Raw genomic sequence first — 52,813 nt, forward strand, 5'->3', positions numbered from 1 at the left:
CCCGGTTCCAGGTTTACGGTAACGGAAGCAGAAGGGGATTTTTGCTCACGGACGAACAGCGACGGTTTGGGCAAGGCCAGGTGGACGCGGGCGCGTTTGACCGGCCCCAGCGTTTCGATGGTACGGGCCAGTTCTCCTTCCAGCGCACGCTGGTAGTTAACCTGCTCGCTAAACTGGCTGATACCAAATTTTTCCTGATCCAACAGTTCAAAGCCTACCGCGCCGCCTTTCGGCAAGCCTTGCTGTGCCAGACGCAAGCGCAGTTCATGGACTTTATCGGCAGGAACTTCGATGGCGCCGCTACCTTCGGTGAAACGATAGGGCACGTTCATCTGCGTCAGTTGGGTGACAATCGCGCCACCATCCTGATCGGAAAGGTTGCTGAACAGCGTGCGGTAGTCAGGCGCTTTGGCCCACAGAACCATCGCCACGACGATAGCGACGGCGGCAGCGCCCGCCACGATCAGTGGAATTCTGGGATTTGCGCGCAGGCGGTTTAACCACTCGAGAGGTTTAAGTGGGGTTGCAGTCGATGCTGTCGCACTCATCTCGCACCTCGTGGATTATCGTGGACGGCGTTTTTTGCAAAGTGGAACAAGACTCACTCCCGGGTCAGCAAACTCGAAAAATTGACGGTCTCATTATTTGCGGTTTCAAATTTTTCTATGCGCCAAAAACCGAGGTTTTTTATCGTTATTTAACGCCTTTATCCTATTGACGAACTGGTAATCTCAGCTACGTAAAAAAACATCCAGGGGATCAGAATGTCGGCAATACAGGGGATTGAAGGGGTCATCAGCCAGCTACAGGCCACGGCGATGTCCGCAAAAATGCAGGATGTACAGCCACAATCGACCGTGAGTTTCGCCGGTCAACTGCATGCGGCGTTGGACAGAATCAGCGATACGCAGACGGCTTCTCGCGTTCAGTCAGAAAAATTTGCGTTGGGTGAACCGGGTATTGCGCTAAACGATGTGATGACCGATATGCAAAAAGCATCTGTCTCAATGCAGATGGGCATTCAGGTGCGTAACAAACTGGTGTCGGCGTACCAGGAAGTGATGTCGATGCAGGTGTAGGTTCACTAACCTAATGATATTTATAGTTAATACCCATCCGATCCTACTGCGTGGGGCATGGATGGGGCAAACTCACTCAATTTCTGGTTGAGTATGAGTACCTGGTCATGATTGTTTTCCGCCATCCAGGATCCGTAAACCCTGTAAACCATTTGTGCATCGGTGTGTCCCATTTGCTTCGCGATGAAGTTAGGGTTGGCACCGGCAGCTAACGACCAGCATGCGTAAGTATGTCGTGATTGGTATGCTCTGCGATAACGAACTCCGGTGCGTCTCATTGCCGCCTCCCACGACTGGTTGATCGATCCCACTGCGTAATGATGCCCTGCACGGCCATTGCGCGATACTATTTGTGGGTTGAAAACGAATGTGCATGGATGCACATCAGCACGACCATATTCACGCAGTTTCACCTCAACCTGATATTGCTTTCCTAACCTGGTCATTTCAGCCTGGTTCTTCAGCACATCGATGGCTGGCTGAATTAGGTTTATGATACGGTCCGTTCCGGCCTCAGTTTTTGGAAGGGTGAACTCCTTCGTTAAAGTGTGGTTGCGACGGATCATCATCGTTCCTGCTTTCAGATCGATATCTTCCCATGCCAGCGATACCAGTTCCCCATGCCTAACCCCCGTGTACACTGCCAGCGACCACATGTTTTTCAGTTGTTGATGAGTACATGCGTTAATGAGTCTGACGAACTCCTCTCGTGTGAGTGGATCTGGTTCAGTACGTGACCGTTTAAGCATGGAAATACCGCTAAACGGATTTGCCTTAACATAACCACTGTCCGCAGCGAAGTTAAACATTCCTGACATCGTTCTCATGTAGTTGTTGACCGTTCTGACAGACCGACCTTTTATCGGCGTTTTCTGTCCTGTCTTCAATACGTGATAACCGGTTAATAACTCCTTCCTGATAAACAGCAGGTCTTCCTGCGTCACAGCAGATACCAACTTATCGCCACCAATTCTCGGCACCATGTTGCGCGTTATTGATGAATAGCGCGACATCGCATTGGTGCTGATCTCCATACGCTTCAGTTCAAGCCACTTATTCGCCAGCTCAAGCACGGTGATCTCCTTGCTCTCCACCCCAAACTTTCTCAGGTTCGGTGAGTCCGGGAACTGAGCGGCATAGTTGAAGTTTCCGGTCTTAATCGCGAAGCACACCGACGCGCGCAGCTCGCCAGCGATCTTTCTGTTTTTTGGTGTATCCGGCACGCCGAGGCTTTCACGCACCCGGCTGCCTTTATAGATGAACCATATGCGGAGCGTTCCGCCGTGGTTCTCCACGCCTGTTGGGTATGCTGACTTAGCCATTATTCCCTCCTGACGTCCAAGAGCCTGCTAAGCATAAACGGATCTTCATTGGCGCGCACCAGGCTGTTTCTTTGACATGCTCTCAACCCACTGGTCGACAGCCTTTCTGTTGTACATGCATTCGCTGTTCTTCTTCGGCACACCGTCCGGGGAAACGTGAAGATATTCCCGTCCGATCATCCAGCAATTTTTGCGGGCCCGCTCGATAGTGCCCGGGCGAAGGCCGGTAATCTCGACGAGCTTTTCTTCGGTTACCCAGTCGTTAGGTACGATTAAGGTCATTTCGCTCATGCTTTTCTCCAGGTAAAAAGAATGCCCTCACAATGGAGGGCAAATGGTGGATAACGTGGCAGTGCATTCGCACCCAATAGCCAGCTCATAACTGGCTATCAGTTGCGTCAATTTCCGGTACTTCCGAGCAAGAGAGTTGCGTTTCCTTCTTTGTCCCGGTAGACCTCGAAATACTCAGTCCATTTATTCTCATTCGTGCCTGGTTGTGGCGTAAAATCTCTGACCTCAATATTCCCTCCCTGGTCGTAGTGGGTTGTACCGCTCTCGTGATAGATGACCTGAACGACGGCATCCTGCGGCATCGTCTTCAGCCATTCTATAAACGCCTGTACGTCCATAATCTCTCCTCATGCCGCCCGCATAGCGCGGAGGCGTTTTAAGTGTTCTGCTGTTTCAAGTTCGGCTCGTATCTGTGCCGCCTCGTGTGGGTCGAGGTGCTCGAAGTCGTTATTAAATCGGTCGATTGAAGCGGTGTTGATCCGCCCCTGTCGCCAGTAGCGGACTATTTAGGATGTGCAACTGTGGATGATGACTGGCCAGTTATGCTGGTCAGCGTATATCTGACCCCGTTGAATTAGCTGGAAAATTGAGTAACTCCTGCATCATGAGGAAGACAATCATTGCGGCGCGGAGTGGGTTAGTGTCATAGTATGATTTCGTGGTCGCGTTATTGAGCGCGTAAGATTTCCATTCGCTATTCTTCCATTCATGCCATTCGATATTAATTTTGCGTTCAACGATAATCGGCCATGCGTCCGCCGGGTTGTTGCAGTAGTCAGGGATATCTATTTGGTTCCATCCATCACCTGATGGGCCGCAATCGTAAAAGCATGAATTATCTGCACTCAGGCACATATGTTCGATGTCTGGGCTGAATACCGCTAACACCACGCAGTTAATCTCAAAGTCACTCATCTTGCTGTAATCCATCACATCCTCCCAATCTTCTTACGCAATTCCATATCGCTCTGGCATCCGACGCACATCGTGCATCCCGGATACGCTTTCCGGCGCGCATCCAGTAACTTGTCGCCGCATTCCTCACAGTGCGTTGCTGATACTGCTGAGTGGTTGAGTCTGTGAGCCTGAATAGCGTTTTCGCGCATCATCTCTTCGAGAGCGCTGGCTTGGTCGATGATTTCAGATGTCATGATTCGGAACCTTTTATAAAGATAATCCAGTGAGTTTTGTCGCTCTTACCGGTGCGCTGACCGATGATTGGCTTAACGTCAGTCAAAGCTAAAATCTGGCTGACAGGTATCTGAGTTTCATTCCATTTGAAGATGAGAACGCCTTGTGGCCATAGCACCCTGAATGCTTCAGCGAAACCGGCGCGAATGTCGTCACGCCACGTTTCTTTGTTGAGCCGCCCGTACTTTTTCCCCATCCACGCGTTATCGCCGACACGTTCTAGGTGCGGCGGATCGAACACGACGACAGGAAAAGTGTTATCGGCAAAGGGTAGGGCGCGGAAATCAGCTATAAGGTCCGGGCTGATAACCAACTGGCGACCGTCACAAAGCACGTGTTCTTCTGCGCGAATATCGCTAAACACTGCTCTTTCGTCCTGCTTGTCGAACCAGAACATGCGAGAGCCGCAGCACATATCCAGAATTGAAACTTCGCTCATAATCACTGCTCCCTAAACTGTCGGTTAATTCGGTTGAAGGTGAACGCCAGCAATAAAAAAGGCCGACATAGCGACCTTGTGATTCGTTTGGTTAGCGTCATGCTGCGTCCTCAATCTGGTTTAAGCAGGGAGAATGCTGCTGCAGCCACTCTTGGAACCTGTCCATTGCCAAGGGCTTTAATTCTGTCCACCCCGAAGGCCACATCATCAGCCACTCTGCGTAGTTTGGGCAGATGTTCAGGCCAGGCGTTTCCTCCCCGCCATCCTGCAAATGCTTCCATGCTAACCAGTCCTCCAGGTTGTGACGGTGCTCCCCGGTTCTCGCTCTGCACCATGCTATCCCATGACTTCCCATGCTTGCCCTTGGTGTAGGCTGCAATCCAGATACGGTCACGTCGATGGGGCGCTCCAAGGTCTGATGCTGATAAACAACACCATTCCGAATCAAACCCCATTTTGGCAAGGTCACTAATGACCATTGCAAGTCCTCTTCCCACAAGCAAAGGTGAGTTTTCCACGAATGCGAATCTAGGTCGTACCTCACCGATGATTCTTGCCATTTGCCTCCAAAGTCCAGATCGACTTCCGTCGATTCCTGCTCCTTTTCCTGCTCCTGATATGTCCTGGCATGGAAACCCGCCAGAAACGACATCAACAATTCCCCGCCACGGTTTTCCGTCAAAGCTACACACGTCAGACCAAATCGGGAAAGGTCGGAAAATTCCATCGTTTTGTCGTTGCGCGAGAACTTGTGCGGCGTAGGCATCACGTTCAACTGCGCAGACTGTTCGCCACCCAAGGAGGTGTCCACCGAGTACTCCTCCACCAGCGCCTGCGAAAAGAGCCAACTCATTCACATTTCCTCCCGTTCAGGACTTCTCGTATCCCATCCATTCCGCTCAATATTCACAGCCAGCCGCTTATCTCCGACCTCTTCGATACTCCTACCAGTAATCTCGGCTACTTCTGCGTTGGTGTATCGCATGAGTATTGCTAACTCTTCAGTTGACCATTCACGCATAGTTAATCCTCCGGATCGGGCCAGCGCGTCACGCTTGCTTCTGACTGAGTAAATGGAGCGACCGGTTGCCTTGGCTATCTCTTCCTCTGAGAACCGACCAAATAGATGAAGCTCGGCTGCCGTCCATGGTCTGCCGGTCATCTTTCTGATAAGTGGTGCACCAATACGTGATGCCTGGCGAGTGATTGCCGCTTCGGAACGCTCAAGCTTTTCTGCTATTTCTGAGCGGGACATCTTCATCCCAACCTCGTGCAGAAACAGGTTTTCAAAGGGTTGCCAAAGTTCGCTCATTGGTTCTCCTTAAGGCGATACACACAGCCGCCGATCGTTCCGTTTCCCCATTCCTCAGCGACCAGGTGTTGCTGTATCTGGTCCAGCGCCGGGCCCGAGATGAATCTTTGTTGCATCTCTAAGTTAGGTGCCCATCCCTCGTAATATGGCTCGTGGTAATTGAGGGTGATTCCTTCTGAGTGGCTTAGTGCGCCTGCTGAAGTTTTCCATCTATGGAACGCAGTGATATTGTTCCGCGCGTCCTTGCGCAGAATGCTGAGGATAGTTTCTGGAGTCATATCGATAACGGCGATGCCGCCCGCTGTTAGATAGGAGAGGCGGTTATGCCGCCTGTTTGAGTTCTCTGATTCGAATGCCGGTAACGTCTTTGCACTTCGCCTGATGCTCAGAAAATCCGTTTAACAACTTCCACGTTTCTTCATAACGAGCTTTCAATTTCACGCCGTCGTTTTCTTTGCTGGCATATTGGGAGAAATCGGCGAGCACCTTGTCAGCATCCACGTCTTGATATGGTTCTGACTCGTTGATTTGCTCTGGTGACTGTGTTTCTGGCTGATGAACAACTGTTCCGTCAGGTAATGCCCAGGCTGGAAGGGAAGGCGGTTTCCAGTAAAACACGCCAGCCTCTTTTGACTTGGCATAATGGAATCCTGGTGCCCGCTGTGCCGATACAATGGCGAAGCCTTCCTCCAGGTTGTAGAGGTAACGCCCGATACCCCACTGGACAGCTGCACGCTTCATAGCTCCTGAGCGACCACCTTTAACCGCTTCTACTTGCGTGTTTTCGGCTGCGTCCCACTTGGTGATCCACTCGCCATCAACTTTGATGGAAATACCGCACTCAACCCCTCCATTGTTCGGGATATCGCGATACTCGTTACGCCATCCAGCCTTACCACATACCTCATCAAGGCGCTTCATGATTGCCCTGTTGGTTACGTAGGCCAGCACTTTTGCCCAGATACCGTTATTATTTTTTCCCGCCTGCTGAATGCGCCATTCAATATCTTCACTGGCAAATGGCGCATCTAACTGATCCAGATTCATGTAAAATCCCCCGCAAATTCGGCCATGCTGATAATCGGATTCTGTTGCTCAGCAGCCAGGTTAACCGGCTCATCTTTTTCATCTGGAGAAACGAGAGCAACATCAGCCATCATCCGAATGAAAGAATCATCATCCCATCGCTCTGCTACGCTCATGCCGCTCGCTCCTGATGTGTGATTACATAACCCTGTTCAGCAAGCCATTCGAGAACTACAGCACCATCTAACTGCGGGAGGACTTCTCGTGTGTCTACCGTTCCATCAAGCGTCACGCCATCAAGCTCTAAGACCTGATTACGCTGGCTGTCCAGATATCCATGAGCGTGGTCATATTTGAGTTTCAGTTTCATATGCACCTCAGTAGTTAATTTGTGTTCTCGGTACCAGACCATCCATCAGCGCTTTCAGGACTTCGATAGCCTGGTCGCGTGAGATGCTGGTATTAGCGGTGAGTGCGTTTACGATTTCAGTGCCAACGGCTTTGCGGTGCTTCACGTCAGCTTCACGCTTTGCCTTTTCGTCAGCGATGCGTTTCTCTTCTTCCAAACGGGCGGCTTCTTTCGCTTCAGCTTCACGCTTAATGCGATCTGCTTCTTCCTGAGCTTTTCGCTGTTCCGCTTCAATGGCTGCTTTCTTCTCTGCTTCAGCTTTCGCCGCGGCGTCTTTTGCTTCCTGCTCTGCGCGTTCTTGTGCTTGCTTAGCCAGTAATTCAGCCTGTGCTCTTGCTGCAATCGCATCCTCTTCGCGCTTCTTCGCTGCCGCCAGTTCAGCGGCTGCTTTCTCTTCGGCTTCTCGCTTGGCCTGTTCTGCTGCCTGACGCTTTAACTCTTCTTCATGAGCAATGCGCTGGCGTTCCGCTTCTGCTTTTTTCTCAGCCATTTCACGGTCGAATGCATCGTTCATCAGCAAAGCAATTTCATGATCGGATTCGAACTTCTTCCGGTCTTCCTCGGCTTTAATTTTGGCGGCTTCCTCTGCCTTAATTCGCTCCTGCTCAGCCTCCCACTCTGTTAGCGGTCGGCGCACTTCATCTTTCAGCGCATCCAGACGCTCACGAACAATACGGCGACTCTCATCAATCTGCTTTGGCAATGCTTTCAGTTCTGCTACAAGGTCTTTACCGGCGTTGTCGATGTATGTTTTTGAACGCGCAACCTTGTGCGCCATGGATGCGATAGCATCACGGCCTTTCTTGGTTGATACATCCGGTACCAGGCTGCGAGCTTCTTTCTCGATTTTTTCAATGATGGGATCGAGTTGCTCGTTATTGGTGAATACAGCCATTGCGCTCGATTTTTCGATAACGACTAAATCCGTTACTTCACTCATGGTCTCTCCTGAAATTTGGTTGTGCGCTTCCCGTCTGCGAAAGGCCGGACAGGGAGTGATTAAAGTGGGGGGGTTACTTGCCTAGTGCTTTGGCGATTACGTAGCTAGCCATCATTAGAGGATGTTCTTCGTGACAATCATCTGGACACACACCGCAGACGTCTTCTGCGTAATCTCGAAGCTTCTGTAGCGCTTCGAGTAATTCAGGTGCTGCTGATATTAATTGCGCATCCTCTCGTTCGTTTCTGGTTGCAATTTCAATGTACGTGTCGCCCATAACCACGCCGTGGAATGTCGTCATCATTTCATTCACATTTCTGATTGTGTATTTCCACGGACCAGGCGTTCCTTTGAATTCTTCCATCACACCCTCACTTCAAACGAGTTACGATTTACCCTGACTCCAAGCGCTTTACGCTGGGCCTCAATTGCCTGTTGCAGCATCACCGAATCTTCCAAATAGCGAGCAATGGCTTTCTTGCTCAGTGATGCGCGGAGCTTGTGCGAGTCAACAATGACCTGATTAACGATGTGACCGAAGCCATTCTTAATCATCTGGTCACGGTTCATTACCAGCTTGTGGCGAACGTTGCCGACTTCTACCAGTTGCCATGAATGACCGTTTGCAATCTTTGTCACTGTGTACTGCTTGTTGTTGTGGGTGACTGTCATGATGCCTCCCGGGCGCGGAGCATTGCGTCTGCGATGTGATACGCATCAACAGCTAATTCTCTGTACTGCGGTGAGTCCGGGCCACCACCAAATGAATGTCCGTCGTATCTACGCACAATTGCTGCCATCGCTTTTATTGCCATGTAATCACGCAGCGTCATGCCTTCAATTGGGTAGTTGTGATCGCTTCCAGCAACTGGAAACGCTGGGCCGCCGTTATTTTCTTTGCTCATAATCATCTCCGCGCTTAAGCCGCGCCGCTGAACGTAAAGACCTCTGCATGCAATTTTCATCACTGCAAAATTAAGCGGTGGATAGCCGCCGTGATACCACAGCACCCTCGTGAAGGAGCTGTGGTATCAGCAATAAAAAACCCGCCGAAGCGGGTCTATTCAGTCGGTGGGTGAGGTAGCGGCATCCAGTGGGTTACGTTTATTGGGTGCCACTCGATGCCGTAGTTGTGCTCATAAACCTGTGCGTACCAGCCAGCGCCTTTCTTGTTGAATTTGTCGTACTGCCCAACATGCAATTCAACGCCAAAGTCCGGAAGCGGCCAGATTTGAACAAACTCGTCGCTATCTGGCATCCGCTCACTGCACTTAATCCACTCCATCGCCTTACCCTCTGTTTGTATCGTGAGCTAATAAAAAGTCCGCCATCAGGTAGCCTCAGCTTGAATTAGTGCCGGGATTTTTATCCACGCCCGGCGCGTGGTTTCCCGCTATTCCCCAACAGCAAGAAATCGCTTACTCTTTAATCTCCCCAACAGTAGAAAGGATATATTCATGCAAACCATGCGGACCGTGTGCCCTGACTGTGGAAGTGAGATGTTCAACCAGCCCGATGATTTTGACTTTGAGACAAATTTCACCGGCGTCAGTTGTGCTGACTGTGGTCGCGAAATCACTAAGGACGATGTTGTCAATCAGGCCACGGACACGGTCAAAAAACAGCTCGACGACATGCTCAGGAATTCCCTCAAAGGAACTGGCTGGAAGTTCGACTAATTTCAAAAGCTCCCCGAACTGAGTAAGAACCTCACTGGCGTCTACGTTAAGCAGTAGTGGCGCCGTTTTTTTATCTGCCATACACACCTCATAAGTTAATTAACGCGCCGTAACCGAATCTTTGCTATTGCGATATCAAATCAGCGGGGTAGATTTGCCGCGTGATTTCTGCACCGCGTGAATTTTGTTGCCGAACGGGTTGCTGTCTTTTTGAGAGTTCAGATGCATTCTTCTCTCCAGCTTTAATCTGTTAGCCTGATGGAATTCGGCAGCCTTAAGAATCTGCGTAGCCATTTCGTTTTTGATTGGCTCTACAGCCTTACCAATACGATTTACAGAACGCTTGAATTTAATGGCTCTTGAGCTCTCTGGCTTGGCGCTCACCCCAACCAACAGGGGATTTGCAGCTTTCCATTCGGCCTGTTTCTCTGCGCGGCGTTCGCGGCGGCGTGCTTGTGCATCCATTGTGAATCTCCTGTCAGTTAGCTTTGGTGGTGCCGCGCCGGATGCTGATCTTCCGGTTGCTGTCGGTGCAGCTGCAATTCACGACACCCCAAAGCTTTCTGCTTTGAATGCTGCGCTTTTTCAGCGCCAGATTTTTAAGAGCATCACCGTCCTGGTGAGTAGTGCGTCCTGCTGATGGGGTTAATATATGCGTTATGCGCAAATGCGTCAAGCGCATAATTATAGTGAAAAGGGTGTTGCTGCTTTAAATTAATTTATGCGTATGATTCAAAAGGAATTAAAAAATTTACTGATATTGCTTAAGGCACAAAAAAACCCGCCGGAGCGGGTTATTTATATGAGGTTTTGTGTTAACCGTGTCTGCGGAACTGCTGTGACTGGCTTAGCATTACTCTACCAGATACGTGAAGCATCGCAGCCTCTTCAGGGCTTATGCTCCACTCTCTATACTTTGGGTTGTCCGAGATTACGAACAGATCATTTTTAACTTTTTGAAGACGTTTGACGAAAGTATCACCATTGAAATCGAAAACGTAAATACCATCGCCATCGAAGTAATTGACTCTGATATCCACAAAAATCAAATCGCCCGGCTCAATGGTTCCCTGCATACTATCGCCGCGCACATTGATAAGCTTCACTGATTTTTGAGGGATGCTACCAAATATAGATTTTGCCTGGTCAACGTCATACTCAATTGATCGGACAACCTCCACAATGTCTTTTGATGGCGAGCCATTGCCTGCGCTGGCGGAAACGTTAAGAACATCAACCCTATACACATCCTTTTCCTCTCGACTGTTTAGGGAATCTACACTGTATGAATCTACAGTATTTCCCTCATCATCGGAAGAGAATAGTACAGCTACAGGAACATCGAGAGCTTTCGCTATTTTTCTTAGAAGCTGATCGCTATACCCTTGAATGCCACGCTCAAGGCGTGAAAGGTTACCGACGTCGCTATCTACAAGAAGCGCCATCTCATTCAATGTGTATTTATTTTTCTTCCTAAGAAGTCGTATCTTTTCACCTACTTTCATATCTTCATTAGAAAACATTTATGCGTCCTTCGCAAAGCGCCTTGCGCAAAATTTGCAGATGGATTAATATGCGTCTAACGCATTATGGAGGTGCAATATGTGTACACCACTTAGAAAAATGCGCGTAGAGAAAGGTCTGACAATTTCTGAAGTTTCCAAAATGACAGAAATTGACGTTGGCAACCTGAGCCGAATTGAACGCGGTATGCAGGTTACATCTCTGGAGACAGCTGAAAAGCTATCCAAGTTCTTCGAAGGGAAGATCTCAGAGATGCAGATTCTCTACCCGCATCGGTATATGGCAGCCTAAGAAACACCGCTCTTATCACATCTCAGCCCTGAAAAAGGGCGATTCAAAACAACAAGTCTTTATGGCTATGCGTGTCCGCGCATGGCCTTTAACCATTTTTTACACCAAAGGAATTATCACAGATGGAAAACTCAATTAACCGCAACAAGGTCAATGCCCGTCGCATTGAATCCTGGTTGCTAAACCGTATCGCCATGAAAGGTGGAAGCAACGTAGCTAAAGAGATTGGCGTCGATAAGGCACAGATAACCCGCTGGAAAGAAACGTGGCTGCCGAAGATGGCAATGCTGTTGGCAGTTCTTGAGTGGGGTGTGGTTGATGACGATATCGCAAGGGTTTCAAAGCAAGTTGCTCTCTACCTTGAAGAGAACATTTTGACGAACGTCAGAAAGAAAAAATCCCCGGCGGCAACCGAGGATTCAGATCAAATCACCATGCAATTCTGAGTCGAATAACTGGATCAATTCACAGGAGTAATTATGCCTGGACAAAACAGACAAGTAAACCATGACAGATGCAATGGAGAATGATTTATGGCCCGTTCACGAAACATAAAGCCAGGCTTTTTCACCAATGATGAACTGGCTGAATGCTCTCCATATGCCCGCCTACTTTTTGCCGGGTTGTGGACTATAGCTGACAAAGAAGGGCGATTGGACGATCGCCCAAAGAAAGTAAAAGCAATGGTGCTGCCTTTCGATGATGTGGACTGCAATGATCTGCTTCAACAGCTTCACAGCCATAAATTCATCAACCGATATCAGGTAAATGGTGATTCATACATCCAAATAAATAACTGGAAGAAGCACCAGAACCCTCACTGCAAAGAAGCTGCTAGTGAGATACCAGAACCAGTAGAGAACAATGACAGCACCGGACAAGAACAGTGCAAGGACGATAAAGAGGAAGACAAGAAGGATACTGATGAACCTCAAGTCATTGAAAATAATGAAGCACCAGAAAAGCACCATGCAAGCACAGTGCAAGAACAAGTAGAGAACAATTTAAATCCTGCTGATTCCCTTAACCTGATTCCTGATTCCCTCATTCCTCATACTGATTCCCTTTCTAACACCCAAGCCGCTGATGCGACTTGCGAAGGGTCTGAGGCTGATGTCCATAAAATTTCAAGTCGCTATGCATTCGAAGGAAATATCGTTCGGTTAAACCACAAGGACTACGAAGCCTGGAGACGCCTGTATCCGAACATTGACCTGAAGTACGAACTGGAAAAGCTGGATATCGAATTTAGCCATGAGAAGCCAAAGAACTGGTTTATCACTGCTAGCCAGAAACTTAGCTACCAGAACAAGCAAGCGCTATCCAGACCGGTACGCAAGGTTGCTAATGGCCTTCAGTCTGAAGGTTTTGCGTCGAAGGACTACGGAAAAACTGAAATCCCATCCTGGGCTCAGGAGTGAACATGACACTGGACGAAAAGATTTTCTCTCTGGAAAAGATGCTTTCAGAGCTATCACAGCCACCGTTAGAAATTCCAAACAGCACTGTTGAGTTTGATGATGCCACCTGCGAAATACATGGACCGTTTCAACAGCGCCGACGCGTATCGACTACGCACATAAAAATACCAACCGTTCCGTCTCGTTGCCCTGGTTGCATTCGGGATGAGCTAATCGAACTACAGGCTGAAAAAATTCGCATCGATGAGGCATCTCGCAAGAGAAATATCGAAATGCTGATGGAGGCGTTAGACATACCAAGCCGTTTTTTGTTCTGCACCCTACAGAACTACGAGCCAGTAAACGACGATGCTCAACGCGTTCTGAAAGTCTGCCAGGCGTACGCTAACCGATGGCCTGAGCGATTGAAGAAAGGTGGTGGACTCGTAATGTGTGGCAAGCCTGGAACCGGTAAGAACCATCTCGCTTTTGGTATCGCTCGGATCGCCATTGCTGAGCATCAAAGCTCGGCTGTATTCACCACCGCTCTGAAAATTGCCCGAGAGTACAAATCAACCTGGTCGAAGGGTTCAACGCGCACTGAAGACGATGTGATCCGCTACTTCACCAAGCCAGACCTGCTGATCATCGATGAGGTAGGGGTACAGTTCGGAAGTGATGCCGAGAAGCTGATCATGTTCGAAATCATCAACACCCGATACGAGCGCATGAAGCCAACCATCCTGATTAGCAACCAGACCAAAGAAGAACTGGCAGCATTCATCGGTGAGCGCGTCATAGACCGCATGAGCGACGGCGGTGGCTGCACTCTGTCATTCACCTGGGATTCATACCGATCGAAGGGGGCCGCATGATGGACAGCTTAAAGCAACGCATTCTCGATTACGTATCAGCCAACCAGCCCGCCAAGGTTGACCTGATTTACAAGGAGCTTGGCATCTGCCGTAACCGGTACTACGAAGAGGCTAAGCAACTCCGGTTCATGGGTATGTTACGCAGCGTACCGGGTATCGGTGTATTCCCCGGAGAAGATGCTTATCAGCACTGGCTGAAAAATGGCGGCTACGAAGAAATCCGGCAGCGCGCTGTCGATGCAAATCTGAGTAGCCAGGAAGCGAAGGGGATGAAGAAACCGCGTAACAGTGATGACCCGAAGATGTTCGGACCATACGACCCGGCGAAGAATGGAGTCGTTGCAGAGTTCATGCAAAGCGATGCGAGAAAGCGGCTGATGATGGTTTACGGGAGATTAGGAGCATGAAAGAGACACGTAACACGCGAGAAATCATTGAGCAGGAATATAACGAATTTCCCGAAACCATCCTCCACGCTGAACTGTGCCGCGCATGTGCTCGCGTAGACGGTCGCAGCATCAAGCAGTCACTCAAGGCATTTGCTCTGGCACGTATCGAAAAGGTTGAGAGCAAGCCGCTTAAGGGCGCACTGGAGCAGATGGCATCCAGCATGTTTCCAGAGACAGAGATAGCCCGTATCCGCGCCTGTGTAGGCCGCATGGAGTCGGCACTGGTTAAGACATTCGGAGTGAAGCGAGCATGACTGAAGCCTACATAGCAGAGCTATCTGCAAGCGTGGCCGTGATAGTCGGCCTTTTTTATGCGATACGCAAAAACATCGATTAACAGGCTCGCATCGCGGGCCTTTTTTATGAGGGTAGGATTATGAGCGTTAAACGTTATTGGTCATACGCTGGCGGCGATTCCTCAATGCAGGAAACGGAAACCGGTAATTACGTGAAGTACGAAGACTACGCATCACTTGAAAGAAAAAACATTGAACTGGCAGTACAGATCGCTAACGCCGAGAGCAAGTGCAGGGAGCTGGCAGGGGTAGTTGCTGAGAACGCTGATTTAAAATCGCTGATTGAACAGCATGCAGGCTCTATCGCTGTATGCCCAAATTGCTCACATGAAGAGCCGAGCGAAACTGACGACATAGTAGCGCTTTATCGATCAATGGAAACCCCGGGCACCAAAGTTTTCATAGCTGAAGTGGGTGCTCAGGCTGTGGAAGCATGCGCAGAGTCATTACTGTCAAATGACGATATTGGCATTAACAGCGAGTATGCACTGATGCGTGACTTCGCCGCCCAACTTCGCAAAGGAGCCGCGCTATGAGCAAGTCAATCGCAGATGGCGCAAAACTGACGCCAGAAACATTCGCTGATTTTATTGAGCGTCTGAAATATCACCATTGCGGAGAAGGTGTTAGTCGCCATATCACCGCCGACCCAATTTTCATGGTTCAGAAGGAGTCAACAATTTACGGTATGGACACCGATTATTGCGATGGCCGTTTCGTAGCGTTCGAAGATAGCGTCTGGTTTTCCCCGCAAGAATACTGGGATGACCTGGACGATGATGAACAGGCTGATCTCAACGCTGAATGTGAGGAAACATACGACACGCCATTCACAGAGCTTTGTGAAGATACTCAGTGGTCTGTTCTAGAAGATCTAGAAAATCACACTGTAAGCGGGTTCAAAAAAGAATGGCAGCACGTAAACGCGCACCTTACCAGAGAGGCTGCGGAGGCGTTCATTCGACGAAAACAACACGACTACCCACCGCTTCGAGTTTACGTCGAAAGCATGTATTTCGGGTGGGAGTATCGGGAAATCATCAATGCTCTTTGTGATGGACGCTTAGTTCTCGCAGATACCCAGGAGGCAGCCCAATGAAAGCACTCAACAAACAGGCGCTGCGTAGTCAGAGCGTTGAAGGTTCTTTTTACCTGGTCGAATGCTGCAATTGCGGTGAAATGTACCCAAGCAACCTTTTGGATGGTGGGGAGGCAATTGCTGACTCTGGAGATTACGGTGATTGCTACTGCCACCTGTGCGGAGCAGATGACACGGAACGTGCAGATTGGGGAGATGTAAATTCGAATGAAGCAAAGGCGTGGAATTTTCAGCAGAAACGTATTGAGGCGCTGCTGGATGATTTGGAAGCCGCAGAGAAGCGCATAGCGGAACTGTCTGCTAGCCACAGCAAATTGCGCGACACAATGGCTGGCATCCACAACACAATCCGAATGGATGGCGGCTATACGCCACTGGCAGCAATACTCAATGCCGCTAAACGCGCATATGAAGAATCAGCCACCGCCGCTGGCATTGGCGTGAAGGGAGAGTGAGATGGAAAACGTTAACTTTGTAGTGCAACTACTGAAGAGTGACGAATGCGTAACGCTCATGGCCCACGCAGAAGTCAGTAAGGATGAGCTTATCGACGAAGCCATTCGCCAGGGTGAGATTGAAGAAGATGAGCGAGAACGCTTCGATAAGGCCGAGTTTTGCGCCAGCAAGTGGATGAAGGCAGTTCCGCGCGCTGGCTACTCAACCTACTACTACGAATCGCGTGAAGGTGTTCGCGGAGCATTCAAAGCAACCTGTCTACAGTATCTCTGGTAAGGACTAACCCATGACAACTAACCACCCGGCGCACGGTCCCGTATCACTCGAGAGCCTGCACCAGATAAGCGAAATACTCAGCAAAGCATCAGCACAAAGTGGCGGCGGTAATCTCGGCTACGCAATGGCTGATGCTGTGAAGGTGATTGATGGGGTAATAGCGACAACGAATATAGAGCCAGTAGCGTGCATTGACCGAGCGAACCTTGATTACCTAGCTGACGGGTGTGACGGGCATGTATGGGCTACGTCATACGCTGAAACCGGCGATGTTCTGCTCTATACCACCCCGATAACGCCAGCAGTGCCGGATGAAAAACGGGATGATGACGGTAGCGTTACGTCAGATTTCGACCACGGCTGGAACGCCTGCCGCGCCACCATGCTTCAGGGTGCCGATGGCAAGCCTGAGTTAACAGTCTGGTACGGTGCAATGCCGGAAACGAACGGCAAAACTAACTGGACCGCTATGCTGCATCGCAAAGATCACCACCCGTGGGAAGGCATCACAATCGACCGTTCCGAGTATCCTGGCCGAGTACGCTATGAAGCTGACCGCATGCGTCACCTTATCGGTGAGCTGGCGGATAAGCCGGATATCCTAGCTTACGATTCAGATGCTCACAGCGGATGCGTTGAACCTGTAACGACGGCTTACAAGTTGCGCGATGCGGTGGAAATCATCCGCAACTCAGGAATAGAAATCGACGCTGAGAAAATCTTTGCAGAGCGTGACGTTCTCAACACTCCAGATTGTTGGTGCAGAACATGCCGGCCAGTTACCGTAACAGACATGCGATTCGTCGTCTGCCCTGATTGCGGCAACAAGCGCTGCCCGCACGCCAATGACCACCGGAATGCATGCACAGGAAGTAATGAGCCAGGGCAGGAAGGTAGCGCGTACCCAGCGGCACCGCAGCAGGAGGTGAAGTCAGCGCTTGAACATGGGATGCAGCGTTACGCCGGAGCTATGCAAAAACTGTCTGAAGGGGATAAGTGATGGCTAACCTTCAACTGGCAGTTAACGGTGAATACTTCGACCAGATGAAGTCAGGAGAGAAGACGGAAGAGTATCGCCTGGTTAATAAATACTGGTGTCGCAGGCTATCGCATGGTCACAACCAAAAGCTACCGCGACGATTTGATCGCCTTATTATCACCCGCGGATATCCAAAGCGTGATGATATGAGTAGGCGTATCGATGTCCCATATGCTGGATATGAAGTGAAGGTGATAACTCACCCTCACTTCGGGCCGGAGCCGGTTAAAGTGTTCGCTATCAAGGTGAATATTTAATACTGGCGCAACGTCAAGCAACATTACTCACCCTCAAAATTAGTGTTATAATTAGGTCGCAGTCGGATTGAGCACCCGGTTGTGACCTCTGCATCTGATTGGGAAATTAGATGCGAAACACAAAGAGTACTTCAAACCACCTGTCACAGATGCAGAAATGCACCTGCGATTTTCTGCATTCTGCGTTACCTCTCGTAGGTGGCGTATGAAGCAACAATTCCACCTCGTAAACGAATCCGTAAAGCAGAACGCCATCAACTACATTCGTGAGTTGCCGGTCGACGCTAAGCGTCCACTGATTCTCGACATCAAAGAGATGACCCGCACTGCTCAGCAAAACCGTAAATTATGGCCTCTGCTGAAAGACCTCTCCGATCAGGTTCTCTGGTTTGGAAACAAATACGACTCAGACGACTGGAAAGATTTGATAACCGCAATGGTCGCAAAGTCCAATAAGCAGGAGCAACGAATGGCTCCAGGTCTGGATGGCGGAATTGTGATGTTCGGTCAACGTACCAGCAAGATGACTGTGCGCCAGATGGTAGAAGTCATCGAGGCAATCTACTGGTTCGGCACTCAGCAGAACGTCAAATTCAGCGACAAGTCACGCATTGAAATTGAATGGGCTAAGCAGTGGGGTGATCGCAATGCGTAAACCAACCAGCCGCAGCTGCAAAATCTGCAAGACCAAATTCACCGCTATCTACGACAACGTATGGTGGTGCTGTCCTGAGCATGGCTTCGAGTACAGCCAACTCCTGTTAGCCAAGAAGAAACTGGCAGCCGAGCGCAAGCGCAAGCAGGAGGCGCAGCAGGAACGCCGTGAGCTGAAGGTTAGGAAAGCCGCACTTAAACCTCTCAGCCACTGGATCAGCATTACTCAGCGCGTTTTCAATGACTACATCAGGGCCAGAGATGGGAAGGTTTGCATTAGCTGTGGCAGCAAAACCGCCATCAGTTACCACGCTGGTCACTACAGAACGACAGCTGCAGCATCTCAGCTTCGGTTCAATGAAGATAATTGCTCCAGCCAATGCGCCGCATGCAACGTTCATAAGTCAGGTTCAATCACAGAGTATAGGTCTGGGCTTATCAAAAAAATTGGCCTTCAGAGAGTGTTGGACCTCGAATCAGACAGCCGAGTAGTGAAGTACACAAAAGATTCACTAGCGGAAATCCGTCAAACCTACCGTAAGAAACTCAAGGAGATCCTCAATGATTAAGAGGAAATTATCTGTCACGTCTGGGCAGAAGTTCAACAGATTAACTGTCGTGGATCCTTGCGTACGAAAAAATGGCGATATTTACCATTTCTGCCGGTGCGAATGTGGCGTTGAACGGCTTTTCCTCGCGCGAAATATTGAGAGCGGTAAGTCAAAAAGTTGTGGCTGTCTTTCCAGAGAGAAGGCCAAAGAGCGGGCAACGCATGGCCTTTCAAAATCCCCTATTTATATGACCTGGTCTCGCATGTGTCGACGTTGTGATAACCAAAAGGTTGCTAGATATAAAAACTACGGCGGAAGAGGGATTAAGGTCTGCGAACGTTGGAAAAACTTTGAGAACTTCTATGAAGACATGGGAGATATTCCAGGACCTGATTTCTCAATTGGGCGCATTGATAACGATAAAGATTATTGTCCTGAAAATTGCAGATGGGAGACAGCGGAGCAGCAGCAGAACAATACAAGCAGAACCATCTGGATAGAGCACGATGGCTTGCGCATGAGCTTGACTCAGTGGGCAAAGAAACTCAATCAGCCATATTCACTCCTAAAAAATCGACATGCCGCAGGTTGGAGCGCCGAGGAGATCCTTTCAGATAGAAAGGACCAGCGTAAATTCATCACCTTCCAAGGCGAGACGAAGCTTACGACAGAATGGATGAGAGATTTAGGCATCCCCATTTCGTCGTTCTACCACCACGCCAGAAAAGGCCTAACCAAAGAAGAAATAATTGCTCTGTATGCAGGCAACGCGAGAGAGGATAAGTCATGACCCGCACCGATATCGACAACTATCAGCGCTCGTCAGTAGAGCGTGCTACCAGGCTGACTCCTTACGCAAGAAGCGAAATAGCCCGTCTGGATGTTGAGACAGCAGAACTTCAGAAACGCATCGATCGGAACAACGAATTACGCCGTGAAATCATCAACCGCGCAAACATGAACAAGGGGCCGTCAGCATGAAACTGGAACTAACTGCAGATCAACATCGCTGGATAGATAACTGGCTTCACCTTTGGGGCGCGTGGGCTCAGACCGGTAAAATCGACAAATCGATGATTAACATGATCGCCAATTTCATGGCGACAGTCGAAGGGCAACAATCCAGCCGACCGATGTGTAGTGATGATGATGGCATGCTGATTGATGCAGTGCTGCGTCATTACCTGAAGAACGTCGATGAAAACGCGTGGCGGGTAATTTTCGCTTACTACGTCTGCAACTCCAGCGAGATACGGATCGCCTCATGGCAGCATGCTGTCAGCAAACCACGCCTGATGAAGACCCGCGCCGGTAACCAGTACAAGCGCCCGAGCCTTTCTACTACTCGCAGAGAAGTGAAAGAAACCATCAATGCAGCGTTGTTCTGTTTGTATCAACCGCTGCAAAATGCTTTCAACGGTCGTGAAAGTGTGAGGAAAGTTGCAAAAAATGTTCACAACGTGCTTGCATTCCAATGAACAAATGAGCATTATATTTAGTGTAGGTTGCCGTATTTGCGTTTAACCTATACAGACATGAAGCCAGAGGTAGTTATGTTTTCAGCAGGTAATGACACGAAGGAAGGTGTTGAGTACATCACTGGTACTGATGGCGTGAAAAGGCCAATGTCTTATTACAAGGCTGCGGCTGAACGGGCAAGAAAGGAAAATGAACCTCAAAAATATGGTTCTTTTTTTGATTTTCTTGATAATCCGCAATGGCCATTCTGAATATCAAACAGGTCGCTTAGGCGGCCTTTTTTATTGCACCAAATCCCTACCAGGACCATAAGAGCGAAAGCTCAACGCACTACCCTCATCTTGCCCACTTCGCCGTGGGCTTTTTTATTCGCGCCCATCCATACAGCTAACCACTTACTCCTTGAACGCAATGGGTGAGGCGCTTCTCTCTACGACACAGCACCCGCTAATTACGCGAGGTGAGAGCATGTATCGAATGGACAAACTAACAACGGGCATCGCCTATGGAGCTTCAGCCACCAACACCGGCTACTGGTTGTTGCAGCTAACAGATCGTGTGTCTCCATCACAATGGGCGGCAATTGGTGTCATTGGAAGTCTGGTGTTTGGCCTTCTGACGTATCTGACAAATCTCTATTTCAAAATCAGAGAGGATCGGCGTAAAGCCGCACGAGGTGAATAATGTCTCCAGCATTGCGGAACAGCGTACTTGGTGCCATTGGTGGCGGGGCTATTGCTATAGCTTCTGTGCTGATCACCGGTCCGAATGGTAATGATGGACTCGAAGGCATCCGATACGAGCCGTATCAGGATGTTGTTGGGGTGTGGACCGTGTGCTGGGGTCATGCCGGCAAAGACATTATCCTCGGCAAGACCTACACAAAATCCGAGTGTCAGGCGCTGCTTGATAAAGACCTGAACACCGTGGCGCGTCAGATTAACCCGTACATTAAGGTTCCCATTCCAGAAACGACTCGAGGGGCGCTTTACTCATTTGTCTACAACGTCGGCGCTGGCAACTTCAAAACATCCACACTGCTACGCAAAATCAACCAGGGTGACATCCAAGGTGCATGCGAACAGTTAAAGCGATGGAATAAAGCCGGTGGCGTTGTCTGGAAAGGATTGATTACCCGGCGTGAAATTGAGCGTGAAGTCTGCGAGTGGGGGCAGAAATGAGCCGGTTAACCGCAATCATCATTGCCGTTGTCGTCTGCATCATCGTGTCGCTTGGCTGGGCTGTTAATCACTACCGCGATAACGCCTCCGAATACAAGAAACAGCGCGACGAGAAAACTAAGGCGCTGAATATGGCTAACGACACTATCACCGACATGCAGACCCGCCAGCGTGATGTTGCTGCTCTGGATACCAAATACACTCAGGACTTAGCTGATGCGAAAAAGCAGCTTGATGATTTGCAGCGTTGCGTTCGTGATGGCAAGTGTGGGTTGCGCGTCAACGCAAAATGTCCCACGAACGGAGCGACCGGCACCGGCAGCCTGGGCGATGCTTCCGGCCCCCGACTTACAGACTCCGCTCAACGGGATTATTTCACCCTCAGAGAGCGAATTGCCACAGTGACTAAGCAGGTCGAATATCTGCAGGACTACATCAAGACGCAGTGCCTGAGGTAAGAGGTGAGAAAGCGAGAGCGCGAAGTAACATTGCTCTACGGAATATCACTCATACGCGATGACGTTCTCAATCATCCTGAGATAAAGCCAACGCTGGCTGACAGAATAATCACCCTCATACACCACTTTTTCTACATCGCATCTGCGCTTGTTATCGCAGCGTCAGGATTCGCATTCTTCATCTGGTCATCGACATTTCTGTAAGTCGATGCAATACAACAACCGGAGCCAACAATGGCAGAGCTAAATACCATGACTGACGAACAGAAATTCAAGTTAGAAATTTACAAGCTGGTCATGAGCCAGAATGCGGCCGCTGAAGAAGCTTTCTCCTTTATCGGGACTGACCAATTGAAACTGGAGTTGTTCAAAATCCACTTTCAGGCAGGCGGCGCGAATTCAGATGTCACTACTCGAACGATTGAGGCTGTGCGCAAATCGAAAGAAGCGTTGGGCCTTTTCACTACCGGAGCATGATATGACCACTGTTGCATGGGACGGAAAGACATTGGCATCTGACACCCAGGCTTCAACTGGTGATGTCGTTTGCTCTCTCAGTGAGCAGAAGATTTACACTGCTCCATCATCAGGATGGGAAGTGTACGGAGACAAGATCGTTGCCGTTGGGTGCTCTGGTGATTGCGGAGCTGAAATGGAACTGCAAGAACTCATGACGAATGGCCTGACATATGCCACTGAGTTTCTCCCAACCTTCGGATTCTCTGCCATAGCTATTATTGGCCACGGTCGAGCGTATGTAATTAGTAAAAAAGAAGGTGATACCCGGGCAAATATTTCGCTTCAGGTTGAGCCTTACGCCATAGGTTCTGGTGGATTAATTGCCAGAGCTGCAATGCGATGCGGTAAAGACGCTCGTGATGCTGTACGGGTAGCGATTGAGATGGATTGCTACTCAGGCGGCAATGTCGATTCATTCACCATCGACCAACTGCCATACATCATTGTGGGGAAAGATTAAATGACACTTAAAAAAGGTCGAAGCAAAAAAGTTATCGGTGAGAACATCGCAACCGAAATTAAAGCCCACTAAGTGGGCTTGGTGGTGGAGTTTGGTGCGTGCGGAGTGTGCTTCATATGCCTCAATGAATGGCAATTTGGGCATAACGGAATCAGATTACTAGGGTGATTGTTAAGTCTGTTTTCGTCATCATGATGAACTCCAATTATTCTTGGCTCTTCATCATATCCGCAATCGTGACACTTATTTAACATGCCCCTAACAAGCATCCATTTTCTTGCTGTTGTAAATGATGCTGGTGATTCACTCCCCATTACCCGGTAATCAAAAGAGCATTGCTTACTGCAGCAATCTTTATCGGCGCTGGGTGATGTGAAAAAAGTCTCATTGCAAAAAAGACATTTTTTCTCAACCGTCCCTTTCTTGTTCATCGCTTTGTAGTAACAAGATCTTGAGCAATATTTTGCTTTGTTTGAGCGGGATGATATGTGACTAAACTCATTTCCGCACGTCACGCAGTTCGCTATTACCTGCACCTTAGCTGCATGCGCCAGACATGAGCGAGAGCAGTATTTAAAAGACTCAAGTCTATTTTTAGGTACGTAAACAATCTTTCCGCAATGTTGACACGGCAATTCAGATCCAGTTTTTAAATAACCCATAGGTGATTTATGCCCTTATCGAAAGGTAGTGATAAAAAGACGATTAGCTGAAATATCAAGAAGCTAATTGTACAAGAAAATAAGCCAAAAGACCAGGCGGTCGCAATTGCTATGAGCAAGGCCGGTAAGAAAAAGAAAGGAAAATAATTATGCAGAAACCGGACTGGGAAAGGATTGAGGTTGATTACCGGGCCGGTGTTCTTTCTGTAAGAGAAATTGCATCAAGCCAGGGAATATCTCATACCGCCATAAACAAGCGGGCAAAAGGTGAAGGGTGGGAGCGAGATCTAAACGCAAAGATTAATGCCAAAGCTGATGCCTTGGTTTCCAAGCGCGAGGTTTCCACTAAGGTTTCCACCGGAAACTCAATTTCAGAAAAGCAGATTGTCGAAGCCAATGCGGAGGTTATCGCTAATGTTCGCATGGAGCATCGAGGCGATATACGAAAGGCTCGGGCGCTAACTAATGCGTTGCTGAATGAGCTTGATGCTGAATGCTCTGACGTTCCGGCTCTTGAGCAGCTTGGTGAGTTGCTAAGGCGAGAAGATGATAAGGGAATGGATAAGCTAAATGACCTTTACCACAAGATCATTAGTTTACCTGGCAGGGTGAAAGCCATGAAGGATTTAGCTGATAGCCTGAAAAACCTTATCGCACTTGAGCGACAGGCCTATGGGCTAGATAACCCTGATGCAGGTAAAAATATCCCCCTCAAAGATAAAACTGACGACGAGCTAACGCGGCGCATTCAGGAGCTAATGAATGGAAAATCTGACGCGGGAGCAAAAGCTTGAGTTGGTTCAGCTTTTAGAAGAACAAAAGCGACGCCAGCACGTCTATAGGTATCGCGATTACTATGCGACGCGCTATGACTGGCAAAAGAAATTTATTTCCCACACCGCAAACTTTTCACAGGTTGCGCTGATCGCCGCTAACCGAGTTGGTAAAACTGACACTGCAACATTCATTGATGCCATTCATGCTATTGGAGATTATCCAGATGACTGGGCAGGTCATAGGTTTACGCATGCTCCCCTGATCTGGTGCCTTGGGTATTCAGGTGAAAAATGCCGTGACTTACTTCAAACCCCTCTAATTGGCCGTAAGACGGATAAGGGATGGGAAGGTGGGCTAATACCAGGTGAACTGATCACCGGCACTGAAATCATGCAGGGAACTGCCAATGCCATGCGTTCGGTGTATGTGAAACATAAATCAGGTGGCGTCTCCAAGATTCAGTTCTGGTCGTATTCACAAGGACAGCATGCATTGATGGGTGACGCCGTCGACTGGTTCCACATTGACGAAGAGCCAAAGGATCCGACCATTTACCCCCAGGTGCTGACGCGAACCGCAACTGGCGACTCAGGCAATGGCGGGCGTGGCATTCTGACTTTTACGCCAGAGAACGGGCGCACAGAGTTGGTTATCCAGTTTATGGATTCTCCTTCATCTGCACAGCATTGCATGAATGTAGGCTGGGACGACGCACCTCACCTTAGCGACCGGGTCAAAGAAGAATTGCTAGCATCATTCCCTCCGCACCAGAGAGATATGCGAACCAAGGGTATACCAATGCTTGGGCATGGCCGGATTTATGATGCCAGCGAAGAACTTATCACCTGCGACCCGTTCCCAATCCCCGATCACTGGTTTGTTATCGACGGCATGGACTTCGGTTGGGATCACCCACAGGCGCACGTCCAGTTAGCCTGGGACAGGGATGAAGATAAGTTCTACCTGACCCGCGCATACAAGGCCAAGCAGACATCACCAGCTGAGGCGTGGTTCGCCACCAAGATGTGGGCGAATGGCATACCGACAGCGTGGCCGCACGACGGCCTGCAAACGGAGAAAGGATCAGGGCTCCAGCAGAAGACGTATTACGAGGAGGCCGGCTTCGACATGTTGCCTGACCGCGCTACCTGGGAAGACGGCAGCAACTCAGTTGAGGCTGGCCTGTTCGAGTTGTACGACCTAATGCGCTCTGGGCGACTGAAAGTATTCCGCGGTCTGCGTGACTGGTTCGAGGAATACAACTTCTACCACCGTGACGAAAAAGGCCGCATCGTGAAGATCCGCGACGACCTGATGGACGCCACCCGCTACGCATACATGATGCGCCGGTTCTCCATCCGTTACGGTGATATTGGCAGGCCGAAATTCAATGACTACTCAAACTACAACATACCCTGCGGAGTTGGATGATGGCAGACGATAAAAAGATGGATGACTGGCATCGTAAGGCACTATGCAACTTCGATAACGCCTGGTCAGCGACGCAGGATATGCGTGAGCAGATCATCGAGGCTCAACGATTTGTCAGGGTATCCGGTGCGCAGTGGGAAGGGAGCACCAACGCAGGCTACTCATTCGATGAGGGGCGCTTTGAGCATTACCCGCGCTTCGAACTGAACAAGATTGCTCGTGAGTGTGACCGTATCATTGGCGAGTACCGACAGAACCGTATCAGCGTTCGATTTCGGCCTAAAGATAGCCAGGCATCCGAGGCGCTGGCTGAGAAGATGAATGGCAAGTTCCGCGCCGACTATCAGGAAACATCCGGAGGCGAGGCTTGCGATAACGCTTTCGATGACGCGGTAACCGGTGGGTTCGGGTGCTGGCGAATGTGCGCTGATTACGAAGACGAGATGGACCCGAGCAACGAGCAGCGCCGCGTTAGTCTGCTGCCAGTTTACGACCCGGCAACCTGCGTATTCTTCGATCAGGACAGCAAGCAGTACGACCGCTCTGATGCGATGTGGGCAATGGAGATGTTCTCCATGACCCCGAAAGCGTTTGAGGCTGAATATCCTGAATCAATCGCCGCCAGCCTGAGCAAAGATGACTCCGGCACGCAGTATGACTGGTCAACTCCTGATGCCATCTATGTCGGGCGTTACTACGAAGTGCGGATCGAGAAGGCCAAGCTCAGTGCATGGCGCAATCCGGTCACCAGTGCCACGGCTATATACGACGATGAGCAGATCAAAGACATCGAGGATGAACTGAAAGACGGTGAGTTTGAGATGCTTGGCGAGCGCGAGGTTAAGCGCCGTCGCGTTTACTGCGGGCTGCTATCCGGCGCTGAATGGCTGAAAGAGCCAGAGCGCATCCCTGGTGAGCACATCCCGCTAATCCCCGTCTATGGTCGCCGGTCATTCGTCGATAACCAGGAGCGCATCGAAGGCCACGCAGCTAAAGCGATGGATGCTCAGCGACTGGAGAACCTTATGGTTTCCATGATTGCTGACAATGCCACGCAGGCTGGCGGTGACGGCATCCCGGTAGTGGACGTGGACATGATTCCTAGCCCGCTGTCTGATCACTGGGCAGAGAGAAACAAGAAGCGTCCGGCATACCTGCCAATGGTAAGCCTGAAGAACAAAAACGGCGATATCACCGCGCAGGCGCAGGTCAGCAGCTATACTCCACCCACGCAAATGCCACCGGCGCTGGCAGGGCTTCTGCAATACACAGGAACTGCTATCCAGCAAATCACTGGCGCATCGCAGCTTGAGAATATGCCGAGCAACGTCGCCACCGACACCGTGGACAGCATCTTTAACCGGATGGATACACAGTCCTATATCTACATGGACAACATGGCGAAATCCATGCGCCGCGCTGGCGTAGTGTGGCTATCCATGGCTCGTGAGGTATACGGCAGCGATACACCAATGCGTATCGTTAATGATGACGGAACTGATGACGTAGCGCTGATGAATGGCGCGGTGATCGACCGGCAGTCTGGCGAAGAGGTGGCGCTTAACGACCTGTCTCAGGGCAAGTATGAGGTGACGGTTGATGTAGGCCAGTCGTTCTCTACTCGCCGCGATGCGACGGTTAAATCCCTGCTTGATATGCTGTCACTTATCCCTCCTGGCACGCCGAAGCACGACCTCGTTTCCTCGATGATTCTCGACAACATGGACGGGGAAGGTATTGACGACCTGAAAGAGTACAACCGCAATCAGTTGTTGCTATCTGGCGTTATCAAACCACGAACACCAGAAGAACAACAGATGGTGGCACAGGCTCAGTCGCAGCAGCAAAATCAGCCAGACCCTGCGATGGTTCAGGCTCAGGGCGTTCTCATGCAGGGTCAGGCAGAACTGCAAAAGGCACAGAATGAGCAAATGTCGATTCAGGTTCAGGCTTACAAAGCACAAACAGATGCGCAGGTTGCCGCCGCAAAAGTGGTTGAAATCCTCGCTTCAGCAGACAGCCAGAAGAAAGCAGATGTTCGTGAGGCACTGAAATTATTAGGTCAGTTCCAGCAGCAGAGCGGAGACAATGCCCGTGCTGATGCCGAACTAGTACTGAAAGGTCAGGCTCAGGGACATTCGCAGCGCATGGACGTGACGAGCGTCCTTCAGAACGCAGCACAACAGCAGCAACCACCACAGCAGCAGTAATCAAACCTATCTCGCCATGGTCGTCTTTATGAGGCCGGGCATCCTATTGCCTCCGATGGGCAAAAGCATCGAGTAAACAGGGGTATTTATGTACGGAACGGCAGAAGAAAACGCACCAGAAGTGGAAATCGACAACGACGCGCCTGAGAAAACTCCAGGTGATGTCGAAACTGAAAACGACACTGACAATGGTGAAGCTGATAACCATGAGAATGGTGACGGTGAAACTAATGGCGATGAAGATTCGGAGCAAGAGTTCTATTTCGGTGATGAAAAGCTGGACTCGCCGGCCAGCGAAGAAACGAAAGATCCGGCACTGGTTAAGCACCTGCGCGGCACGATTAAAGAGAAAGAACGCGAACTGAAAGAGCTTCGTCGACAGACTCAGCAGCCAGCCGCTCAGCAACCAGTGATTACCCAGGCACCGCGCATGCCAAAGCTTGATGACGACGACATCGGGTACGACGAAGCCGTCTATCAGGAACGCATGACTAAATGGGCAAAGGAGAACGGTGAATACCTGCAACAGGAACATCGCCGACAGCATCAGGAACAGGAGTTACAGCGCGTTTATCAGGACAAGCTATCCAGTTACCAGCAACGAGTTAAGTCTCTGAAAGTGGCTGGCTATCAGGAAGCTGAACAGTCCGTTATTGATGAACTTCCTGTGCAGACTCAGAACATGATCCTGATGGAATCAGACAAGCCAGAGATGGTTATTCTCGCCCTCGGTCGCAACCCGGATCTGCGCAAACAACTGGCAGACGCTACCAGCCCCGTAGCAATTGGTCGCCTTCTCGGTCAAATCGAATCAAAGGCCAAAATCATGCCTAAAGCAAAAACAACAGCCGCTACTACTCCTGAGGTTAAAGGGATCAACGGCGCTGCAATTAATAATCTCGACAAACTTCTCGAAAAAGCGCGCGCCACCGGTGATTACACCGCATACCGAGCGGCGAAGAATAAAGCTAAAAAATAATCCATCGGAGCTAAAAAAGTATGTCCAGTCAGTTAACTAAAGACCTTGAAATCCTCTTTGAAAACGTCATTGATGGATTTGAGGCATCAAACGTAGTATCTCGTGAGTGCAGCAAGTTCCGCCCGGGAGACACCGAAATGCAACGCGCAGGCGACGTTGTTTATCGCCCTCAGGGCTACCACCTGAAAACCGTGAGCGGCCTTGATCTGACTGCGGCCACAGCAAACTCACTCGTTCAGCGTCAGGTACCTGCTCGCTTCCGTGAGCCAGAGAACGTTATCTACGAGCTGGACGCAAAAGAAATGCGCGATTCATGGCATAAGGAGCAAGCTGGTAAAGCGGCGGGTCGTCAGCTGGCAGCGTGGGTTGATAACCTGATCGTCGATGAGGTGGCCGCCCGCGCTACCAACATGGTCACCATTGGTTCGGCATCAACCGGCAATACTCTCGGCGAAGACCTCTGGAACGCATCTGCAGGCATTGACGCAATGATGCTCTCTATTGGTGTGCCGCAGGGGGGGCAGCGCAAAGCGTTCTACAACCCGTTCAACTACAAAGACCTGGCTAAAGAGCTGGGCTCTCGCGCATATGCAGTTGGTGCAACGCTGACGGCGTATGAGAAAGCTCAGATCCCACCTGTGGCATCCTTCGACAGCTTCCGTGTTGATTACGCTGGCGCGATGAAGGCAGGTTCTGCCACCGCCGTAACTCTTGGTGGCGCAGTAGCGCATAAGGTTACCGCGATGGACTCCAACGGCGCACCAACGGATAACCGTCAGGGAGATATTACCGTATCCGCTGCGGGTGTACTGGATGTAGGTGATGCGTTCACTATCGCAGGTGTTAATAGCGTTCACATGATCAAGAAGGTGGATACAGGTCAGTTGCAGGTATTCCGTGTTCTGGCTAAAAACGGCACAACCGTCACCATTAGCCCGAAAATTCTTCCGCCAAATAACGCTGACGCGCCATCCATTCCTTATCAGAACGTTACCGCTAATCCGGCAAATAACGCGGCGATCACCATCCTCAACAAGAAGGCTGCGGCTTCCAACATCTTCTTCGCTGAGGGTTCAGTTGAGCTGATGTACGGCAAGCTGGCATTCCCGACCGGGCAGGGCCCGCAGGTTATGACGGCAACTACCGAGCAGGGGGCGACCATCATCATGGCTTACCAGTTCGATGCCAAAGCAGGTAAGACGTGGACGCGATTCACCACGCTGGCTGGCGCAAGTGTATTGGTTCCAGAGTTTACCGGCCTAGTACTGGCTAACCAGTAATCTAAGGGGCTTCGGCCCCTTCTTTTTTGGGAGAACGCAATGTCTCAAATAATGCTTTATAAGCTTGGCTCGATGATAACCTGCGGCCCTCACTCGCTGGATTACATTATTGTTGATGAAGGCGATGTGGATGAGCATCTGGATAAAGGCTGGGTGAAGCATCCAGACGATACTGTCCTGCCAGAGCCAGAGCCAGAGCCAGAGCCAGAGCCAGTAGCGAAGAAGAAGCCAGGGCCAAAACCAAAGGCGGCAGATGATGGCGAAAACAAAGGGTGATCTGGTACTCAAGGCCCTGCGCAAAGCCGGGCTTTATTCCAATGCCACGTTAACTGATGCAGACCCGCAGGCAATTGAAGACGCCGTAAACGACCTCGAAGACATGATGGCGCAGTGGCAGGCGAAAGGAATCGACCTTGGCTATCTGTTCGCTGATGCCGCCAATGACGTCCAACCGCTTCCTGATGATGACTCCGGCATACCGTCATGGGCCTACGATGGAGTCTCGCTGAAACTGGCGGTGCAGGTCTGCATGGATAACGTCATTCAACCTTCTGATGCCCTTCTTACGGCTGCTGATGGCGCATATCAAACCATCTGCATTGCGCTGACCAAAGTCCCATCGCTTGAGCGTCGCAACGACATGCCGCGCGGTGCTGGCAATAAAAACACGTTCACCTGGAATCGGTTTTACATCGAGGGTGATGATCCAACCACTTGAGGTGTCGAAATGCCGATCCAGCAACTTCCTCTGATGAAGGGAACGGGTAAAGACTACCGGAACGCCGACTACATCGACTATCTGCCGGTCAATATGCTGGCGACGCCGAAGGAAGTCCTCAACGCGTCGGGATATTTGCGCTCCTTCCCGGGCATAGCGAAGCGATCTGATGTTGCCGGTGCGTCTCGTGGGGCGCAGTACAACACCTCTCAGAGCGCCGTATATCGCGTTATGGGTGGTAAGCTCTACAAGGGTGATTCGGTGGTTGGTGATGTCGCAGGCTCTGGTCGCGTTCCAATGGCCCATAGCCGAACGAGTCAGGCGGTAGTGACTGGCGGTCAGGTAGTTCAGTATCGCTATGATGGTACCGTCCGCATCGTCGCCAACTGGCCCGTATCGAGTGGATACACTCAGTACGAGCTCGGCAGCGCCGGGGATATCTGCCAGTCACGCGGTAACTATGCGTGGACTAAGGCGGGCACTGACTCCTGGTTTATCTCTGACCTTGATGACGAGGTTCACCCCGACAAATACGCTGCCATGATGCGGGCCGAATCGCAGCCGGACGGGATAATCGGAATAGGAACGTGGGGAGATTTCATTGTCTGCTTCGGCTCGACGACGATTGAGTATTTCTCGTTGACCGGGAATGACGGGCGTACCGGTGCGATTTATGCCGCTAACCCGGCTTATATGGTGCCGAAAGGCATTGCTGGCATGTTCTGTAAATGCCCTTATCTGGACTCGCACGCAATCATCAGCAATCCGGCAACCGGTGCGCCATCCATCTATATTGCCGACTCAGGGAAGGCCAGGCCGATTGCGACCGCGCATATTGAGAAGGTGCTGCGTGGTTATACGGCCAGCGAACTGGCTACCGGCGTGATGGAGTCACTGAGGTTTGATGCGCATGAATTGCTGATCGTCCATCTGCCCCGCCACGTCCTGGTATATGACGCGTCAGCCAGCCAGAACGGGCCGCAATGGTCTGTGCTGAAAACTGGGCTGGGTGACGACGTCTACCGCGCCATCGATTTCATGTACGAAGGAAATGCCATCATCTGCGGAGATAAGTCAGCGTCGTTGAAGGGTGAACTGCAGTTTGATATCTCCAGCCAGTATGGCAATCAGCAGGAACACCTGCTCTACACACCACTCATCAAGGCGGACAATGCAAGGCTGTTCGACCTTGAGCTGGAGTCAGCCACAGGCGTGGCGCAGTATGCAGACCGGCTATTCCTGTCAGCCACCGCAGACGGCATCAACTATGGCAGGGAGAAGATGATTGAGCAGAACGCGCCGTTTGTTTATGACAAGCGCGTGTTGTGGCGGCGTATTGGGCGCATCCGTAAAAATATCGGCTTCAAGTTCAGGGTGATCACCAAATCCCCGGTGACGTTGTCAGGCTGTTCGGTGAGGGCTGAGTAATGGCAGACCTCAATACACCGGTGCAGATCCGGACAATGATAATCTCTGCGTCATCTCTTCCGCCTGGACTCTCCCCAGCTTATCAACAGTGGATTCTCGGGCAGGCGGGAGACATAGCGAATGTCGCCAAAAAGGCTAACGCAGCAGGGTCAGGGGCGCAGGATGCACTGGACGAGAACGCACAGCAAAACGTCGAACTGGCAGACCATGAAGGGCGCATCACCGGCAACACCTACGCCATCCAGCTGATTGAGGTTCGCGTTACCACGGCAGAAGGGCAGATAGTCACGCTGAGAAGCGATGTTGACTACCTGCTCGCTGAAGTGGTCAGCATTGAAGACACGCTCGCCGATCACGACACCAGAATCACCCAGGCCGAAGATGATATCTCAGATATCCAGGCTGACTACGTCTCGAAGTCGGCAACCGCAGCGCAGGCGCTTCTGTCGTCGCTGGGTATTACGACTTCACTCTCAGTCGATGGCGTGAAAGTGATTGGCCCGCGTCAAACAGGATGGACGGCAGGAACCGGCACGCCGAATAAGGCTGCATTCAATGCTGACCAGGCGCTCCCGGTAGGCGCGGCATATTCACAGGCAGAAGTTCAGGCCATCGCCACAGCGCTAATCGCTGAACGTCAGCGCACCCTGGCGCTTGAGCAGGCCCTGAGAACACACGGACTAATCAACTAGGTAATCCCATGTTCACAAAAATTGATGCTCTCACCGGGCAGGGATTAATGCGCCTGTGGGGTGTCCCATCGTTTCCCCTCGTTGAAGGTGACCATCTGCTGTGGAACGGCGTCGGCGTCTTCGTCTGTATGGATTTTGGTGACCACGTAGACCTGCACATGGCAATGAAACCGGGTGAACGCCACCGATGCCGGGATGCTGTTTCTAATGTGCTGGCATTAATCGGTAACCGTGAAATTCACGCGCTTATCGAAGAGCAATACAGGCGCGTCTCTAACCTGGCAAGAAAAATGGGATTCGAGCACGAATGCGAATTTGATGGCGCTCGTCTCGATGGAACCGTAACAAACGTAATTAAAATGGTGAGGTACGTATGAGCTTTGTCGGCAAAGCACTAAATTCTGTCGTTGGCGGCATTACCGGGGCCAATAAAGCCGCAGACGCTCAGGTTGGTGCGGCGAGAGATTCCAACCAAATGGCGTGGAATATCTATCAGGATCAGAAAAAAACAAATGAGCCATTCCTGAATGCTGGTCTTTCTGGATTAAAGGGATTGCAGGGGATTGCTGGTCAGCCAATCGACAGAAATCTATCTTTGTCTAATTACTTTTCATCTCCAGAATACCGGATGCAGGAAGATCAGGCTCGCAATAGCATTCTACGCTCCGCACAGGCAACAGGAGGTCTCGGCTCTACGGCAACGGGTAATTTACTCGGTTCAATCGCGCCGCAACTCGGACAGAACTACCTGAACATGATGACCAATCAGCAGAATAATATGTATGGGCAACTTTTAGGTCTGACTAACGTCGGCCTGTCAGCTGCAGGTGCTAACAACGCCGCCGCTGGAGATTACTCCAGTGCCTATGGCAATAACATGGCCCAGATTGGCGCGTCAAAAGCAGGTAAGGCGCAATCTGGCTTCAACTCGCTGATGCAAATTGGTGGCGTGGCCTCTGGCTTCTTCTAAATATCTGAGGTGAATGATGGTTGTTGAACCGATTGATTACTCTGCATCAACTGGCAGGGCGTTGCTTCAGGGGTTGACTGCAGGTCGTGCAATTCAAGGAATCCGCCAGAGTTCTCAGGAAATGGCGGATGCTGCTGCGGCGAAAGAACGACAGAACAGCGCTTATTCTGCACTACAGAATGCACGCCCAGAGGATTTACCAACTCTACGTAAGCAATACCCTGAATTTGCTGATGTCATACAGAAGGAAATTGGGATTCAGGATGCAGAGCATTCGACTTTTGTCAACAAAGCTCTGAACAATCTCTCTGTGGCTTACTCATCTGGAAATCCGCAAATAATGCAGCAAGCTATTCAGGCAGCAAAGCCGGCGCTTGCCTCGATGAATGTCCCTGCTGATGAGGCTTGGCAACTCTACCAGTCAGACCCAAAGCAATTCGGCTCCCTGTTGAAAGCGTCAATGTACGCAACGATGCCTATTGAGAAGCAGGTAGATGTTCAGCAGAATCAGCAGAAGATTGACGAAACCGCCCGCAGTAATCGAGCCGGAGAGTCACTGCAGGCACGCGGGCAGAATATGTCATATGGCGCTCAGATGGCCCGCCTGAATCACGATAAATACGTATACAGGCAGTCACAAGCAGCGCTTAAAAAATACGGCGACGTTCAGGATATGGACACCCTGGCTTTAAACTCTAAAATCGCCTCTACTGGAGTTGATCCTTTAACCGGCAAGCCAGCAACCGGCGCACGAATCAAGGCGGCCAATAATTGGCTTCAAGGGAATGGAAGGTTTAATGAGTCCCTTATTTCAGGGGAGAGGGGAATTGAGAAAGTTAATGACTTTTTGGACAAGAAGTCATTTGAGGGTATCGGCAGGTATGCGGGAAGAATGCCTGATGCAACTACATCAGCAGAAGGCTTGGCGAATAGAAACGCCATAGAAGAGCTGAAATCTGGTGCCTTCGTTCAGAACGTGCAAACCATGAGGGGGCTTGGGCAGCTTTCAAACGCAGAGGGGAAAAAGCTACAAAATCTCATATCGGTACTTGATATTACCCAGCCAGAAGATGTGGTTAAAAAACAATTAGAGGAGATAAAAAGCCAGTATTCAGTCCTGCAGCAGGTAGCGATGAGGGAAGCTGAATCCATGGGTTATAGCTCAAGTGGATACGATACCTATGTTTCACAACGGAAATCGCAGAAAGATCAGCAGCAATCAGGTGGGCAGCAGCAGCCAGCATCTCAAGGCGGCATTACTGAGGGGGCTACGGCCACCAATGAGAAAACAGGTCAAAAAATAGTATTCAGAGGTGGTCAATGGCAGCCAATGTAGGATTACCTGAAGGATTTACCCTTGATGAGCCACAGGCATCAATGGGACTGCCTGACGGGTTTGTGTTAGACGACCCAGGTCAGCCGCAAGAGCAAACGCTGATGCAAAGCGCAGAGCAGGCAGGCCGCGGCCTGGTAAACATCCCGTTCGATGTGCTGCAAGGCGGTGCCAGCCTGATTAATGCCATCAGTCAGGGGTTAGGTGGTCCAAAGGTGCTTGATGATGTATATCGACCGGTTGACCGTCCAACAGACCCATATGCTCAGGCTGGTGAGACAGTCGGTGGTTATCTAATTCCATTCGGAACGGCTGCAAAGGCCGCAGGGGTAGCAGAGAAAGCGCCAGGAGCGATCAATGCAGTAAGCAATGCTGGAAATATGGCGGTTGGTTCATTAGCAGAGGCCGCCAACCAGAAAGGTGACTTTGCAGAAAATACCGCCAAGAACGCTGCTATAAACCTAGGTGCTCAAGGTGTGCTATCTGGAGTTGGCAAGTTGCTTTCACCACGCCAATCTCAGGTGCTTGGAAGCTCTGCCATCAATTCTGCTGATGATGTTTCCCGTTTGGCGAAATCAGGTGCCGGTCGTGAAGCAATATCCGGACAAGCCGCTGGCATTTCCGATGACGTTGCTAGAGCAGCGGAAACGGCAGGCGTGGATGTTAATGCGCTTACGCCTGGGATGCGTTCAGGAAACCGAGGAATTGCTCAAGCTGAAGGCATTCTGGCATCTAAACCAGGGGTTGCTCAAGATGCGCATACTAGGGCATTCGGTGAAATTCAGAGCAAGTTTAATTCTGCCCTTGATGACTTGGGCTCAGAAGTAGGAAGTGCATCTGAAAAGAGTCGGGCCATTATGCAGCGCGTCCTTTCTGGCATTGACAGCATGAAAGAAACTGAAAAATCGGCATGGGATAGCGTCAGATCAACAATGCCAGAATCACGCGCACGGATGTCAAATACAAATGCCACGATTCAGGGTGATATTGAAGCTGGGACGCCTATTACATCAGAGATGAAACAGTTTGTATCAGCATATAACAAAGCAGGTAAAAAAGGTATCACGTTCGATGCAATGAAGGCATGGAGAGGGAAGTTGGCCGATGCCGAGCAAAAGTATATCCGATCTGGTGAGTCAAACATGGCTCGTCGTATGGGAGAGCTTCGTGATGCCGCTACAGAAGACATGCGAGCAATGGCGCAAAATGGCGGATTCATTGACCAATGGACTACTGCAAATGACCTTTCTAAGGCTAGATTTGCCGCTCAGAAACAGGCTGAAGCAGCACTTGGTAAAGGCCTGGCAAATGATGTATTGGTTAACAATGGCGTAAAACACCTCCAGAATTCAGCGAAAACTGGTACCGGGCAGTTCCATAAGATGATCGGCGCGTTGCCAGAAGCTGAAAGAGCACCTGCTATTGCATCAATTCTCCAGGAGGCTGTTTCACAAGGAAGCCGCGGTGGAAAGTCAGAGGCCGCTGGTATCTCCAATATTGCATCAATATTAACTCCGCAAAACATCGCAGCTATCAGCAAGCACTCCCCAGAAATTGGAAGGATTGCCAGAGCTTATGGTGACTTAGCCAGGGCGGCAACGAAGCCACTGCGTTATGTGGAAAAAACAGGCGTACTGGTACCTGTTCAAGAAGGACTGGAAAAAGGATTGCCTAGTGTTGTCAATTCTGTGCTTAAGGGAATCCAGAGCTCGGGGGCAGTTGCCGGTGGGTTCGGTGGTGGAGTTCTTGGCTCGATAGCCGGAACCATTGCTGGCGGTGCGCTTAGGGGCGGTATTGAAAAGATTGGGGCAACAAGGAGTGGGAGATACGCCATTGAGAAGGCGATTCAAGAGGCTGCGAAAGGTGTTCGCGCCGGAGCTAGTTCCAATGCGATGGCGGCAGCGGAACGCAGATTTATGGCTAATAAAGTGGCCGTTAAAGCAATCCGTGACGCCGTTGGCAATGAAGAGTTTCAGCGCTTAACGAGGGCTGGAATTGTAACTTCGCTAAGCGGGATGAATGAGACGAGCGAGTAATTGAAGCCATGGACGGCTTAACTATGGATGGAGTCACGAAATTCTTTACTGGAAAGTAACTGATCTGTTTTTCGCAATTCATCATAGTTTTTGTTGAATCTACGAGCTTCCCCAGGATATCGATTAAATAAAATATTACAGATGAAGCCTATGAACAACTCACATAAAATTGCTAACACTCTGAAAAATAATGGTATAAAAAGCAAAAATGGCTCTCCATAGTCACCATTCCATACAAAATATGCAATCATTCCAAAGTACCATATGGAAATACCTATCCCTATGACGGTGCTAAGTGAAGATGTTAGTACTCCTATTAGGTCTGACAACCTATTAGAAAGTAAATCATTTGAGTATCTTGCAATCATGTATCTCCAGCATTTAGCGGTATCATCTGGATCTTTTGAGTCCTCATGAACAGCAATCGTTCTGCACATCGATGCGGATCGTTTCTTTTCTATCCTTCTTGACCGCCATCCGTTAAAAATGAATATCAATACCTGCAAAGCTATTCCGGCCACAAGAGATAGCAAAGAAATACCAAGAAAACGCCAGCCAGGAGATAACGCTGGGTACTGCCAAATGAAAAAAGCAATCACGGCCAGTGAACCTATCACGTATGCTGACGTGTCACTGTAGATGTCTATTTTTTTCATTTTTTTATCCCTTGCTGTAGATGGTTTTCAGTGTATCAAAAACAATCTTTTTCACTACATCTGATTGTTCATCAGCAAGGCGCTCAGCGTCATCGCGATAGCCAGATACAGGGGAGGGTTCAGATAGTGCGTCCTCAACTATTTTTAGCAGCTCGGAATTCATAGAGCGCCCATTTGCTTCCGCTCTGAATTTTAGTTTTTCTCTCACTTCCAAAGGCATACGGAAGTTAAAGTGTGGGTCGTCTCTAGCCATGCCATCACTCCATGTTTAAGTATTGACATGATAGAAGCACTCTACTATATTCTCAATAGGTCCACGGTGGACCTAAATCAGGAGGAAAATATGAAAGGAATGAGCAAGAATCCGCAGTTCAACCTGCGTTGGCCTAAAGAGGCGTTAGATATTGTTAGGAAGGTAGCTGAAGAAAATGGTCGCTCTGTTAACTCAGAGATTTACAAGCGAGTAATGGACAGTCTGAAGCGTGAGGGGGTGGCGATGTGATCTCGATCAAGGAGATTTTTGAGGGTTTAATGCTGGCAATATTAAATCCTGATTTTGTTCACGGAGAGTCGGTGAATACAGGTAATCAACAAGGTAAAGAGAAGGTGTTTAGCGGGGGACGTACATTTTCAGAAGTGATGATGGATAACGCAAAGGAACCAAAACAGTGAAGCCCCAACTGCTCGAACAGTCAGGGCCTCGGTATCAACAAAACCAGCAAGGAAATATTGACATGACAAGTATAGCAAAAGTACAGCCTGATTTCACTACCTTCAAATTTGGCAAAAGCGCCATTCGTGTAATCGATCGCAATGGTGAGCCATGGTTCGTAGCTGAGGATGTTTGTAATGCACTAAAATTAAGCAATCCGTCCATGTCGCTGAAATCTTTGGATGATGATGAACGGTCTAAGTTCAACTTAGGGCGTCAGGGCGACGCTAACATTGTCAGCGAGTCTGGCATGTTCACTCTGGTCCTCCGCTGCCGTGATGCAGTCAACAAAGGTTCAATCCCTCACTCTTTCCGTAAGTGGGTAACAGCAGAGGTTCTGCCATCAATCTGCAAGACTGGGAAATACGAAGTTACGTCGAGCAATCAACTTCCTCCGGTTTTCCGCTACATCGTAACGCTCAACTATCGCGACGTTGTTACAGGGCAAGAGGAAACGCTTAAGGGGGGTTGTAATACGCCGGAAGAAATCATCCGAGGTACCGCCAAGAAGTTCGGCATTTTCGTTAGCGAAATGCAGCAGATGCCAGTAAACGCCTTCTACTAATCGGCCGACTTTTCGGCCAATCAAACACAACCCGCTCCGGCGGGTTTTTTTATATACAAATTCTACCGCAGCTCGACTGTGGGGATTACTTGCGCCTGGAGCTAAGTTAAATGTCAGACATAACTGCAAATGTTGTCGTATCAATGCCTAGCCAGCTATTCACTCTCGCTCGCCAATTCAAAGCCAATGCTAATGGGAAAATTTACATTGGGCAGATTGATACCGATCCGGTTAACCCTGCTAATCAGATTCAGGTATATCTTGAGAATGAAGATGGTAGCCATGTTCCGGTATCCCAGCCGATTATCATCAACGCTGGCGGGTATCCTGTATATAGCGGACAGATTGCAAAGTTCGTTACCGTACAGGGCCATTCAATGGCTATTTATGATGCATATGGAGTACAGCAGTTCTATTACTCTAATGTGCTTGGTTATGACCCTGATCAATTCTCACAGCTAATCGGTGGACAAGATGGAGCGTATCATGTTGGTTATAATGATTCTAATGTAGGAGATTCCTTAGACTCAATATTCAATAACATTGATGATATTGATAAAAACATAGATACTATTTCTAATGATATTTTATCATTGAATTATTACAACCTATTTGGGAAGCACACAAGCTCCTTACATGGCGGTGGTAAAGCACTGGGGGCTGAAAACTCGTTAATTACAATAACACTTCTTTCTGGGCGTAACGCAGTGATTGATGTAGATATCAGTACTACATCCGATGATATTGCAATATTGCTACATAATGCCGTGGTTGACGGTGTGACGAGTGGAACGGGAAGCATATTTAGCCTGACATATACTCAAGTTAGGGCGCAACGAGTCCTTGCATTTGATAATACGCCGTATGCGGGGACTCCGCTAACGAGCTGGGAAGAATTAATGCGTGCATGCTCTAGGCGTGGCAATCTGGTCACTGCTGAACTTAAAAATACACAGGCCACAATCGGAGCAATGCAGGGAATTTATAACTCAATAAAAAATAACAATATGCTAGGACGTGTAAACCTCCAGTGCCTGAATATATTACGACTTGGTGATTATCGAAGACTTAGTGGTGATAATGACACCCAGTTGTTACTTCTTATTTATGACGGAATGCCAAATGACAATCTTGAAGATGTAATTAATCAGGTAAAGGCAATGCCGCGAGTAGGGTTAAACATCGATCTTAGCTACTCAAGAATATACGACGCATTATCAATGGCTAAATCTAACGGGCTTGTGTATACATTATTTACAGCCATCAACAAAACAGCAGAATTAACAAATCGCGGCGCGTTGGGCGCTGGAATTCAAATGACTCGAGATTTTACGGAGTAATCATGAATTATTTACCAATTTCAAATTTAAATTGTTGGCAAAAAATAACATCAGGAACCGGATCTGTTACTATTCAGAATGGGGGAAGATCTGCAAAGTTCGACGGCGTGGCTGGTTCCGGTGCGCAAATACAGAAAAATCTAGTCCTGAGTCCCAATGGTGTTTATAAGGTTTCATTTTTTGCGAGAGCGACGCGAGGAAATGGAAACGTTTGGGTGGCTGATGGTGCATCAGTCGTGGTGAACAGCCAGCGGGTTCTGACTGATCAGTGGGAACGATATGAGGTTACAGGAAGTTCTAGGGTATTCAGTGATTCTCTGTCGTCTTATGTCAGGATATCTATAGGTATTGCTACTGCCGAAGATGGAGCAATTGAAGTATCTGATGTTTGTGTAGCTGAAGATGTTTCATCATTTGGTAGCCTAAAATGCATTGCAGCTGGTATTATTATTGTTAATAACGGGGCTTATTCTATATCTCAAAACTTCAGCAACATAAATTCTGTTCAGGCTGAAAATACAAATGTTCTTTCTGTTACCTGTCTGCTATTAAATTCAAGTGCTGCCACCCCAATGATATCAATAAGCCACTTGGATGGTGCTGCTGGTTCTCAGACGGTTGGAAGAATCCAACCGATGTATTATGACAAAGCAAGTGGGAAAGCTTTATTTAGATTCATGGATAACAACAATACCACAGTGCCTATCGCCTCGGTAAATTGTGGCTTTTCATTTAAAGCTGAAACAATTTAACTAATTATACGTCAAGAATTACATGTGTTTACGAATAAAATGATAATTAACATTATATAGCCACGTTTTTTTCTGAATCTACTTTCACCGGCTACATATGCAACTGTGAACTAGGCGAGTGAAGATAAAATCTGACACACAAAGCTTTGCATCGGTTTGCAAGGCTTTGTGTGTTTTTCGAAGATGGGGCGTGTGATGGGACATGGGTGGGACAAAAACATCACTAGCTCTAAGGTGAACTAAGACGACTGATGTTTTCGACAACTCTAACCTTCTGTTATTTGGTGCGCTCTTGGACGATCTTTGTCATTTATGAAAAATACATGGTCATATGATGAGCATGCAGGTGTAGTGACCAGAATATTCTCCCGCTGCAGGCGCAACGGGAGAACACGGTTACTTCTGAATCAGATAGCGAATCGTTGGGCCATCCTGCTGAATATCCAGCACCGTATAGCCGTGGTTACGCGCATCCAGCGGGATGTTATTGATCGACTGCGGGCAATCACTCACCACTTCCAGAATTTCACCTTTCTTCAGTTGCGGCATGGCTTCAAGCGTGGCAACGGCCGGGTAGGGGCACGGTTCACCCACCATGTCGAGGCGATAGTCAGGGACGATATTTTTCATGCGATTTCCTTAGCAGGCGTCAGTCCTGCGCGGCGGAAGAAACGTTTTTCCCAGCCGATGATGAGCATCAGTGCAACAAACAACAGCAGATAAGTCACTAACAAACCGCCCAACGGACCAAAGGTGTTGAGCAGATTGACTTTATCCCAGCTGGTGGCCAGCGCAGGCGCAAAATCATCCCAGTAATAAGCCAGAATGGTCGACCCGATAACGTTGCCCAGACCTACCCACCAGTAATGCACCTGGCCTTCTACCGCACGATACATCCAGCCGGTTTCACACCCGCCAGCCAGCACGATCCCGAAACCAAACAGCAAACCGCCAATGACCGCATTTGGACCGGCCCACATGATTTTGGGTTCGACGCCCAGTTGCACGTAGCTGAAAATACCGATAGCGCTGACCGCCATCCCGAAGATGATCGCTTTTGCCATATGGGTACGCCCGGAGATCCACAGATCGCGAAAAGCCGAAGTGAAACAGATCTGCGCGCGTTCAATCAACAGACCAAAACCCACACCGAACAGCATGGCCAGCCCGAGCTTCGGTTTATCCATTGCCGTCAACAGCGCCCAGCCGATCATGCCGATGAACACCAGCATACCGAGACGAAAACGACGACGCGCCTGATCCGGTTTTTGCGTTAACGGTGATGCGGCAGACACCTTCTGCATTTTGACCGGGATGCGAAACATCGGTAGCAGGGTGAAGCGGGCGCCAAACCAGGATCCTATCGCCGTTGCCAGCGCAAAGAACCAGGCATGCAGAGAGAACTGCGGAATACCAGTAAAGAACGCCGCCAGATTACAGCCCATCGCCAGACGCGCGCCGAAACCGGCGATCATCCCACCGATAATCGCCTGCATAATGCGTATCCGGCTACGGGGCATGCGCAATTTGACGTTGTTGGCCCACAGCGCGGCGGCAAAACATCCGCCGAACATGCCAAGGATCATCATGCCGTCGATGCGGGTGAGCGGAGAGCCTTCCAGGTGGATCAGTTTGTAGTAACCCCACTCTTCGGCGTGAACGCCAAACAGCTGCAGGATTTGGCCACCCCAGCGCGTAAATTCGCCGGTAACGGCCCAGAAGGTACCGGTAATGCCGAAGTAGTAAGTGGAGAGAATACCCGCTGCGATGACTGCAGGGGCTGGCGCCCAAAATTTAATTAACCAGGCGTGTTTGAAGTGTTGCCATGACATGCGTTTTGCCTCTGAACTCAGAAGGTATGTAACAAGAAGTGTGGATACTACACCGTTCAGAATTTTTGACTATGAGTAATAAGAAGTATTATTGCCTGGATCAATATTTCTCCGCGCCCCCGAAAGGCTGGCGACATCAGGGGTTTAATGCCACAATCCCATTTTCTTCGCATGCAGGATGAATGATGAAAAAATTAGCAATCGTTGGTGCATTTCTGGTGCTGACAGGGTGTGCCGAGGTAGAAAACTATAACGACGTGGTGAAAACGCCAGCGCCTGCCGGTCTGGAAGGGTACTGGCAGTCAAAAGGTCCGCAGCGCAAGCTGGTCAGCCCGGAGGCGATCGCAAGCCTGGTGGTGACGAAAGAGGGCGATACGCTGGATTGTCGCCAATGGCAGCGGGTGATTGCGCTGCCGGGGAAACTGACGATGCTCTCTGGCGATCTCACCAACGTGACGGTGAAGCGTGAACTCTATGAGATTGAACGCGAAGGCAACACGCTGGAATATGACGGAATGACGCTGCAGCGGGTTGATCGCCCGACGCAGGAGTGCGCTGAGTTTTTGCAGAAAACGCCTCTGGCAACACCACTGCCCTAAGTTGTGCGCCCCGGCGGCCAGTCGCGACCGGGGCAGAGCCTTACAATACGTCTTCAATGACCCATACGCTGACGCTGCCGCCGTTGCAGAAAAACGTCGCCTGACCATTTTCATCCGTTACGACGCTTTCCTCACGATTCCCCAGATAGTCGCGCCAGGTTTTATTTCCGTAGTTCGCACCGAGCGTAATGCTCTTTTCCCCGTCATCACCGTTGGACAACACCACCACGCAGCCCGGATCGTCATCGGTGCCGCTGCGGCTAAACGCAATGCAGTTGGGGTGATCAAAATATAAGGTTTGTATGCCGTGAGCGAAGCGCTGACGCGCGAGGATCAGTTCATCAAGCTGTTCAATGACCGGCATGTCGATGGGATAGGTTTCGCCATCGCCGCCGATATCTTCGTAGTGCGCACCGTACAAATCAGGATAGAAAACGGAGGGTACGCCGTTTTCCCGCAGCAGGATCAGCGCATAAGCCAGCGGTTTAAACCACGATTCGACGGGGGCTTCCAGAGCCTGTAACGGTTGAGTATCGTGGTTGGCGACCAGGGTCACCGCATGAAACGGATCGGCCTCCACCAGCGTGTCGGTAAAAATCTGACTCATGTCATAATCGCGCCCCTGACGAGAGGCTTCGTGGAATTTCATTTGCAACGGGGCATCAAACAGCATGGTTTTGCCCTCGACCTGGTCGATATAGGTTTGCAGTTTGTCCACCTCATGAGACCAGTATTCAGCGACGATAAACAGCGGCTTTGGCGCCACCTCCTGGACGTGTTCGATCCACTCTTTATAAAACCAGGCGGGAATGTGTTTGACGGCATCGAGTCGAAAACCGTCACACTGGGTTTGCTCCATCACCCAGCGCGCCCAGTATTTCAACTCTTCTGTCACCGCATGATTACGAAAATCGATGTTTTCGCCCATCAGGTAATCAAAGTTACCCAGCTCATCATCCACCTGGTCGTTCCAGCCTTCGCCGGTATAATCATTGACGATTTTGAACACGCCGTCTTCGGTCGGGTTTTCAATATGGTCGATGCCGCTAAAGCATTTGTAGTCCCAGATGAATTGAGAATATTGACCGGCACGAGCCGGGAAGGTGTAGCGCGTCCAGCCTTCACACTCGACAATCTCGTCGTCAATTTGTGTGCGGTCATCGGCATTAACACGTTGAACGCGGATGGCTTCTTTCTCGTCTGCGCCCATTTTGTGGTTGACCACCACGTCCAGCAGTACCGCAATATCGTTGTGTTTCAGCGCATCGATTGCCGCCAGCAGTTGGTTTTTATCACCGTACTTGGTGGCGACGGTTCCTTTTTGGTCAAACTCGCCGAGATCAAACAGATCGTAAGAGTCGTACCCGACCGAATAACCGCCAGAGGCGCCTTTATAGGCCGGCGGCAGCCACACCATATTGATGCCGATATCATTGAGTCCGTCTGCGCGTGCGGCAAGTTCCGGCCACAGCTGGCCGCCATCAGGGTAATACCAGTGGAAGTACTGCAATAACGTGGGGTTTTTCATCTTCCGTGCTCCAGAAGTCGATTAGCCGACCTCTGGAGTATGGAAGATTATTCAGACGTAACGGGAAATTATTGTGGGGCAGTGGGCGCGTCGGGAACCAGCAGCATGCCGGAAAGGCGGCCATAGGCGTTATTCAGCGTCTTCTGACGGGTTGACTGACCAATCAGGCCGCTGAGTTCATCCAGGCGCTGCTGCAGTAACGCTTTGAGCAACTGCTCGTTATCCAGTGTCTGTTTAATGTATCCGGCAATCATGTCCTGAATACTTCGTGTCAGATCCGGCGGAGTTTTTTCTTCCATGACCACTTCAATACTTTGCAGATACGTCACTTCCTGTTCCAGTAAAAGGTCCCATTCTCCACGCTGCGCCAGTTCCAGCAGCGAGTGACTGAGCAGCGCGATACGCTGCCAACGGTTGATAAACTCCACGGCTGAGGTCATTAACGAGACTCCTGGGGCGTTGCTTTCGGTGAGATCTGTTTCCAGGCTTCCGCAATGTTGCCGAGTAACCCTTCGACTTCTTCAATGGCCTGACTATCATTGCGCAAGTTGGCTTGCAGCAAACGACGGATCATATAGTCGTATAAGGACGACAAATTGGCTGCCACTTCACCGCCATTTTCCTGATCCAGACCCGCTTTCAGGCCGTTGTCGATAATATTAATGGCTTTGCTTAACGCCTGACCCCTGGCGACGATATCACCCTGTTGCATAAACAGGCGAGCGCGCACCAGGGCGCTGTGCGCGCCATCAAACAACATTTCGATCAGCTGATGTGGGCTGGCGCTCATCACGGCGCTTTCCACGCTGACCTGTGCATAGGCTTTGGTACCGCTCGCGGTATACATACTGACCTCTGTTATCAGGAGTTATTCATTGCACTGAACTGCTGAGTAAGATAAGAACTGGTGCTATTCAGTTTGCTCATCATGGTATCGAGCTGTGTAAACTGCGCTTTGTAGCGTGCAACGGTATCGTCGATGCTGTTGCTGACGGCCACATACTGTTTGGTCAGTTTTTTCAGCGTGGCATTAATACTGTCTTGTGCCGTGTCGATAATGCCGTCATCAGCCAGGTAGCCTTTTACCAGTGAACCGATTTTGGTGGTGACCCCGGTTTCTTTACCGTCACCAACCAGCAATTTCTGCACATCCACGGATTTATCGGTCAATGCTTTCTTCAGTTTGTCATCATCAATTTTCAGCTTACCGGTCTTGGCATCCTGAGTAATGCCCATCTGGCTCAACGTCTGAAAATTTCCGTCATTGGCACCCGATGAGAACTGTCCGCGAATACCGGTCTGAATGGTGCGGATCGTGTTATCACCCAGCAGAACACCATTGCTGGCATCCTGAGCATTGTTACCTGCGTCTACGGCGGTGTATTTGGTCAGCGAACCCATCGTGTCAACCAGCGAGTTATAGGCATCTACCCATGCTTTAATCGCTGCGGTTGATTTATCATTGCTTTTATTCACCGTGACTGTAACGTCGCTGACCAGTTTGCTCAGATTTAACGTTACGCCCTGCGGGGCATCGGTGATGGTATTGCTGCTACGGGTGATATCAATTCCGTTCACATTCAGTTTGGCATCTTGCGCAGGCACGATCTGTTTCATCCCGCCGCTGTTGGTACCGTCGTAAGACAGCATGCCATTCAGCGTATCGTCACCGGTCACCGACACCGTCATTTTGTTCATTTCTCCGCTGTCTGCAGAGGTAAGAACTAACTGAAATTCTTTATCGTTGACTTTGACGATACTGGCGTTAACGCCGCCGTTTGCATCATTTATCGCATCACGAATCCCTTCCAGCGAGGTCTGACCGTTTGTCAGCTTAATCGCCAGCGGTTTTTTTTCCGGATCGGCAAAGTTAATTTCAAGCGTACGTTCAGCGTTGCCGTTGCCTTGCATGGTTTTCGCGTCGCTGACTGTGCTGTTCATGGTCAGCGATTGCGCCTGTGCCAACTGTGTGACGTTTATTTTATAGATCCCAGGCGCTGCGCCCGCCGCCGTGGTGACGCTTAAATCGGTGCTAGTACTGGTTACCGAGGTACTTTTGAATAAGGTTGCGTCATTAAGCGCGGTGTTGGCTGTCTGAAACTTTTCCAGCGCCGCTTTTAACGAGCCATAGCCGGTCAGTTTGGCGGTGAAGCTGCTTTGCTGTGCAGAGATAGGTTTCAGACGACCTTTTTCTGCTGTCTCAAGATTTGTCAGCAACGTGTCCAGTTGCAGGCCGGAGCCAATGCCTAATGATGAAACTGAAGCCATGAATGATCCCTTTTTATGTGCAAACGGTGGTTTAGCACCATATCGGCAATCCGGGGGCAAAGTTTAGAGATATTTTCATAGGAATAATGGGTGGAATAGGGCGGGGTTACGTGGGCAATTCCTGCGCTAAGAAAAAAAACATCACGCATTAAAATATTTCTAAAGTTCGAATTTAAGGTGCCGATACATGGGTTACGGTGAGAAACCGTGGGCAACAGCCCAATAACATCAAGTTGTAATTGATAAGGAAAAGATCATGGCACAAGTCATCAATACAAACAGCCTGTCGCTGTTGACCCAAAATAACCTGAACAAATCTCAGTCTGCTCTGGGCTCTGCTATCGAGCGTCTGTCTTCTGGTCTGCGTATTAACAGCGCGAAAGATGATGCGGCTGGCCAGGCGATTGCTAACCGTTTCACCGCGAACATCAAAGGCCTGACTCAGGCTTCCCGTAACGCCAACGACGGTATCTCTATCGCGCAGACCACTGAAGGTGCGCTGAACGAAATTAACAACAACCTGCAGCGTGTGCGTGAACTGACCGTTCAGGCACAGAACGGTACCAACAACGGTACTGACCTGTCCTCCATCCAGGATGAAATTAAACAGCGTCTGGACGAAATTGACCGCGTTTCTGCTCAGACCCAGTTTAACGGTACCAATGTCCTGTCTAAGAACCAGACTCTGTCTATTCAGGTTGGCGCCAATGATAACGAAACCATTGATATTAAACTGAGTGAAGTTACCGCAAGTACTCTGAATATGGCTGGTTTTAACGTTACTGGGCCGACTGGAACGCCGGGAGCTGTTACCGCTGGAACTGTTAAGAATATATGGGGGCAAACTACAGCTATTGACGCAGCAAAAGTGACCGTTGAGAACACTAATAAAGCAGCTTTAGCTGGCAAACTAGGAGTTGCCGACGCTTCATTAAAGGGAATAGGAGCAGCCGCACTACAGGATAATAATGGCAATTTATTTGCCAAAGTTACTATTAATACAACAGACGCAACTGAAATTGCCACTTTGGAAAAAGCAGGCGTTTCAGTAAAATCTGGTGTAGACGCTGATTTTTATGTGGCTCTAAATCCGGCAGATGCTGTTACTGCTACCGATACAGCGAAGTTTACTATTAGTACAGCAGATTTTTCTGCTAAGTCTCTTAAAACACAAGCTACCGCAAGCCCGCTGAAGGCAATTGATGACGCGTTGGCAAATATCGATAAACAGCGTTCTTCTCTTGGTGCGATTCAAAACCGTTTTGAATCTGCGATCACCAACCTCGGTAACACAGTCAATAACCTGTCTGCTGCCCGTAGCCGTATCGAAGATTCCGACTACGCGACCGAAGTGTCTAACATGTCTCGTGCGCAGATCCTGCAGCAGGCGGGTACTTCTGTTCTGGCGCAGGCTAACCAGACCACGCAAAACGTGCTCTCTTTACTGCGTTAATCTGGCGATAGTTTTTTAAGTCAGTCAGTACAATCAAGGTGGCGAAAGTCACCTTGATTTTTTTTACCGGAGCAAACGTAATGAAAGAAATTTTAATTACTGAACCTGCCTTTGTCGCGGCGTTCAATTGTGTGGGGAGCGATTGTCGCGACCATTGCTGTAAAGAGTGGAGCATCGCGGTAGATAAACCCACGGTAAAAAAATATCTGGCAAATAAAGACAAGGTTATTCAGACCATCGCGAAAGAAAGCATCCAGTTGGTTAAAAAGGACACGCTCAACTGGGGAACGATTGTATTTGCATCTGAATCCGGTAACTGCCCGTATTTTGGCGATGACAAACTATGCATGGTGCATAAACGGTTGGGGGCGAACGCACTGAGTAAAACCTGTGCCATTTATCCCCGTTATTATCGTACCTATAAAAATGATGTCCACCATTCACTGAATATTTCCTGCCCGGAAGTGGTCAGGTTATTGCTGAGTGAGCCTGATGCGATGAAATTTAATGAACGCATCACGTTGCAGCCAGCGCCCAACGCCGCGAAACCGCTTTCGGTCGCTCATAAGGTACTGAGCCTGTTTTGCCTGGATTTGATCGGACGGGCTGACGTTGAGGTTGAACCCGCGCTGTTTGCCGTGGTGAAGTTCCTGCTGTTTCTGGAAAAAATTGAGTCGGTCGATGAATCGACAATTACGCAGATTGAATCTATCCATTCGCAACTGGTACAACAGCTGCAAAACGGCGAAGTGATGGGCGATATTACGGGCGACTATCGTGTTAAAGCATCGATGACCGTACTGATGCAAAATTATTTCCGTACTAAGCGGCTGTCTCGTGGGGGAAATACGCTAACGCAATATATAGATTCTCTGCTGCGGGTGTTGGCGGTAGATAATGAGCTGACGCTTGAAGAAAAAATCGCGGATATCGAACAGGTGTGGCAAGACCTTGTTCTGCCCGAAATCGGCAAAACACCGTTTGCGCTTAAAAACTACATCCTCTACAAATTCTGGCAAAATGATTTTCCAGACCTGACATCAGGAACACCACTGCGTGGCCTGTATATGATTGTGGCGGAATATTATTTCATCAAACTATTGGTGGCTGCACATGCAAAAGAAAGGGGTACTGCGAATCTGGATGATCTGATCAGCGTCATTTATAGCTTTCACTCTTCAAGCCAACACAACAAGGCGCTAGCAGAGGACTTTTATCGCTACATTGAACGTTTGAGAATGGGAGACGATTTGTCTCTGGTCTCCTTACTGGTTTAGCGTGTTACCGGAAAGCATTATATTGGTGCTTTCCGGTTAATTGTTTGATTTTAAGTAAATTTTGTTTTTTACTCTTTGCATGTCGCGTTACAAAAGTCAAATAACCCTTCTTTTATAGCCTTATTCCCCCGATAGAACCCCCTGCAGAAACGGATAATCATGCCGATAACTCATTTAACGCAGGGCTGTTTATCGTGAATTCACTCTATACCGCTGAAGGTGTAATGGATAAACACTCGCTGTGGCAGCGTTATGTCCCGTTGGTGCGACACGAAGCATTGCGCCTTCAGGTGCGCTTGCCGGCGAGCGTGGAACTGGATGACCTGCTACAAGCGGGCGGCATCGGGTTATTGAATGCAGTTGACCGATATGACGCTTTGCAAGGAACGGCATTTACCACTTACGCAGTGCAGCGTATTCGTGGAGCTATGCTGGACGAACTACGCAGCCGGGATTGGGTGCCGCGTAGCGTTCGGCGTAATGCTCGCGAAGTGGCACAGGCGATGGGACAACTGGAACAGGAATTAGGGCGCAACGCGACGGAAACCGAAGTGGCGGAGCGTCTGGCGATTCCTGTACAAGAGTATCGTCAGATGTTGCTTGATACCAATAACAGCCAACTCTTCTCCTATGACGAGTGGCGGGAAGAGCATGGCGATAGCATTGAGCTGGTGACCGAAGAGCATCAGCAGGAAAACCCGTTACAACAGCTTCTTGAAGGTAACCTTCGCCAGCGCGTCATGGACGCGATAGAGGCGTTGCCGGAGCGCGAAAAGCTGGTGTTAACGCTGTACTACCAGGAAGAGCTCAATCTGAAAGAGATTGGCGCCGTACTGGAGGTGGGCGAATCGCGGGTCAGCCAGTTGCACAGTCAGGCCATCAAACGTCTACGCACCAAGCTGGGTAAGCTCTAGGGGCCATACCGTTGCCCCTGAACAATGCCGCATAACGAATTGACTACCAGGAGTTATCATGACGGTGCAGCAAACCAAAAGACGGCCTCTAAGCCGCTACCTCAAAGATTTCAAACACAGCCAGACGCATTGCGCCCACTGCTTTAAGTTACTCGACAGGATCACGCTGGTTCGCCGTGGACAGATTGTTAATAAAATCGCTATCTCCCGGCTCGATACGCTGCTCGATGATGCTGCCTGGGAACAGGAGAAAAAAGAGTGGGTGGCATTATGTCGTTTTTGCGGTGACTTGCATTGCAAAGAACAAAGCGACTTTTTTGACATCATCGGCTTTAAACAATTTTTGTTTGAACAAACCGAAATGAGTCACGGCACGGTGCGTGAATATGTGGTGCGCCTGCGTCGTCTCGGCAATCATCTGACCGAACAAAATATCTCTCACGATCTGCTACAGGAAGGTTTCCTCGACGAAAATCTGGCTCCGTGGCTTCCTGAAACCAGTACCAACAACTATCGCATAGCGCTGCGTAAGTATGAGCAGTTCAAAGCCCACACCCATATGGGACATATGCAGAAATCCTCCTGGACAGCCAGTTCTGATATATATTAAAAACGAATAAGGTGTAACAGAGTCGTGTTTGTGAATGAGAGCAAACGCTCTACACTACAGTCATATACACGTCATCCTTCACGTTGCCTCTGTGTTGGCTGCACTCTTTCACCCCAGTCACTTACTTTAGTAAGCTCCTGGGGATTCACTCGCTTGCCGCCTTGATGCAACCCGAATGATTTTGTGTATAAATAGCAGTCACTAATGACAATATTCGGGGTAACTATGAAATTAGCACTTCTGGGACGTCAGGCTCTGATGGGTGTAATGGCTGTTGCACTTGTCGCCGGTATGAGCGCAAAGACCTTTGCCGATGAAGGTCTGTTAAATAAAGTGAAAGAGCGCGGTACGCTGCTGGTCGGTCTGGAAGGGACCTATCCACCGTTTAGTTTTCAGGGTGATGATGGCAAACTGACCGGTTTTGAAGTGGAATTTGCCGAGGCGCTGGCTCAACATCTGGGTGTGAAAGCCTCGCTCAAGCCGACCAAATGGGACGGCATGCTGGCGTCGTTAGATTCCAAACGTATCGATGTCGTTATCAACCAGGTGACGATCTCTGACGAACGTAAGAAAAAATACGATTTCTCTACCCCGTATACGGTTTCCGGTATTCAGGCCCTGGTGAAGAAAGGCAATGAAGGTGTCATTAAAACGGCCGCTGACCTGAAAGGTAAAAAAGTGGGTGTCGGTCTGGGCACGAACTACGAAGAGTGGCTGCGCCAGAACGTTCAGGGCGTGGATATTCGTACCTATGATGATGACCCGACGAAATATCAGGATCTGCGCGTAGGGCGTATCGACGCCATTCTGGTTGACCGTCTGGCCGCGTTGGATCTGGT

Annotated in this window: 75 protein-coding genes and 3 pseudogenes (2 of these 78 only partly in view); 49 read left to right on the plus strand and 29 right to left on the minus strand. The window is 49.7% G+C overall.

Annotation, left to right across the window (positions count from 1 at the left end):
* A protein-coding gene (gene fliF, locus N7268_RS18590; protein WP_260864014.1) for a flagellar basal-body MS-ring/collar protein FliF crosses the window boundary here: on the minus strand, window positions 1-548 show its 5' end (the start). The gene continues 1,132 nt to the left of window position 1, outside the view; only the first 548 of its 1,680 coding nucleotides appear in the window; the start codon lies at window positions 546-548; its stop codon lies off the left edge, out of view.
* A 216-nt stretch (window positions 549-764) separates the two neighbouring features.
* On the opposite strand from fliF, the gene fliE reads away from it, so the two are divergent.
* Window positions 765-1,079: a flagellar hook-basal body complex protein FliE gene (gene fliE / locus N7268_RS18595; protein WP_198903791.1), complete on the plus strand. Its 315-nt coding sequence runs from the start codon at window positions 765-767 to the stop codon at window positions 1,077-1,079.
* Between the two features lie 26 nt (window positions 1,080-1,105).
* On the opposite strand, the gene N7268_RS18600 is transcribed toward fliE, so the two are convergent.
* The 20 genes and pseudogenes from N7268_RS18600 to N7268_RS18695 all read right to left on the minus strand — a co-directional run bounded on the left by N7268_RS18600 (window position 1,106) and on the right by N7268_RS18695 (window position 11,193).
* Window positions 1,106-2,401 carry a tyrosine-type recombinase/integrase gene (locus N7268_RS18600; RefSeq protein ID WP_260864015.1) on the minus strand — a complete coding sequence of 432 codons (1,296 nt, stop codon included), beginning with the start codon at window positions 2,399-2,401 and terminating at the stop codon, window positions 1,106-1,108.
* Between the two features lie 45 nt (window positions 2,402-2,446).
* Complete coding sequence (xisR, locus tag N7268_RS18605; protein ID WP_001856431.1) at window positions 2,447-2,692, minus strand: excisionase family protein; 246 nt, start codon at window positions 2,690-2,692, stop codon at window positions 2,447-2,449.
* A gap of 107 nt (window positions 2,693-2,799) precedes the next feature.
* Window positions 2,800-3,030, minus strand: a complete 231-nt coding sequence (locus N7268_RS18610) for a hypothetical protein (RefSeq protein WP_201442983.1) — start codon at window positions 3,028-3,030, stop codon at window positions 2,800-2,802.
* Between the two features lie 9 nt (window positions 3,031-3,039).
* Window positions 3,040-3,279: pseudogene (locus N7268_RS18615) on the minus strand (DUF4222 domain-containing protein).
* Window positions 3,242-3,622 carry a phage protein NinX family protein gene (locus N7268_RS18620; protein WP_260864016.1) on the minus strand — a complete coding sequence of 127 codons (381 nt, stop codon included), beginning with the start codon at window positions 3,620-3,622 and terminating at the stop codon, window positions 3,242-3,244. Before N7268_RS18620 ends, N7268_RS18615 begins: the two are co-directional and overlap by 38 nt.
* Window positions 3,622-3,843 carry a TraR/DksA family transcriptional regulator gene (locus N7268_RS18625; RefSeq protein ID WP_260864017.1) on the minus strand — a complete coding sequence of 74 codons (222 nt, stop codon included), beginning with the start codon at window positions 3,841-3,843 and terminating at the stop codon, window positions 3,622-3,624. The genes N7268_RS18620 and N7268_RS18625 overlap by 1 nt, the downstream gene beginning before the upstream one ends.
* Window positions 3,840-4,322 carry a class I SAM-dependent methyltransferase gene (locus tag N7268_RS18630; RefSeq protein WP_200079302.1) on the minus strand — a complete coding sequence of 161 codons (483 nt, stop codon included), beginning with the start codon at window positions 4,320-4,322 and terminating at the stop codon, window positions 3,840-3,842. Before N7268_RS18630 ends, N7268_RS18625 begins: the two co-directional genes overlap by 4 nt.
* A gap of 110 nt (window positions 4,323-4,432) precedes the next feature.
* Window positions 4,433-5,179: a DNA cytosine methyltransferase gene (locus N7268_RS18635; RefSeq protein WP_260864018.1), complete on the minus strand. Its 747-nt coding sequence runs from the start codon at window positions 5,177-5,179 to the stop codon at window positions 4,433-4,435.
* Window positions 5,176-5,634 (minus strand): hypothetical protein, encoded by a 459-nt coding sequence (locus N7268_RS18640; protein ID WP_260864716.1) that lies wholly within the window; start codon window positions 5,632-5,634, stop codon window positions 5,176-5,178. Before N7268_RS18640 ends, N7268_RS18635 begins: the two co-directional genes overlap by 4 nt.
* 321 nt (window positions 5,635-5,955) lie before the next feature.
* Window positions 5,956-6,681 carry a Rad52/Rad22 family DNA repair protein gene (locus N7268_RS18645; protein WP_260864019.1) on the minus strand — a complete coding sequence of 242 codons (726 nt, stop codon included), beginning with the start codon at window positions 6,679-6,681 and terminating at the stop codon, window positions 5,956-5,958.
* A complete protein-coding gene (locus tag N7268_RS18650; RefSeq protein ID WP_260864020.1) occupies window positions 6,678-6,836 on the minus strand; it encodes a hypothetical protein in 159 nt (52 codons plus the stop codon). Before N7268_RS18650 ends, N7268_RS18645 begins: the two co-directional genes overlap by 4 nt.
* Window positions 6,833-7,030: a hypothetical protein gene (locus N7268_RS18655; protein WP_003833701.1), complete on the minus strand. Its 198-nt coding sequence runs from the start codon at window positions 7,028-7,030 to the stop codon at window positions 6,833-6,835. The genes N7268_RS18650 and N7268_RS18655 overlap by 4 nt, the downstream gene beginning before the upstream one ends.
* 7 nt (window positions 7,031-7,037) lie before the next feature.
* The gene (locus N7268_RS18660) at window positions 7,038-8,009 is read right to left on the minus strand and encodes a hypothetical protein (RefSeq protein WP_260864021.1); all 972 of its coding nucleotides are present in this window, start codon (window positions 8,007-8,009) and stop codon (window positions 7,038-7,040) included.
* 73 nt (window positions 8,010-8,082) lie between these two features.
* Window positions 8,083-8,373 carry a hypothetical protein gene (locus N7268_RS18665; protein ID WP_045408343.1) on the minus strand — a complete coding sequence of 97 codons (291 nt, stop codon included), beginning with the start codon at window positions 8,371-8,373 and terminating at the stop codon, window positions 8,083-8,085.
* The gene (locus tag N7268_RS18670) at window positions 8,373-8,681 is read right to left on the minus strand and encodes a hypothetical protein (protein ID WP_260864022.1); all 309 of its coding nucleotides are present in this window, start codon (window positions 8,679-8,681) and stop codon (window positions 8,373-8,375) included. Before N7268_RS18670 ends, N7268_RS18665 begins: the two co-directional genes overlap by 1 nt.
* Window positions 8,678-8,914, minus strand: a complete 237-nt coding sequence (locus N7268_RS18675; protein WP_260864023.1) for a hypothetical protein — start codon at window positions 8,912-8,914, stop codon at window positions 8,678-8,680. Before N7268_RS18675 ends, N7268_RS18670 begins: the two co-directional genes overlap by 4 nt.
* 155 nt (window positions 8,915-9,069) lie before the next feature.
* Entirely contained in the window at window positions 9,070-9,294 is a 225-nt protein-coding gene (locus N7268_RS18680) for a DUF551 domain-containing protein (RefSeq protein ID WP_065944928.1), read from the minus strand.
* 133 nt (window positions 9,295-9,427) lie between these two features.
* Window positions 9,428-9,769, minus strand: a complete 342-nt coding sequence (locus N7268_RS18685) for a hypothetical protein (RefSeq protein WP_003833682.1) — start codon at window positions 9,767-9,769, stop codon at window positions 9,428-9,430.
* 54 nt (window positions 9,770-9,823) lie between these two features.
* A complete protein-coding gene (locus N7268_RS18690) occupies window positions 9,824-10,153 on the minus strand; it encodes an antitermination protein N (RefSeq protein ID WP_260864024.1) in 330 nt (109 codons plus the stop codon).
* A 350-nt stretch (window positions 10,154-10,503) separates the two neighbouring features.
* Window positions 10,504-11,193, minus strand: a complete 690-nt coding sequence (locus N7268_RS18695; RefSeq protein WP_409929220.1) for an XRE family transcriptional regulator — start codon at window positions 11,191-11,193, stop codon at window positions 10,504-10,506.
* A gap of 97 nt (window positions 11,194-11,290) precedes the next feature.
* On the opposite strand from N7268_RS18695, the gene N7268_RS18700 reads away from it, so the two are divergent.
* From N7268_RS18700 to N7268_RS18875, 36 genes are all read left to right on the plus strand, one after another.
* Window positions 11,291-11,503, plus strand: a complete 213-nt coding sequence (locus tag N7268_RS18700; protein WP_048224852.1) for a helix-turn-helix domain-containing protein — start codon at window positions 11,291-11,293, stop codon at window positions 11,501-11,503.
* A gap of 122 nt (window positions 11,504-11,625) precedes the next feature.
* The gene (locus N7268_RS18705) at window positions 11,626-11,949 is read left to right on the plus strand and encodes a CII family transcriptional regulator (protein WP_199952694.1); all 324 of its coding nucleotides are present in this window, start codon (window positions 11,626-11,628) and stop codon (window positions 11,947-11,949) included.
* Between the two features lie 87 nt (window positions 11,950-12,036).
* A complete protein-coding gene (locus N7268_RS18710; RefSeq protein WP_260864026.1) occupies window positions 12,037-12,924 on the plus strand; it encodes a hypothetical protein in 888 nt (295 codons plus the stop codon).
* A gap of 2 nt (window positions 12,925-12,926) precedes the next feature.
* Entirely contained in the window at window positions 12,927-13,778 is an 852-nt protein-coding gene (locus N7268_RS18715; RefSeq protein WP_129397286.1) for an ATP-binding protein, read from the plus strand.
* A complete protein-coding gene (locus N7268_RS18720; RefSeq protein ID WP_260864027.1) occupies window positions 13,775-14,185 on the plus strand; it encodes a hypothetical protein in 411 nt (136 codons plus the stop codon). The genes N7268_RS18715 and N7268_RS18720 overlap by 4 nt, the downstream gene beginning before the upstream one ends.
* Window positions 14,182-14,481 carry a hypothetical protein gene (locus N7268_RS18725; protein WP_065944918.1) on the plus strand — a complete coding sequence of 100 codons (300 nt, stop codon included), beginning with the start codon at window positions 14,182-14,184 and terminating at the stop codon, window positions 14,479-14,481. Before N7268_RS18720 ends, N7268_RS18725 begins: the two co-directional genes overlap by 4 nt.
* Before the next feature lie 122 nt (window positions 14,482-14,603).
* On the plus strand, window positions 14,604-15,059 hold the full coding sequence (locus tag N7268_RS18730) for a hypothetical protein (protein WP_260864028.1): 456 nt from the start codon (window positions 14,604-14,606) through the stop codon (window positions 15,057-15,059).
* On the plus strand, window positions 15,056-15,622 hold the full coding sequence (locus tag N7268_RS18735; RefSeq protein WP_260864029.1) for a hypothetical protein: 567 nt from the start codon (window positions 15,056-15,058) through the stop codon (window positions 15,620-15,622). Before N7268_RS18730 ends, N7268_RS18735 begins: the two co-directional genes overlap by 4 nt.
* Entirely contained in the window at window positions 15,619-16,077 is a 459-nt protein-coding gene (locus N7268_RS18740) for a hypothetical protein (protein WP_260864030.1), read from the plus strand. The genes N7268_RS18735 and N7268_RS18740 overlap by 4 nt, the downstream gene beginning before the upstream one ends.
* Before the next feature lies 1 nt (window position 16,078).
* Window positions 16,079-16,354, plus strand: a complete 276-nt coding sequence (locus N7268_RS18745) for a hypothetical protein (protein WP_260864031.1) — start codon at window positions 16,079-16,081, stop codon at window positions 16,352-16,354.
* A gap of 10 nt (window positions 16,355-16,364) precedes the next feature.
* Entirely contained in the window at window positions 16,365-17,354 is a 990-nt protein-coding gene (locus tag N7268_RS18750; protein WP_409929205.1) for a hypothetical protein, read from the plus strand.
* Entirely contained in the window at window positions 17,354-17,650 is a 297-nt protein-coding gene (locus N7268_RS18755; protein WP_260864032.1) for an ASCH domain-containing protein, read from the plus strand. Before N7268_RS18750 ends, N7268_RS18755 begins: the two co-directional genes overlap by 1 nt.
* Before the next feature lie 205 nt (window positions 17,651-17,855).
* Window positions 17,856-18,305 carry a recombination protein NinB gene (locus N7268_RS18760; RefSeq protein WP_260864033.1) on the plus strand — a complete coding sequence of 150 codons (450 nt, stop codon included), beginning with the start codon at window positions 17,856-17,858 and terminating at the stop codon, window positions 18,303-18,305.
* Window positions 18,298-18,873 (plus strand): recombination protein NinG, encoded by a 576-nt coding sequence (locus tag N7268_RS18765; RefSeq protein WP_260864034.1) that lies wholly within the window; start codon window positions 18,298-18,300, stop codon window positions 18,871-18,873. Before N7268_RS18760 ends, N7268_RS18765 begins: the two co-directional genes overlap by 8 nt.
* On the plus strand, window positions 18,866-19,645 hold the full coding sequence (locus tag N7268_RS18770) for a hypothetical protein (protein WP_260864035.1): 780 nt from the start codon (window positions 18,866-18,868) through the stop codon (window positions 19,643-19,645). Before N7268_RS18765 ends, N7268_RS18770 begins: the two co-directional genes overlap by 8 nt.
* Complete coding sequence (locus tag N7268_RS18775; RefSeq protein WP_172750825.1) at window positions 19,642-19,836, plus strand: hypothetical protein; 195 nt, start codon at window positions 19,642-19,644, stop codon at window positions 19,834-19,836. Before N7268_RS18770 ends, N7268_RS18775 begins: the two co-directional genes overlap by 4 nt.
* Window positions 19,833-20,333, plus strand: coding sequence for an antiterminator Q family protein (locus N7268_RS18780; RefSeq protein WP_260864036.1), 501 nt, complete (start codon window positions 19,833-19,835; stop codon window positions 20,331-20,333). Before N7268_RS18775 ends, N7268_RS18780 begins: the two co-directional genes overlap by 4 nt.
* Before the next feature lie 75 nt (window positions 20,334-20,408).
* Window positions 20,409-20,585, plus strand: coding sequence for a hypothetical protein (locus N7268_RS18785; protein WP_260864037.1), 177 nt, complete (start codon window positions 20,409-20,411; stop codon window positions 20,583-20,585).
* A 217-nt stretch (window positions 20,586-20,802) separates the two neighbouring features.
* A complete protein-coding gene (locus N7268_RS18790; protein ID WP_260864038.1) occupies window positions 20,803-21,018 on the plus strand; it encodes a class II holin family protein in 216 nt (71 codons plus the stop codon).
* Window positions 21,018-21,515: a lysozyme gene (locus N7268_RS18795; protein WP_260864039.1), complete on the plus strand. Its 498-nt coding sequence runs from the start codon at window positions 21,018-21,020 to the stop codon at window positions 21,513-21,515. Before N7268_RS18790 ends, N7268_RS18795 begins: the two co-directional genes overlap by 1 nt.
* On the plus strand, window positions 21,512-21,973 hold the full coding sequence (locus tag N7268_RS18800; RefSeq protein WP_260864040.1) for a lysis protein: 462 nt from the start codon (window positions 21,512-21,514) through the stop codon (window positions 21,971-21,973). Before N7268_RS18795 ends, N7268_RS18800 begins: the two co-directional genes overlap by 4 nt.
* 234 nt (window positions 21,974-22,207) lie before the next feature.
* Entirely contained in the window at window positions 22,208-22,450 is a 243-nt protein-coding gene (locus tag N7268_RS18805; protein WP_260864041.1) for a DUF2560 family protein, read from the plus strand.
* Window position 22,451: 1 nt separating this feature from the next.
* On the plus strand, window positions 22,452-22,952 hold the full coding sequence (locus tag N7268_RS18810; RefSeq protein WP_260864042.1) for a hypothetical protein: 501 nt from the start codon (window positions 22,452-22,454) through the stop codon (window positions 22,950-22,952).
* An 811-nt stretch (window positions 22,953-23,763) separates the two neighbouring features.
* A complete protein-coding gene (locus tag N7268_RS18815; protein WP_047415030.1) occupies window positions 23,764-24,408 on the plus strand; it encodes a hypothetical protein in 645 nt (214 codons plus the stop codon).
* Window positions 24,377-25,822 (plus strand): terminase large subunit, encoded by a 1,446-nt coding sequence (locus N7268_RS18820; protein WP_260864043.1) that lies wholly within the window; start codon window positions 24,377-24,379, stop codon window positions 25,820-25,822. Before N7268_RS18815 ends, N7268_RS18820 begins: the two co-directional genes overlap by 32 nt.
* Window positions 25,819-28,032 (plus strand): portal protein, encoded by a 2,214-nt coding sequence (locus tag N7268_RS18825; protein WP_409929206.1) that lies wholly within the window; start codon window positions 25,819-25,821, stop codon window positions 28,030-28,032. The genes N7268_RS18820 and N7268_RS18825 overlap by 4 nt, the downstream gene beginning before the upstream one ends.
* 88 nt (window positions 28,033-28,120) lie before the next feature.
* A complete protein-coding gene (locus N7268_RS18830) occupies window positions 28,121-29,011 on the plus strand; it encodes a scaffolding protein (protein ID WP_260864045.1) in 891 nt (296 codons plus the stop codon).
* A 20-nt stretch (window positions 29,012-29,031) separates the two neighbouring features.
* Window positions 29,032-30,291, plus strand: a complete 1,260-nt coding sequence (locus N7268_RS18835) for a P22 phage major capsid protein family protein (RefSeq protein ID WP_260864046.1) — start codon at window positions 29,032-29,034, stop codon at window positions 30,289-30,291.
* 39 nt (window positions 30,292-30,330) lie between these two features.
* Window positions 30,331-30,567: a hypothetical protein gene (locus N7268_RS18840; RefSeq protein WP_260864047.1), complete on the plus strand. Its 237-nt coding sequence runs from the start codon at window positions 30,331-30,333 to the stop codon at window positions 30,565-30,567.
* Complete coding sequence (locus N7268_RS18845) at window positions 30,548-31,009, plus strand: packaged DNA stabilization gp4 family protein (protein ID WP_077250018.1); 462 nt, start codon at window positions 30,548-30,550, stop codon at window positions 31,007-31,009. The genes N7268_RS18840 and N7268_RS18845 overlap by 20 nt, the downstream gene beginning before the upstream one ends.
* A 9-nt stretch (window positions 31,010-31,018) precedes the next feature.
* Window positions 31,019-32,437, plus strand: a complete 1,419-nt coding sequence (locus tag N7268_RS18850; RefSeq protein WP_260864048.1) for a packaged DNA stabilization protein gp10 — start codon at window positions 31,019-31,021, stop codon at window positions 32,435-32,437.
* Window positions 32,437-33,129, plus strand: a complete 693-nt coding sequence (locus tag N7268_RS18855) for a phage tail protein (RefSeq protein ID WP_260864049.1) — start codon at window positions 32,437-32,439, stop codon at window positions 33,127-33,129. Before N7268_RS18850 ends, N7268_RS18855 begins: the two co-directional genes overlap by 1 nt.
* Before the next feature lie 8 nt (window positions 33,130-33,137).
* Window positions 33,138-33,506 carry a hypothetical protein gene (locus N7268_RS18860; RefSeq protein ID WP_260864050.1) on the plus strand — a complete coding sequence of 123 codons (369 nt, stop codon included), beginning with the start codon at window positions 33,138-33,140 and terminating at the stop codon, window positions 33,504-33,506.
* Window positions 33,503-34,099 carry a DNA transfer protein gene (locus tag N7268_RS18865; RefSeq protein WP_260864051.1) on the plus strand — a complete coding sequence of 199 codons (597 nt, stop codon included), beginning with the start codon at window positions 33,503-33,505 and terminating at the stop codon, window positions 34,097-34,099. Before N7268_RS18860 ends, N7268_RS18865 begins: the two co-directional genes overlap by 4 nt.
* Before the next feature lie 16 nt (window positions 34,100-34,115).
* Entirely contained in the window at window positions 34,116-35,435 is a 1,320-nt protein-coding gene (locus tag N7268_RS18870; protein WP_260864052.1) for a DNA transfer protein, read from the plus strand.
* A gap of 41 nt (window positions 35,436-35,476) precedes the next feature.
* On the plus strand, window positions 35,477-37,468 hold the full coding sequence (locus tag N7268_RS18875; RefSeq protein ID WP_409929221.1) for a DNA transfer protein: 1,992 nt from the start codon (window positions 35,477-35,479) through the stop codon (window positions 37,466-37,468).
* A 17-nt stretch (window positions 37,469-37,485) separates the two neighbouring features.
* Here N7268_RS18875 and N7268_RS18880 read toward each other — a convergent pair whose 3' ends face one another.
* Together N7268_RS18880 and N7268_RS18885 are read right to left on the minus strand one after the other, a co-directional pair.
* Window positions 37,486-38,124: a hypothetical protein gene (locus tag N7268_RS18880; RefSeq protein ID WP_260864054.1), complete on the minus strand. Its 639-nt coding sequence runs from the start codon at window positions 38,122-38,124 to the stop codon at window positions 37,486-37,488.
* Between the two features lie 4 nt (window positions 38,125-38,128).
* Window positions 38,129-38,377, minus strand: coding sequence for an Arc family DNA-binding protein (locus N7268_RS18885; protein WP_260864055.1), 249 nt, complete (start codon window positions 38,375-38,377; stop codon window positions 38,129-38,131).
* A gap of 90 nt (window positions 38,378-38,467) precedes the next feature.
* Between N7268_RS18885 and N7268_RS18890 the strand changes: the two genes are divergently transcribed.
* From N7268_RS18890 to N7268_RS18910, 6 genes and pseudogenes are all read left to right on the plus strand, one after another.
* On the plus strand, window positions 38,468-38,626 hold the full coding sequence (locus N7268_RS18890) for an Arc family DNA-binding protein (protein WP_260864056.1): 159 nt from the start codon (window positions 38,468-38,470) through the stop codon (window positions 38,624-38,626).
* Complete coding sequence (locus N7268_RS18895) at window positions 38,623-38,796, plus strand: hypothetical protein (RefSeq protein ID WP_260864057.1); 174 nt, start codon at window positions 38,623-38,625, stop codon at window positions 38,794-38,796. Before N7268_RS18890 ends, N7268_RS18895 begins: the two co-directional genes overlap by 4 nt.
* A 62-nt stretch (window positions 38,797-38,858) precedes the next feature.
* A pseudogene (locus N7268_RS18900) lies at window positions 38,859-39,203 on the plus strand (Bro-N domain-containing protein); the annotation flags it as partial.
* 308 nt (window positions 39,204-39,511) lie between these two features.
* Window positions 39,512-39,895: pseudogene (locus N7268_RS18905) on the plus strand (phage head-binding domain-containing protein); the annotation flags it as partial.
* A gap of 36 nt (window positions 39,896-39,931) precedes the next feature.
* A complete protein-coding gene (locus N7268_RS25240; protein WP_409929222.1) occupies window positions 39,932-40,741 on the plus strand; it encodes a glycerophosphodiester phosphodiesterase in 810 nt (269 codons plus the stop codon).
* Between the two features lie 2 nt (window positions 40,742-40,743).
* Entirely contained in the window at window positions 40,744-41,493 is a 750-nt protein-coding gene (locus N7268_RS18910) for a hypothetical protein (RefSeq protein WP_260864058.1), read from the plus strand.
* Window positions 41,494-41,889: 396 nt separating this feature from the next.
* On the opposite strand, the gene yedF is transcribed toward N7268_RS18910, so the two are convergent.
* Both yedF and yedE read right to left on the minus strand, forming a co-directional pair.
* Window positions 41,890-42,123 carry a sulfurtransferase-like selenium metabolism protein YedF gene (gene yedF / locus N7268_RS18915; RefSeq protein ID WP_000790504.1) on the minus strand — a complete coding sequence of 78 codons (234 nt, stop codon included), beginning with the start codon at window positions 42,121-42,123 and terminating at the stop codon, window positions 41,890-41,892.
* Window positions 42,120-43,325 (minus strand): selenium metabolism membrane protein YedE/FdhT, encoded by a 1,206-nt coding sequence (gene yedE, locus N7268_RS18920; RefSeq protein ID WP_260864059.1) that lies wholly within the window; start codon window positions 43,323-43,325, stop codon window positions 42,120-42,122. Before yedE ends, yedF begins: the two co-directional genes overlap by 4 nt.
* 185 nt (window positions 43,326-43,510) lie before the next feature.
* Here yedE and yedD point away from each other — a divergent pair, with 185 nt between their 5' ends.
* Window positions 43,511-43,924, plus strand: coding sequence for a lipoprotein YedD (yedD, locus tag N7268_RS18925; protein ID WP_198905376.1), 414 nt, complete (start codon window positions 43,511-43,513; stop codon window positions 43,922-43,924).
* 40 nt (window positions 43,925-43,964) lie between these two features.
* Here the strand turns inward: yedD and amyA are convergent, their stop codons facing one another.
* From amyA to fliD, 4 genes are all read right to left on the minus strand, one after another.
* The gene (amyA, locus tag N7268_RS18930; protein WP_260864060.1) at window positions 43,965-45,452 is read right to left on the minus strand and encodes an alpha-amylase; all 1,488 of its coding nucleotides are present in this window, start codon (window positions 45,450-45,452) and stop codon (window positions 43,965-43,967) included.
* A gap of 68 nt (window positions 45,453-45,520) precedes the next feature.
* On the minus strand, window positions 45,521-45,892 hold the full coding sequence (fliT, locus tag N7268_RS18935) for a flagella biosynthesis regulatory protein FliT (RefSeq protein WP_198903794.1): 372 nt from the start codon (window positions 45,890-45,892) through the stop codon (window positions 45,521-45,523).
* Complete coding sequence (gene fliS, locus N7268_RS18940; RefSeq protein ID WP_260864061.1) at window positions 45,892-46,299, minus strand: flagellar export chaperone FliS; 408 nt, start codon at window positions 46,297-46,299, stop codon at window positions 45,892-45,894. The genes fliT and fliS overlap by 1 nt, the downstream gene beginning before the upstream one ends.
* Before the next feature lie 14 nt (window positions 46,300-46,313).
* A complete protein-coding gene (fliD, locus tag N7268_RS18945; protein ID WP_260864062.1) occupies window positions 46,314-47,720 on the minus strand; it encodes a flagellar filament capping protein FliD in 1,407 nt (468 codons plus the stop codon).
* A gap of 256 nt (window positions 47,721-47,976) precedes the next feature.
* Here fliD and N7268_RS18950 point away from each other — a divergent pair, with 256 nt between their 5' ends.
* The 5 genes from N7268_RS18950 to tcyJ form a co-directional block, all read left to right on the plus strand.
* On the plus strand, window positions 47,977-49,173 hold the full coding sequence (locus N7268_RS18950; RefSeq protein WP_260864063.1) for a FliC/FljB family flagellin: 1,197 nt from the start codon (window positions 47,977-47,979) through the stop codon (window positions 49,171-49,173).
* A gap of 80 nt (window positions 49,174-49,253) precedes the next feature.
* Window positions 49,254-50,450 carry a flagellin lysine-N-methylase gene (gene fliB, locus N7268_RS18955; RefSeq protein ID WP_260864064.1) on the plus strand — a complete coding sequence of 399 codons (1,197 nt, stop codon included), beginning with the start codon at window positions 49,254-49,256 and terminating at the stop codon, window positions 50,448-50,450.
* A 194-nt stretch (window positions 50,451-50,644) separates the two neighbouring features.
* Window positions 50,645-51,364: an RNA polymerase sigma factor FliA gene (gene fliA, locus N7268_RS18960; RefSeq protein ID WP_016153479.1), complete on the plus strand. Its 720-nt coding sequence runs from the start codon at window positions 50,645-50,647 to the stop codon at window positions 51,362-51,364.
* Window positions 51,365-51,422: 58 nt separating this feature from the next.
* Window positions 51,423-51,974 carry a flagella biosynthesis regulatory protein FliZ gene (gene fliZ, locus N7268_RS18965; protein WP_260864065.1) on the plus strand — a complete coding sequence of 184 codons (552 nt, stop codon included), beginning with the start codon at window positions 51,423-51,425 and terminating at the stop codon, window positions 51,972-51,974.
* Window positions 51,975-52,199: 225 nt separating this feature from the next.
* A protein-coding gene (gene tcyJ, locus N7268_RS18970; RefSeq protein ID WP_260864066.1) for a cystine ABC transporter substrate-binding protein crosses the window boundary here: on the plus strand, window positions 52,200-52,813 show its 5' portion. The gene runs 187 nt beyond the window's last position; only the first 614 of its 801 coding nucleotides appear in the window; the start codon lies at window positions 52,200-52,202; the stop codon falls past the right edge of the window.

This window comes from Citrobacter sp. Marseille-Q6884 (genome assembly GCF_945906775.1).
Taxonomy (GTDB): Bacteria; Pseudomonadota; Gammaproteobacteria; order Enterobacterales; family Enterobacteriaceae; genus Citrobacter.

Excerpts from the sequence above, each read along its gene's own strand:
- N7268_RS18910 (WP_260864058.1), top strand. The coding sequence starts at position 40,744 with ATGAATTATTTACCAATTTCAAATTTAAATTGTTGGCAAAAAATAACA.
- N7268_RS18620 (WP_260864016.1), bottom strand. The coding sequence starts at position 3,622 with ATGGATTACAGCAAGATGAGTGACTTTGAGATTAACTGCGTGGTGTTA.
- N7268_RS18875 (WP_409929221.1), top strand. The coding sequence starts at position 35,477 with ATGGGACTGCCTGACGGGTTTGTGTTAGACGACCCAGGTCAGCCGCAA.
- N7268_RS18805 (WP_260864041.1), top strand. The coding sequence starts at position 22,208 with ATGGCAGAGCTAAATACCATGACTGACGAACAGAAATTCAAGTTAGAA.
- fliD (WP_260864062.1), bottom strand. The coding sequence starts at position 47,720 with ATGGCTTCAGTTTCATCATTAGGCATTGGCTCCGGCCTGCAACTGGAC.
- N7268_RS18835 (WP_260864046.1), top strand. The coding sequence starts at position 29,032 with ATGTCCAGTCAGTTAACTAAAGACCTTGAAATCCTCTTTGAAAACGTC.
- N7268_RS18785 (WP_260864037.1), top strand. The coding sequence starts at position 20,409 with ATGTTTTCAGCAGGTAATGACACGAAGGAAGGTGTTGAGTACATCACT.
- fliB (WP_260864064.1), top strand. The coding sequence starts at position 49,254 with ATGAAAGAAATTTTAATTACTGAACCTGCCTTTGTCGCGGCGTTCAAT.
- amyA (WP_260864060.1), bottom strand. The coding sequence starts at position 45,452 with ATGAAAAACCCCACGTTATTGCAGTACTTCCACTGGTATTACCCTGAT.
- N7268_RS18675 (WP_260864023.1), bottom strand. The coding sequence starts at position 8,914 with ATGAGCAAAGAAAATAACGGCGGCCCAGCGTTTCCAGTTGCTGGAAGC.
- N7268_RS18670 (WP_260864022.1), bottom strand. The coding sequence starts at position 8,681 with ATGACAGTCACCCACAACAACAAGCAGTACACAGTGACAAAGATTGCA.
- N7268_RS18850 (WP_260864048.1), top strand. The coding sequence starts at position 31,019 with ATGCCGATCCAGCAACTTCCTCTGATGAAGGGAACGGGTAAAGACTAC.
- N7268_RS18705 (WP_199952694.1), top strand. The coding sequence starts at position 11,626 with ATGGAAAACTCAATTAACCGCAACAAGGTCAATGCCCGTCGCATTGAA.
- N7268_RS18890 (WP_260864056.1), top strand. The coding sequence starts at position 38,468 with ATGAAAGGAATGAGCAAGAATCCGCAGTTCAACCTGCGTTGGCCTAAA.
- N7268_RS18690 (WP_260864024.1), bottom strand. The coding sequence starts at position 10,153 with ATGGATGCACAAGCACGCCGCCGCGAACGCCGCGCAGAGAAACAGGCC.
- fliZ (WP_260864065.1), top strand. The coding sequence starts at position 51,423 with ATGACGGTGCAGCAAACCAAAAGACGGCCTCTAAGCCGCTACCTCAAA.
- N7268_RS18720 (WP_260864027.1), top strand. The coding sequence starts at position 13,775 with ATGATGGACAGCTTAAAGCAACGCATTCTCGATTACGTATCAGCCAAC.
- N7268_RS18625 (WP_260864017.1), bottom strand. The coding sequence starts at position 3,843 with ATGACATCTGAAATCATCGACCAAGCCAGCGCTCTCGAAGAGATGATG.
- N7268_RS18700 (WP_048224852.1), top strand. The coding sequence starts at position 11,291 with ATGTGTACACCACTTAGAAAAATGCGCGTAGAGAAAGGTCTGACAATT.
- yedE (WP_260864059.1), bottom strand. The coding sequence starts at position 43,325 with ATGTCATGGCAACACTTCAAACACGCCTGGTTAATTAAATTTTGGGCG.
- N7268_RS18795 (WP_260864039.1), top strand. The coding sequence starts at position 21,018 with ATGTCTCCAGCATTGCGGAACAGCGTACTTGGTGCCATTGGTGGCGGG.
- N7268_RS18730 (WP_260864028.1), top strand. The coding sequence starts at position 14,604 with ATGAGCGTTAAACGTTATTGGTCATACGCTGGCGGCGATTCCTCAATG.
- N7268_RS18770 (WP_260864035.1), top strand. The coding sequence starts at position 18,866 with ATGATTAAGAGGAAATTATCTGTCACGTCTGGGCAGAAGTTCAACAGA.
- N7268_RS18800 (WP_260864040.1), top strand. The coding sequence starts at position 21,512 with ATGAGCCGGTTAACCGCAATCATCATTGCCGTTGTCGTCTGCATCATC.
- N7268_RS18685 (WP_003833682.1), bottom strand. The coding sequence starts at position 9,769 with ATGGCAGATAAAAAAACGGCGCCACTACTGCTTAACGTAGACGCCAGT.
- N7268_RS18885 (WP_260864055.1), bottom strand. The coding sequence starts at position 38,377 with ATGGCTAGAGACGACCCACACTTTAACTTCCGTATGCCTTTGGAAGTG.
- N7268_RS18740 (WP_260864030.1), top strand. The coding sequence starts at position 15,619 with ATGAAAGCACTCAACAAACAGGCGCTGCGTAGTCAGAGCGTTGAAGGT.
- N7268_RS18775 (WP_172750825.1), top strand. The coding sequence starts at position 19,642 with ATGACCCGCACCGATATCGACAACTATCAGCGCTCGTCAGTAGAGCGT.
- N7268_RS18760 (WP_260864033.1), top strand. The coding sequence starts at position 17,856 with ATGAAGCAACAATTCCACCTCGTAAACGAATCCGTAAAGCAGAACGCC.
- N7268_RS18790 (WP_260864038.1), top strand. The coding sequence starts at position 20,803 with ATGTATCGAATGGACAAACTAACAACGGGCATCGCCTATGGAGCTTCA.
- N7268_RS18830 (WP_260864045.1), top strand. The coding sequence starts at position 28,121 with ATGTACGGAACGGCAGAAGAAAACGCACCAGAAGTGGAAATCGACAAC.
- N7268_RS18870 (WP_260864052.1), top strand. The coding sequence starts at position 34,116 with ATGGTTGTTGAACCGATTGATTACTCTGCATCAACTGGCAGGGCGTTG.
- N7268_RS18780 (WP_260864036.1), top strand. The coding sequence starts at position 19,833 with ATGAAACTGGAACTAACTGCAGATCAACATCGCTGGATAGATAACTGG.
- N7268_RS18655 (WP_003833701.1), bottom strand. The coding sequence starts at position 7,030 with ATGAAACTGAAACTCAAATATGACCACGCTCATGGATATCTGGACAGC.
- N7268_RS18810 (WP_260864042.1), top strand. The coding sequence starts at position 22,452 with ATGACCACTGTTGCATGGGACGGAAAGACATTGGCATCTGACACCCAG.
- N7268_RS18855 (WP_260864049.1), top strand. The coding sequence starts at position 32,437 with ATGGCAGACCTCAATACACCGGTGCAGATCCGGACAATGATAATCTCT.
- N7268_RS18680 (WP_065944928.1), bottom strand. The coding sequence starts at position 9,294 with ATGGAGTGGATTAAGTGCAGTGAGCGGATGCCAGATAGCGACGAGTTT.
- fliE (WP_198903791.1), top strand. The coding sequence starts at position 765 with ATGTCGGCAATACAGGGGATTGAAGGGGTCATCAGCCAGCTACAGGCC.
- N7268_RS18640 (WP_260864716.1), bottom strand. The coding sequence starts at position 5,634 with ATGAGCGAACTTTGGCAACCCTTTGAAAACCTGTTTCTGCACGAGGTT.
- N7268_RS18845 (WP_077250018.1), top strand. The coding sequence starts at position 30,548 with ATGGCGAAAACAAAGGGTGATCTGGTACTCAAGGCCCTGCGCAAAGCC.
- N7268_RS18840 (WP_260864047.1), top strand. The coding sequence starts at position 30,331 with ATGTCTCAAATAATGCTTTATAAGCTTGGCTCGATGATAACCTGCGGC.
- N7268_RS18645 (WP_260864019.1), bottom strand. The coding sequence starts at position 6,681 with ATGAATCTGGATCAGTTAGATGCGCCATTTGCCAGTGAAGATATTGAA.
- yedD (WP_198905376.1), top strand. The coding sequence starts at position 43,511 with ATGAAAAAATTAGCAATCGTTGGTGCATTTCTGGTGCTGACAGGGTGT.
- yedF (WP_000790504.1), bottom strand. The coding sequence starts at position 42,123 with ATGAAAAATATCGTCCCTGACTATCGCCTCGACATGGTGGGTGAACCG.
- N7268_RS18650 (WP_260864020.1), bottom strand. The coding sequence starts at position 6,836 with ATGAGCGTAGCAGAGCGATGGGATGATGATTCTTTCATTCGGATGATG.
- N7268_RS18695 (WP_409929220.1), bottom strand. The coding sequence starts at position 11,193 with ATGAAAGTAGGTGAAAAGATACGACTTCTTAGGAAGAAAAATAAATAC.
- N7268_RS18600 (WP_260864015.1), bottom strand. The coding sequence starts at position 2,401 with ATGGCTAAGTCAGCATACCCAACAGGCGTGGAGAACCACGGCGGAACG.
- N7268_RS18880 (WP_260864054.1), bottom strand. The coding sequence starts at position 38,124 with ATGAAAAAAATAGACATCTACAGTGACACGTCAGCATACGTGATAGGT.
- N7268_RS18865 (WP_260864051.1), top strand. The coding sequence starts at position 33,503 with ATGAGCTTTGTCGGCAAAGCACTAAATTCTGTCGTTGGCGGCATTACC.
- N7268_RS18950 (WP_260864063.1), top strand. The coding sequence starts at position 47,977 with ATGGCACAAGTCATCAATACAAACAGCCTGTCGCTGTTGACCCAAAAT.
- N7268_RS18815 (WP_047415030.1), top strand. The coding sequence starts at position 23,764 with ATGCAGAAACCGGACTGGGAAAGGATTGAGGTTGATTACCGGGCCGGT.
- N7268_RS18750 (WP_409929205.1), top strand. The coding sequence starts at position 16,365 with ATGACAACTAACCACCCGGCGCACGGTCCCGTATCACTCGAGAGCCTG.
- N7268_RS18660 (WP_260864021.1), bottom strand. The coding sequence starts at position 8,009 with ATGAGTGAAGTAACGGATTTAGTCGTTATCGAAAAATCGAGCGCAATG.
- N7268_RS18735 (WP_260864029.1), top strand. The coding sequence starts at position 15,056 with ATGAGCAAGTCAATCGCAGATGGCGCAAAACTGACGCCAGAAACATTC.
- fliT (WP_198903794.1), bottom strand. The coding sequence starts at position 45,892 with ATGACCTCAGCCGTGGAGTTTATCAACCGTTGGCAGCGTATCGCGCTG.
- N7268_RS18630 (WP_200079302.1), bottom strand. The coding sequence starts at position 4,322 with ATGAGCGAAGTTTCAATTCTGGATATGTGCTGCGGCTCTCGCATGTTC.
- N7268_RS18725 (WP_065944918.1), top strand. The coding sequence starts at position 14,182 with ATGAAAGAGACACGTAACACGCGAGAAATCATTGAGCAGGAATATAAC.
- N7268_RS18715 (WP_129397286.1), top strand. The coding sequence starts at position 12,927 with ATGACACTGGACGAAAAGATTTTCTCTCTGGAAAAGATGCTTTCAGAG.
- N7268_RS18765 (WP_260864034.1), top strand. The coding sequence starts at position 18,298 with ATGCGTAAACCAACCAGCCGCAGCTGCAAAATCTGCAAGACCAAATTC.
- N7268_RS18755 (WP_260864032.1), top strand. The coding sequence starts at position 17,354 with ATGGCTAACCTTCAACTGGCAGTTAACGGTGAATACTTCGACCAGATG.
- N7268_RS18745 (WP_260864031.1), top strand. The coding sequence starts at position 16,079 with ATGGAAAACGTTAACTTTGTAGTGCAACTACTGAAGAGTGACGAATGC.
- N7268_RS18665 (WP_045408343.1), bottom strand. The coding sequence starts at position 8,373 with ATGGAAGAATTCAAAGGAACGCCTGGTCCGTGGAAATACACAATCAGA.
- N7268_RS18860 (WP_260864050.1), top strand. The coding sequence starts at position 33,138 with ATGTTCACAAAAATTGATGCTCTCACCGGGCAGGGATTAATGCGCCTG.
- N7268_RS18825 (WP_409929206.1), top strand. The coding sequence starts at position 25,819 with ATGATGGCAGACGATAAAAAGATGGATGACTGGCATCGTAAGGCACTA.
- N7268_RS18820 (WP_260864043.1), top strand. The coding sequence starts at position 24,377 with ATGGAAAATCTGACGCGGGAGCAAAAGCTTGAGTTGGTTCAGCTTTTA.
- N7268_RS18710 (WP_260864026.1), top strand. The coding sequence starts at position 12,037 with ATGGCCCGTTCACGAAACATAAAGCCAGGCTTTTTCACCAATGATGAA.
- xisR (WP_001856431.1), bottom strand. The coding sequence starts at position 2,692 with ATGAGCGAAATGACCTTAATCGTACCTAACGACTGGGTAACCGAAGAA.
- N7268_RS18610 (WP_201442983.1), bottom strand. The coding sequence starts at position 3,030 with ATGGACGTACAGGCGTTTATAGAATGGCTGAAGACGATGCCGCAGGAT.
- fliS (WP_260864061.1), bottom strand. The coding sequence starts at position 46,299 with ATGTATACCGCGAGCGGTACCAAAGCCTATGCACAGGTCAGCGTGGAA.